This window comes from Micromonospora sp. NPDC005686 (assembly GCF_042871665.1).
Taxonomy (GTDB): domain Bacteria; phylum Actinomycetota; class Actinomycetes; order Mycobacteriales; family Micromonosporaceae; genus Micromonospora.
The window spans coordinates 518,906-576,442 of the sequence record NZ_JBIAIY010000002.1; the positions used below are offsets into that span (position 1 = coordinate 518,906).

At 68.4% G+C, this 57,537-nt stretch carries 54 protein-coding genes, 4 tRNA genes and 1 pseudogene (2 of these 59 only partly in view); 53 read left to right on the top strand and 6 right to left on the bottom strand.

Annotated features, from left to right (window positions below):
- From ACFYON_RS06305 to ACFYON_RS06325, 5 genes are all read left to right on the top strand, one after another.
- On the top strand, positions 1 to 784 hold the 3' end of the coding sequence (locus tag ACFYON_RS06305; protein ID WP_387187592.1) for an NADH-quinone oxidoreductase subunit L. 1,142 nt of this gene lie to the left of the window's left edge; only the last 784 of its 1,926 coding nucleotides appear in the window; the start codon falls outside the window, past its left edge; it ends in the stop codon at positions 782 to 784.
- Complete coding sequence (locus tag ACFYON_RS06310) at positions 781 to 2,286, top strand: NADH-quinone oxidoreductase subunit M (protein WP_354874315.1); 1,506 nt, start codon at positions 781 to 783, stop codon at positions 2,284 to 2,286. Before ACFYON_RS06305 ends, ACFYON_RS06310 begins: the two co-directional genes overlap by 4 nt.
- Positions 2,283 to 3,749, top strand: coding sequence for a proton-conducting transporter membrane subunit (locus ACFYON_RS06315; RefSeq protein ID WP_354874317.1), 1,467 nt, complete (start codon positions 2,283 to 2,285; stop codon positions 3,747 to 3,749). The genes ACFYON_RS06310 and ACFYON_RS06315 overlap by 4 nt, the downstream gene beginning before the upstream one ends.
- 148 nt (positions 3,750 to 3,897) lie before the next feature.
- Positions 3,898 to 4,776, top strand: coding sequence for a zinc metalloprotease HtpX (htpX, locus tag ACFYON_RS06320; RefSeq protein ID WP_354874320.1), 879 nt, complete (start codon positions 3,898 to 3,900; stop codon positions 4,774 to 4,776).
- Positions 4,777 to 4,913: 137 nt separating this feature from the next.
- Entirely contained in the window at positions 4,914 to 6,173 is a 1,260-nt protein-coding gene (locus ACFYON_RS06325) for an MFS transporter (RefSeq protein ID WP_354874322.1), read from the top strand.
- A gap of 4 nt (positions 6,174 to 6,177) precedes the next feature.
- Here the strand turns inward: ACFYON_RS06325 and ACFYON_RS06330 are convergent, their stop codons facing one another.
- Positions 6,178 to 6,531, bottom strand: coding sequence for a hypothetical protein (locus ACFYON_RS06330; RefSeq protein WP_354874324.1), 354 nt, complete (start codon positions 6,529 to 6,531; stop codon positions 6,178 to 6,180).
- A 237-nt stretch (positions 6,532 to 6,768) separates the two neighbouring features.
- Here ACFYON_RS06330 and ACFYON_RS06335 point away from each other — a divergent pair.
- A pseudogene (locus ACFYON_RS06335) lies at positions 6,769 to 6,852 on the top strand (NUDIX domain-containing protein); the annotation flags it as partial.
- Between the two features lie 5 nt (positions 6,853 to 6,857).
- Here ACFYON_RS06335 and ACFYON_RS06340 read toward each other — a convergent pair.
- Positions 6,858 to 7,388 carry a hypothetical protein gene (locus ACFYON_RS06340; RefSeq protein ID WP_354874338.1) on the bottom strand — a complete coding sequence of 177 codons (531 nt, stop codon included), beginning with the start codon at positions 7,386 to 7,388 and terminating at the stop codon, positions 6,858 to 6,860.
- Between the two features lie 86 nt (positions 7,389 to 7,474).
- On the opposite strand from ACFYON_RS06340, the gene ACFYON_RS06345 reads away from it, so the two are divergent.
- Positions 7,475 to 7,609: a tetratricopeptide repeat protein gene (locus ACFYON_RS06345; RefSeq protein ID WP_354874336.1), complete on the top strand. Its 135-nt coding sequence runs from the start codon at positions 7,475 to 7,477 to the stop codon at positions 7,607 to 7,609.
- Between the two features lie 174 nt (positions 7,610 to 7,783).
- Here ACFYON_RS06345 and ACFYON_RS06350 read toward each other — a convergent pair whose 3' ends face one another.
- The gene (locus ACFYON_RS06350; protein WP_354874326.1) at positions 7,784 to 8,278 is read right to left on the bottom strand and encodes a YajQ family cyclic di-GMP-binding protein; all 495 of its coding nucleotides are present in this window, start codon (positions 8,276 to 8,278) and stop codon (positions 7,784 to 7,786) included.
- 147 nt (positions 8,279 to 8,425) lie between these two features.
- On the opposite strand from ACFYON_RS06350, the gene ACFYON_RS06355 reads away from it, so the two are divergent.
- A tRNA-Tyr gene (locus ACFYON_RS06355) sits at positions 8,426 to 8,509 on the top strand.
- A gap of 801 nt (positions 8,510 to 9,310) precedes the next feature.
- On the opposite strand, the gene ACFYON_RS06360 is transcribed toward ACFYON_RS06355, so the two are convergent.
- Positions 9,311 to 9,814, bottom strand: coding sequence for a hypothetical protein (locus tag ACFYON_RS06360; protein WP_387187589.1), 504 nt, complete (start codon positions 9,812 to 9,814; stop codon positions 9,311 to 9,313).
- A gap of 600 nt (positions 9,815 to 10,414) precedes the next feature.
- On the opposite strand from ACFYON_RS06360, the gene ACFYON_RS06365 reads away from it, so the two are divergent.
- The 3 genes from ACFYON_RS06365 to ACFYON_RS06375 are packed head-to-tail and all read left to right on the top strand — an operon-like array spanning position 10,415 to position 16,304.
- A complete protein-coding gene (locus tag ACFYON_RS06365; RefSeq protein ID WP_387187587.1) occupies positions 10,415 to 13,132 on the top strand; it encodes a DNA methyltransferase in 2,718 nt (905 codons plus the stop codon).
- A complete protein-coding gene (locus ACFYON_RS06370; RefSeq protein WP_387187585.1) occupies positions 13,129 to 15,114 on the top strand; it encodes a DEAD/DEAH box helicase in 1,986 nt (661 codons plus the stop codon). The genes ACFYON_RS06365 and ACFYON_RS06370 overlap by 4 nt, the downstream gene beginning before the upstream one ends.
- Entirely contained in the window at positions 15,111 to 16,304 is a 1,194-nt protein-coding gene (locus ACFYON_RS06375; protein WP_387187583.1) for a GIY-YIG nuclease family protein, read from the top strand. The genes ACFYON_RS06370 and ACFYON_RS06375 overlap by 4 nt, the downstream gene beginning before the upstream one ends.
- 348 nt (positions 16,305 to 16,652) lie before the next feature.
- On the opposite strand, the gene ACFYON_RS06380 is transcribed toward ACFYON_RS06375, so the two are convergent.
- On the bottom strand, positions 16,653 to 17,075 hold the full coding sequence (locus tag ACFYON_RS06380; protein ID WP_387187581.1) for a GntR family transcriptional regulator: 423 nt from the start codon (positions 17,073 to 17,075) through the stop codon (positions 16,653 to 16,655).
- 550 nt (positions 17,076 to 17,625) lie between these two features.
- On the opposite strand from ACFYON_RS06380, the gene ACFYON_RS06385 reads away from it, so the two are divergent.
- The 4 genes from ACFYON_RS06385 to ACFYON_RS06400 all read left to right on the top strand — a co-directional run bounded on the left by ACFYON_RS06385 (position 17,626) and on the right by ACFYON_RS06400 (position 20,033).
- The gene (locus ACFYON_RS06385) at positions 17,626 to 17,961 is read left to right on the top strand and encodes a hypothetical protein (RefSeq protein WP_387187579.1); all 336 of its coding nucleotides are present in this window, start codon (positions 17,626 to 17,628) and stop codon (positions 17,959 to 17,961) included.
- A gap of 91 nt (positions 17,962 to 18,052) precedes the next feature.
- Positions 18,053 to 18,298 (top strand): precorrin-4 C11-methyltransferase, encoded by a 246-nt coding sequence (locus tag ACFYON_RS06390; RefSeq protein WP_387187577.1) that lies wholly within the window; start codon positions 18,053 to 18,055, stop codon positions 18,296 to 18,298.
- Between the two features lie 149 nt (positions 18,299 to 18,447).
- On the top strand, positions 18,448 to 19,269 hold the full coding sequence (locus ACFYON_RS06395; RefSeq protein WP_387187575.1) for a GntR family transcriptional regulator: 822 nt from the start codon (positions 18,448 to 18,450) through the stop codon (positions 19,267 to 19,269).
- Positions 19,257 to 20,033, top strand: a complete 777-nt coding sequence (locus tag ACFYON_RS06400; RefSeq protein ID WP_387187573.1) for a glycosyltransferase family 2 protein — start codon at positions 19,257 to 19,259, stop codon at positions 20,031 to 20,033. Before ACFYON_RS06395 ends, ACFYON_RS06400 begins: the two co-directional genes overlap by 13 nt.
- On the opposite strand, the gene ACFYON_RS06405 is transcribed toward ACFYON_RS06400, so the two are convergent.
- Positions 20,023 to 20,466, bottom strand: coding sequence for a hypothetical protein (locus ACFYON_RS06405; protein ID WP_387187571.1), 444 nt, complete (start codon positions 20,464 to 20,466; stop codon positions 20,023 to 20,025). The genes ACFYON_RS06400 and ACFYON_RS06405 overlap by 11 nt on opposite strands.
- Before the next feature lie 659 nt (positions 20,467 to 21,125).
- On the opposite strand from ACFYON_RS06405, the gene ACFYON_RS06410 reads away from it, so the two are divergent.
- From ACFYON_RS06410 to rplB, 38 genes are all read left to right on the top strand, one after another.
- The gene (locus ACFYON_RS06410) at positions 21,126 to 21,521 is read left to right on the top strand and encodes a hypothetical protein (RefSeq protein ID WP_030329838.1); all 396 of its coding nucleotides are present in this window, start codon (positions 21,126 to 21,128) and stop codon (positions 21,519 to 21,521) included.
- Positions 21,522 to 21,717: 196 nt separating this feature from the next.
- Positions 21,718 to 23,292, top strand: coding sequence for an FtsK/SpoIIIE domain-containing protein (locus ACFYON_RS06415; RefSeq protein ID WP_387187569.1), 1,575 nt, complete (start codon positions 21,718 to 21,720; stop codon positions 23,290 to 23,292).
- Positions 23,289 to 23,555 (top strand): hypothetical protein, encoded by a 267-nt coding sequence (locus ACFYON_RS06420; protein WP_387187567.1) that lies wholly within the window; start codon positions 23,289 to 23,291, stop codon positions 23,553 to 23,555. Before ACFYON_RS06415 ends, ACFYON_RS06420 begins: the two co-directional genes overlap by 4 nt.
- Before the next feature lie 3 nt (positions 23,556 to 23,558).
- Positions 23,559 to 23,747, top strand: coding sequence for a hypothetical protein (locus ACFYON_RS06425; protein ID WP_357521734.1), 189 nt, complete (start codon positions 23,559 to 23,561; stop codon positions 23,745 to 23,747).
- The gene (locus ACFYON_RS06430) at positions 23,744 to 24,286 is read left to right on the top strand and encodes a DUF2637 domain-containing protein (RefSeq protein WP_387187565.1); all 543 of its coding nucleotides are present in this window, start codon (positions 23,744 to 23,746) and stop codon (positions 24,284 to 24,286) included. The genes ACFYON_RS06425 and ACFYON_RS06430 overlap by 4 nt, the downstream gene beginning before the upstream one ends.
- A complete protein-coding gene (locus tag ACFYON_RS06435; protein WP_387187563.1) occupies positions 24,283 to 26,037 on the top strand; it encodes a replication initiator in 1,755 nt (584 codons plus the stop codon). Before ACFYON_RS06430 ends, ACFYON_RS06435 begins: the two co-directional genes overlap by 4 nt.
- Positions 26,034 to 26,219 carry an AlpA family transcriptional regulator gene (locus ACFYON_RS06440; protein ID WP_030329852.1) on the top strand — a complete coding sequence of 62 codons (186 nt, stop codon included), beginning with the start codon at positions 26,034 to 26,036 and terminating at the stop codon, positions 26,217 to 26,219. Before ACFYON_RS06435 ends, ACFYON_RS06440 begins: the two co-directional genes overlap by 4 nt.
- Before the next feature lie 624 nt (positions 26,220 to 26,843).
- Positions 26,844 to 27,653: a tyrosine-type recombinase/integrase gene (locus ACFYON_RS06445; protein WP_387187561.1), complete on the top strand. Its 810-nt coding sequence runs from the start codon at positions 26,844 to 26,846 to the stop codon at positions 27,651 to 27,653.
- Between the two features lie 134 nt (positions 27,654 to 27,787).
- On the top strand, positions 27,788 to 29,317 hold the full coding sequence (locus ACFYON_RS06450) for a PIN-like domain-containing protein (protein ID WP_387187559.1): 1,530 nt from the start codon (positions 27,788 to 27,790) through the stop codon (positions 29,315 to 29,317).
- A 785-nt stretch (positions 29,318 to 30,102) separates the two neighbouring features.
- Complete coding sequence (locus tag ACFYON_RS06455) at positions 30,103 to 30,294, top strand: hypothetical protein (RefSeq protein WP_354870341.1); 192 nt, start codon at positions 30,103 to 30,105, stop codon at positions 30,292 to 30,294.
- A 102-nt stretch (positions 30,295 to 30,396) separates the two neighbouring features.
- Positions 30,397 to 32,925 carry a bifunctional diguanylate cyclase/phosphodiesterase gene (locus ACFYON_RS06460; protein ID WP_354870343.1) on the top strand — a complete coding sequence of 843 codons (2,529 nt, stop codon included), beginning with the start codon at positions 30,397 to 30,399 and terminating at the stop codon, positions 32,923 to 32,925.
- 97 nt (positions 32,926 to 33,022) lie between these two features.
- Positions 33,023 to 33,095 (top strand) — tRNA-Thr (locus ACFYON_RS06465).
- 24 nt (positions 33,096 to 33,119) lie between these two features.
- Positions 33,120 to 33,192: transfer RNA gene (locus tag ACFYON_RS06470), tRNA-Met, on the top strand.
- Between the two features lie 132 nt (positions 33,193 to 33,324).
- Complete coding sequence (gene rpmG, locus ACFYON_RS06475; protein WP_091242082.1) at positions 33,325 to 33,492, top strand: 50S ribosomal protein L33; 168 nt, start codon at positions 33,325 to 33,327, stop codon at positions 33,490 to 33,492.
- 120 nt (positions 33,493 to 33,612) lie between these two features.
- On the top strand, positions 33,613 to 34,059 hold the full coding sequence (locus tag ACFYON_RS06480) for a MaoC family dehydratase N-terminal domain-containing protein (protein ID WP_354870345.1): 447 nt from the start codon (positions 33,613 to 33,615) through the stop codon (positions 34,057 to 34,059).
- A gap of 4 nt (positions 34,060 to 34,063) precedes the next feature.
- Positions 34,064 to 34,456: a MaoC family dehydratase gene (locus tag ACFYON_RS06485; protein WP_354870348.1), complete on the top strand. Its 393-nt coding sequence runs from the start codon at positions 34,064 to 34,066 to the stop codon at positions 34,454 to 34,456.
- A 127-nt stretch (positions 34,457 to 34,583) separates the two neighbouring features.
- Positions 34,584 to 34,656: transfer RNA gene (locus ACFYON_RS06490), tRNA-Trp, on the top strand.
- 214 nt (positions 34,657 to 34,870) lie between these two features.
- Positions 34,871 to 35,278 (top strand): preprotein translocase subunit SecE, encoded by a 408-nt coding sequence (gene secE / locus ACFYON_RS06495; protein ID WP_354870350.1) that lies wholly within the window; start codon positions 34,871 to 34,873, stop codon positions 35,276 to 35,278.
- A 35-nt stretch (positions 35,279 to 35,313) separates the two neighbouring features.
- The gene (nusG, locus tag ACFYON_RS06500) at positions 35,314 to 36,036 is read left to right on the top strand and encodes a transcription termination/antitermination protein NusG (protein ID WP_354870352.1); all 723 of its coding nucleotides are present in this window, start codon (positions 35,314 to 35,316) and stop codon (positions 36,034 to 36,036) included.
- Positions 36,037 to 36,224: 188 nt separating this feature from the next.
- Entirely contained in the window at positions 36,225 to 36,656 is a 432-nt protein-coding gene (gene rplK / locus ACFYON_RS06505) for a 50S ribosomal protein L11 (protein WP_091065740.1), read from the top strand.
- Between the two features lie 88 nt (positions 36,657 to 36,744).
- Positions 36,745 to 37,461, top strand: a complete 717-nt coding sequence (gene rplA, locus ACFYON_RS06510; protein ID WP_354870354.1) for a 50S ribosomal protein L1 — start codon at positions 36,745 to 36,747, stop codon at positions 37,459 to 37,461.
- A gap of 82 nt (positions 37,462 to 37,543) precedes the next feature.
- Positions 37,544 to 38,365 carry an ATP-binding cassette domain-containing protein gene (locus ACFYON_RS06515; RefSeq protein WP_354870357.1) on the top strand — a complete coding sequence of 274 codons (822 nt, stop codon included), beginning with the start codon at positions 37,544 to 37,546 and terminating at the stop codon, positions 38,363 to 38,365.
- Complete coding sequence (locus ACFYON_RS06520) at positions 38,362 to 39,051, top strand: hypothetical protein (RefSeq protein WP_354870359.1); 690 nt, start codon at positions 38,362 to 38,364, stop codon at positions 39,049 to 39,051. The genes ACFYON_RS06515 and ACFYON_RS06520 overlap by 4 nt, the downstream gene beginning before the upstream one ends.
- 316 nt (positions 39,052 to 39,367) lie before the next feature.
- Positions 39,368 to 39,916, top strand: a complete 549-nt coding sequence (gene rplJ / locus ACFYON_RS06525; RefSeq protein WP_354870361.1) for a 50S ribosomal protein L10 — start codon at positions 39,368 to 39,370, stop codon at positions 39,914 to 39,916.
- A 53-nt stretch (positions 39,917 to 39,969) separates the two neighbouring features.
- Positions 39,970 to 40,359 (top strand): 50S ribosomal protein L7/L12, encoded by a 390-nt coding sequence (gene rplL, locus ACFYON_RS06530; RefSeq protein WP_354870363.1) that lies wholly within the window; start codon positions 39,970 to 39,972, stop codon positions 40,357 to 40,359.
- A gap of 575 nt (positions 40,360 to 40,934) precedes the next feature.
- Positions 40,935 to 44,366: a DNA-directed RNA polymerase subunit beta gene (locus tag ACFYON_RS06535; protein WP_354870365.1), complete on the top strand. Its 3,432-nt coding sequence runs from the start codon at positions 40,935 to 40,937 to the stop codon at positions 44,364 to 44,366.
- 80 nt (positions 44,367 to 44,446) lie between these two features.
- Entirely contained in the window at positions 44,447 to 48,334 is a 3,888-nt protein-coding gene (locus ACFYON_RS06540; RefSeq protein ID WP_354870368.1) for a DNA-directed RNA polymerase subunit beta', read from the top strand.
- 115 nt (positions 48,335 to 48,449) lie between these two features.
- Positions 48,450 to 48,818, top strand: coding sequence for a hypothetical protein (locus tag ACFYON_RS06545; protein WP_354870370.1), 369 nt, complete (start codon positions 48,450 to 48,452; stop codon positions 48,816 to 48,818).
- A gap of 346 nt (positions 48,819 to 49,164) precedes the next feature.
- Entirely contained in the window at positions 49,165 to 49,536 is a 372-nt protein-coding gene (locus tag ACFYON_RS06550; RefSeq protein WP_354870787.1) for a hypothetical protein, read from the top strand.
- 501 nt (positions 49,537 to 50,037) lie between these two features.
- Complete coding sequence (gene rpsL, locus ACFYON_RS06555) at positions 50,038 to 50,412, top strand: 30S ribosomal protein S12 (RefSeq protein ID WP_007465318.1); 375 nt, start codon at positions 50,038 to 50,040, stop codon at positions 50,410 to 50,412.
- 1 nt (position 50,413) lies between these two features.
- A complete protein-coding gene (gene rpsG, locus ACFYON_RS06560) occupies positions 50,414 to 50,884 on the top strand; it encodes a 30S ribosomal protein S7 (protein WP_073828950.1) in 471 nt (156 codons plus the stop codon).
- Between the two features lie 76 nt (positions 50,885 to 50,960).
- Positions 50,961 to 53,057: an elongation factor G gene (gene fusA / locus ACFYON_RS06565; RefSeq protein ID WP_354870372.1), complete on the top strand. Its 2,097-nt coding sequence runs from the start codon at positions 50,961 to 50,963 to the stop codon at positions 53,055 to 53,057.
- 222 nt (positions 53,058 to 53,279) lie between these two features.
- The gene (tuf, locus tag ACFYON_RS06570; protein WP_184688631.1) at positions 53,280 to 54,473 is read left to right on the top strand and encodes an elongation factor Tu; all 1,194 of its coding nucleotides are present in this window, start codon (positions 53,280 to 53,282) and stop codon (positions 54,471 to 54,473) included.
- A 355-nt stretch (positions 54,474 to 54,828) separates the two neighbouring features.
- Positions 54,829 to 55,137, top strand: a complete 309-nt coding sequence (gene rpsJ / locus ACFYON_RS06575) for a 30S ribosomal protein S10 (protein WP_007073037.1) — start codon at positions 54,829 to 54,831, stop codon at positions 55,135 to 55,137.
- 11 nt (positions 55,138 to 55,148) lie between these two features.
- Positions 55,149 to 55,814, top strand: coding sequence for a 50S ribosomal protein L3 (rplC, locus tag ACFYON_RS06580; RefSeq protein ID WP_354870375.1), 666 nt, complete (start codon positions 55,149 to 55,151; stop codon positions 55,812 to 55,814).
- Positions 55,811 to 56,476 carry a 50S ribosomal protein L4 gene (gene rplD / locus ACFYON_RS06585; protein ID WP_354870377.1) on the top strand — a complete coding sequence of 222 codons (666 nt, stop codon included), beginning with the start codon at positions 55,811 to 55,813 and terminating at the stop codon, positions 56,474 to 56,476. The genes rplC and rplD overlap by 4 nt, the downstream gene beginning before the upstream one ends.
- Positions 56,473 to 56,775: a 50S ribosomal protein L23 gene (rplW, locus tag ACFYON_RS06590; protein WP_013288632.1), complete on the top strand. Its 303-nt coding sequence runs from the start codon at positions 56,473 to 56,475 to the stop codon at positions 56,773 to 56,775. The genes rplD and rplW overlap by 4 nt, the downstream gene beginning before the upstream one ends.
- Positions 56,776 to 56,787: 12 nt before the next feature.
- Positions 56,788 to 57,537, top strand: the 5' portion of a protein-coding gene (rplB, locus tag ACFYON_RS06595; RefSeq protein WP_088998353.1) for a 50S ribosomal protein L2. 90 nt of this gene lie beyond the right edge of the window; only the first 750 of its 840 coding nucleotides appear in the window; its start codon is at positions 56,788 to 56,790; its stop codon lies off the right edge, out of view.

Consider the following 57,537-nt stretch of genomic DNA (forward strand, 5'->3'; position numbering starts at 1 on the left):
CGTGACGTTCTGGTGCATGGTGGTCGGCCTGGGCGCGCTGGCCGGCGTACCCCCGCTCTCGGGTTTCTGGAGCAAGGACGGCGTGCTCGCCGCCGCCGAGGCGGCCGCGCTCGACGGCGCCGGGCCGACGCCGGCCTGGGTGGGCTGGCTGGTCTGGCTGGCCGGGCTGGTCGGAGTGGCGGTGACCGCTTGGTACGCGACCCGCCTGCTGCTTCGCACCTTCCTCGGCCAGACGCGCACGCCGCTGCTGCGACCGCACGACCCGCCCGCGCTGCTGCGCTGGCCGGTGCTGCTGCTCACGGTGCCGGCCGCGCTGCTCGGCCTGGCCGCGTTCGCGCAGTGGTTCGCCGACCGCCTGCGAGTGCCGGGTGACGCCACCGGCGAGGCCGTCGAGCTGGTGCACCTCGCGCCGAACCTGGTCCTGCCGTTCCTGCTGCTGCTCGTCGGCGCGGGCGTCGCCTGGGCGGGCTGGCGCCGCGACCCGGCCGCCGACCCGGCCCGCTTCCTGGGCCCGCTGCGGCCGGTCTTCGCCCGGGCGTTCCGGCTCGACGACGTCCAGCACACCCTTGTCGTACGCCCGGCGGGCGCGCTCGCGCGGGCCGTCCGTACCGGTGACGAGCTGGGCGTGGACGGGCTGGTCGAGGGCAGCGGCCGGGCGGCGGTCGAGGTGGGCGGCGGCCTGGCCGCGCTGCACCGGGCGGCGCTGCCGCGCGCGGCGGCCGCGGTGCTGGCCGGTGCGCTGCTGATCGGCCTGGCGGCCGCCCTGATCGGAGTCACCTCATGACGTTCGGGCAGGTCCTGCTGGTCGCCGTGGTAGCGATCCCGGCGCTCGGCGCGCTGGCCACCGCCGCCGTGCCGGGTGACCGGGCCGGCCGGGTGGTCGGCACCGTCGCCGCCGCGCTGACGCTGCTGGCGACGCTGCCGCTGGTGGGCGGCGAGCACGGCTGGTTCGGGTACGGTCCCCGCCCGGCGGTGCAGCCGTGGCACCAGGTCGACCGGCAGTGGGTGCCCGGGCTCGACCTGCGCTTCCACCTCGGCGTGGACGGCATCTCCTGGCCGCTGGTGGTGCTGACCGCGCTGCTCACGCTTCTCTGCTGCGCGTACACGCTGTGGCGGGTGCCGCCCGGCGGCGGCAGCGGGCGGGCGCTCGTGGCGCTGCTGCTGGTGGTCGAGGTGGGCATCCTCGGCACGTTCCTCGCGCTCGACCTGGTGCTGTTCTTCCTGTTCTTCGAGGTCGTCCTGTTGCCGATGTACGCGGTGATCGCCGGCTGGGGCGGAGCGGACCGGCGGCGGGCGGCCCGCAAGTTCGCGCTCTACACGCTGTTCGGCTCGGTGCTGCTGCTCGTCGGCGTCTACGTGGTGGTGGCCGCCGCGGGCACCGCCGACCTGGTCGCGCTGACCGGCGGCGCCGGGCTGTCCCGGGGCACCCAGCTCGCCGCGTTCACGCTGCTGGCGCTCGCGTTCGCGGTGAAGAGCCCGCTCTGGCCGCTGCACTCGTGGCTGCCCGACGCGCACACCCAGGCGCCCACTGTCGGCAGCGTGATCCTCGCCGGGGTGCTGCTCAAGATGGGCACGTACGGGCTGATCCGGGTGGCCGTGGGGGTGGCCCCGGAGGGTGCCCGCTGGGCCGCGCCGGCGCTCGGCGTGCTCGCCGTCGCCGCGATCGGAATCGGCGGCCTGGTCTGCCTGGCGCAGGACGACCTGAAGCGGCTGATCGCGTATTCGAGCGTCGGGCACATGGGCTTCGTGCTGCTCGGGGTCGCCACGCTCACCGCCACCGGGCTCCAGGCCGCGCTGATCGGCAACATCGCCCACGGGGTCATCACCGGCCTGCTGTTCTTCCTGGCCGGAGCGGTGAAGGACCGCGCGCACACCGGGTCGCTGGCCGAACTGTCCGGGCTGCGGGAGACCGCGCCCCGGCTTGCCGGGCTGCTCGGCTTCGCGGCCGTCGCCTCGCTGGGGCTGCCCGGCCTGGCCGGCTTCTGGGGCGAGGCGTTCGCCGTGGTGGCCGCCGTGCAGCGGGGCGGCCCGCTCTGGCTCACGCTCGCCGTGCTGGCCGCGCTGGGCGGGGCGCTGACCGCCGCGTACTTCCTGCGGTTGCTGCGCCGGGTCACCCACGGCCGGCCCAGTCCGGCGGTGGCCGGGCTCGCACCCGGGCTGGCCGGGGCGGAGCTGACCGCCTGGGCGCCGCTGGCGCTGCTCGCGCTCGCGGTCGGCCTGGCCCCGGCGCTGGTCCTGTCCTACGCCTCCGGCCCGGTGGAGGCGCTGCTGGGGGTCGTGCCATGAGCCTGGTGCAGCCTGTCGACAACCTGGCGATGCTGCCCGCGTACCTGGCCGCCGGCACGGCCGTGCTGGTGCTCCTGTTCGACCTGCTGGTGGCCCGGCCCGCCGTCACGGTGGCGGTGGCGGCGCTCGGCGCGGCCGGCACCGCGGCCGGCGCGGCACTGGTCGGGGCGGCCGGTGAGCGGCGCACGTTCTGCGTGGGCGCGGACTGCTCCTGGGTGTGGAACGGGCGTGCGGCACTGGTCGGGGCGGTGATCGCCCTGCTCACGCTCGGCGTGCTGGCGCTGTCCGGCCCGCTGCTGCGCGCCGGCCGTACCCCGGTCGGCGAGTACTGCTTCCTGCTCGCCTGCGCGATGACCGGTGGCGTGGTGCTCGGCGCCGCGGGTGACCTGATCACGCTGATCGTGGCGCTGGAGACGCTGACGCTGCCGCTGTACGTGCTGGTCGGCCTGCGCCGGGGCAGCCTCGCCGGCGCCGAGGCGGCGGTGACGTTCTTCGTGGTGAGCGTGGTCGCCACCACTGTGACGCTGCTCGGCGCGGCGCTGCTCTACGCGGTCACCGGCACGCTGCACCTGGACCGGCTCGGCGCCACCCTGGCCGCCCGCGCCGACCTGACCGATCTGCCGCTGACCGGCGTCGCGGTGGCGCTCGTGGTGGCCGGGCTGGCGTTCAAGGTCGCCGCCGTGCCGTTCCACGCCTGGGCCCCCGCCACGTACGACGGCGCGCCGCTGCCGGTGGCCGCGTACCTGTCCACCGCCTCGAAGCTCGGTGGCGTGGTGGCGCTGCTGGCGGTGGTGCAGCGGGCGCTGCCGGGCGACGTGACCGGCCCGGTGCTGGCCGTGCTGGCGGTGCTGACCATGACCGTCGGCAACCTGGTGGCGCTGCGTCAACGGCGTACCGTGCGGTTGCTGGCCTGGTCGTCGGTGGCCCAGGCGGGGTACATCCTGGCGCCGCTGGGCGCGCTGGCGCTGGCCGCGGGCCGCACCGGCGACGCGCGGGCGGGCGCGTACGCGGCAGCCGTCGCGTACGCGATCTTCTTCGTGCTGCTGGAGCTGGCCGCGTTCGCCGCTGTGGTGGCGTTGCGTCCGGCGGACGGCGACGGCGGCACGCTGGCCGACCTGCGCGGCGCGGCGCGGCGGCACCCGTGGGTGGGCGGCGCGTTCGCGCTGGCGCTGATCGGGCTGGCCGGGCTGCCGCCGGGCCTGGCCGGGCTGTTCGCCAAGGTGACAGTGGTACGCGCGCTGCTGGCCGGGCACGCGGGCTGGCTGGCACTCGTGGTGGCGCTGAACGCGGTGGTCGGCCTGGCCTACTACCTGCGGGTCACCGCCTCGCTCTACGCGACGCCGACCGGCGCGGCGGCGGTCCGGCCCGCCCGGGCCGTGGCGCTGGCGCTCGGCGTGGTCACCGTGGCGGCGGTAGTGATCGGTTTCGCACCCCAGCTCGTGCTGGACGTCGCGGCGCGCTGACCGGTTCCTGCCCGGATGGGCGACCGCTTCAGCCTGCGCACAGCCACATCCAGCCAACTCTCAGCCATGAGCCGGATGGTTGACGGGTACCGGTGTGTTGAACCGGTCAGCGGGCTCCCGCAAGGGCCCGTGCACCGAAGGAGAGATCGTGCATTCCAACCGTCTCAAGACCGCAGCGCTGCTCGGCCTGTTGACCTCGCTGATCCTCGCGGTCGGCTACTGGTTCGGCGGTAGCGGCGGTCTCGTCATCGCCGTCGTCGTCTCGCTGCTGATGAACGGCGTCACCTACTTCTACTCCGACAAGCTCGCACTGCGCTCGATGAAGGCGCAACCGGTCACCGAGGCACAGTTCCCCGAGCTGTACCAGATGGTGCGGGAGCTCTCCACGCTGGCCGGCAAGCCGATGCCCCGGCTCTACGTGAGCCCGACCTCGCAGCCCAACGCGTTCGCCACCGGTCGTAACCCGCAGAACGCGGCGGTCTGCGTCACCCAGGGCATCGTGGAGGTCCTGGACTACCGGGAGTTGCGTGGCGTGATCGGCCACGAGCTGTCCCACGTCTACAACCGGGACATCCTGATCTCCAGCGTGGCCGCCGGCCTGGCCGGCATCATCACCATGCTGGCGAACCTCGCCTGGTTCATCCCGCTCGGCTCCTCGGACGACGAGGACGGCCCGAACCCGGCCGTGCTGCTGCTCACGCTGATCCTCGGCCCGATCGCCGCCACGGTGATCCAGCTCGCGATCAGCCGGAGCCGGGAGTTCCAGGCCGACAAGTCCGGCGCCGAGCTGAGCCGCGACCCGCTGGCCCTGGCCAGCGCCCTCCGCAAGATCCACCTGGGTACGCAGGCGCGTCCGCTGGCGCCGCAGGGCCAGCTCACCAGCACCGCCCACCTGATGATCGACAACCCGTTCAAGCGGGGCGGCGGCATCGCTGCGATGTTCGCCACCCACCCGCCGATGGAGCAGCGGGTGGCCCGCCTGGAGCAGATGGCCCGCAACTCCGGGCCGGTGCGGTTCCAGCGCTGACCCGCCGTACGCCCGCACCGCGCCCGCGTCCTCGACGCGGGCGCGGTGGTGTGTCCGGGCACAATTGTTTCCCCCCGATCAGGCCGCGCCGTTAGGGTCGAAACGTCTCCCACTCATTACCCTCCTGGAGGTCGACCGTGGCCGCACTGCGCCAGTACCAGGGCGTCTGGCGGATCCCCGGCGGCCCGATGCTGCTGGTCCTCGGCGTCGTCGGGCGGCTCGGGATCGGCATGACCCCGCTGGCGCTGCTGCTCGTCGTCGAGCAGGTCACCGGCCGGTACTCCCTGGCCGCCGTCGCCGGCGGCATCTACGCGCTCTCCGGCGCCGCGCTCAGCCCGGTCGCCGGCCGGATCGCCGACCGGGTCGGACCCGCCCCCGTCCTGCTGGCCACCGCGCTGGCCCACCCGTTCGCGCTGATCGGGCTGCTCGTCGCCACCCGCTCCGACAGCGGCAACCTCGCGCTGATCTACCTGGCCGCGGGCCTCGCCGGCGCCACGTACCCGCCGCTGACCGCCGCGATCCGGGGCGCCTGGAACGACCTCACCGCCCCCGCCACCGGCCGGGCGCACCTGCGCAACACCGCGCTCGCCGCCGAGACCACCCTCTTCGAGGTCGTGTTCGTGATCGGCCCGCTGCTGGTGGCGGGCTTCGTGCTGTTCGCCGACGCCTCCGCCGCGCTCGTCGGCGCCGCGGTGGTCACGCTGGTCGGCACCGGCGCGGTCGCGCTCGGCCGGGTCATGCGCGGCTGGCGCCCGCACGCGCGCGAGCACCACGCCCGGGGCCTCGGCCCGCTGCGCCTCGGCGGCTTCCCCGCGCTGCTGCTCTGCGTGGCCAGCCTCGGCATCGCCTTCGGCGCCTCCGGCGTCATCGTCCCGGCCTTCGCCGGGAACTCCGGCGCCGACGACCCGGAGAGCCTGGCCGGCGTGCTGCTCGCCGTCTGGGGCGTCGGCAGCGCCATCGGTGGTTTCTGGTTCGGCGTACGCAAGCCCGCCGCCAACATGACCCGCCAGTTCGCCTGGCTGCTCGGCACCGTCGCGGCCAGCTTCGCCGTCTTCGCGGTGATGCCCGGCCCGGCCGCGCTCGGCGTCGCGCTGGTGCTCGGCGGCGCGGCCATCGCCCCCGCCCTCACCCTGGAGAACACACTCGTCGGGCGGATCACCCCGGCCGGCATGCTGAACGAGGCGTACACCTGGGTGGTGACCATGTCGATCGCGGCGAGCGCCGCCGGCGGCTCGATCGCGGGCCTGATCATCGACCTCGCCGGCGGCGTCTCCTGGGCGTTCGTCTTCGCCGGGGTGGCGGTCGCCGTCGGGGCCGCGGTCGCCGCGCTGCCCGGCGGCCCGATCGCCCGGGCCGAGGCCACAGCGGTACGCGCCGAGCAGACGCTCGTCGCCTGACCGCTCACCCGCCGACGGTCACCACCCGCTCCACCCCGGGCAGCTTCTCCACGGCGGCCCGGATCGGCGCCGGGTCCTCACCCTGCGCCAGCAGCACCGACAGGACGACCCGGCCGTCGCCGTCCGGCCGGGCCGCGACCGTGTTGCCGCCGCAGCGCAGCCCGGTGTCGCCGCGCGCCTGCCCCATCCGGTAGTCGACCTCCCCGATCTGCCGCGCGCCGGCTCCCGGCCGGAAGACGACGTCCAGCCGTGCGGGCGGGTCGGCCTGACACGCGGCGGCCGGGGTGGCCGTGCTGCCGGCGGCCGGCACCGGCCCGGACAGCGTCGCCATGGTCGCCGCGCCGCCGGTCACCGTCACCGCGGCCACCCCCGCACGACCGCGGCCCGTCGCCGGCTCCGGGCACGCCCCGTGCGCGCACCTCGGCCGCCGGGCTCAGCCGCAGCCCGGTCATGTCCTGCTCCAGCTCCCGCAAGGCCTCACCAATGCGTGCCGACATCGACTTCCTCCTTCTCGTCGGTCAGTAGAACGGCGAGCGCGGCACGTCCCCGGGACAGGTGGTCCCTGCCCGGCGGTGGCCAGGAGATCGGCGAGCCGGTGGCAGAGACGGCAGTCCGGGAGACCCAGGAGGAGACCGGCGTCAGGGTCGAGGTCACCGGGATGGTCGGGGTTTACTCGGACCCTGATCACGTCATCTCGGCCACGTATCCGGGAGATCGGACCGCTGGTCCAATCCATCCCCTGACAGTGGCTGCCACCGCGGCCCGTGGCGGTTTGACTGGGACGATGTGGCGGCCCTTCGACCAGACCAGCAGCATTCCTTCAGTGGTGCTGATCCTGGTGGTGACCATGGTGATTCGTCGGCCCTTCTGATCCCAGGTGTGCCACAACGCCCACCCCTGCGGCCGTGCCTCAACGCCCAGCCGCTCGCAGATGTCGATGTACTCCTGCTCGCTCGTAACGGTCGTGGGACGGACCAGGAGTGCTCCGGCCAGGCCGACGAGCGGGGCGTCCGGATCGACACAGCCGTCATGTTCGAAGTGGTAGTCCTGGAGCTGGCGTCCCAGCGCGTTGACGGCACGCTGCAAGGGCGTTGCATCGTCAGGATCGGGATCAAAGCTTAGCCAGCCCTCGTCCAGCGCCCGATTGACGACGTCATTGGCAAGGAGCTCTATCTCGCGGAGGTACTCCGCCTCAGTGGGGTCGATATCCGGCACCAGCTCACACTGCCAGGCCTTGCCTACGGTCGTCCTCTGCATTACGTGAACAGGCGCAGTGTCGCGCCCGTCCTGATGCCGAGGAGCTGGGGGATGCGGGGGCGGCTCGGCCGTTGGTTGAGCGGGCGTTGGCCATCGGCGAGGCGGTGTACGGGCCGGACCACCCGGTCGTCGCGACCAGGCTGAACAAACTCGGCTTGATCATGCAGGATCTGGAGTAGCCCGGTCCAGATGCCTCGATCAATGACTCCGAGCATGGTCGACGAGGACCAGCACCAGGCCGTCACCAGGCCGTCGAAGGCCGATTGTCGGCGACCAACGACGACCACTGGTGACGACGTCTGCCCAGGTAACAAGGCGTGGCAAGCCCGATCTGCAGGTCGGACGAACTTTGCTTACCTGTAGTTGGTGAACTGGAGCGCCAGTCCGAAGTCCTCGCCCTTGAGCAGCGCGATGACGGCCTGGAGGTCGTCCTTCTTCTTGCCGGTGACGCGGAGCTGGTCGCCCTGGATCTGCGCCTGCACGCCCTTCGGGCCCTCGTCGCGGATCTTCTTGCTGATCGCCTTGGCCTTGTCCGAGTCGATGCCCTGCACCACCTTGGCGTCGATCTTGAAGATCTTGCCCGACTGCCGGGGCTCACCGGCGTCGAGCGACTTCAGCGAGATGTTCCGCTTGACCAGCTTCTCCTTGAAGACGTCCAGCGCGGCCCGGAGCCGCTCCTCGGTCTCCGCCTGGAGGCTGATCGCCTCCTCACCCGACCAGGAGATCTCGGCGCCGGTGCCGCGGAAGTCGAACCGCGTCGAGAGCTCCTTCTCCGACTGGCGGACGGCGTTGTCGACCTCCTGCCGGTCGACCTTGCTCACGATGTCGAACGACGGGTTCGCTGCCATGCTCATGCTCCTGCTGTCCGGCGGTCTGTCCTGGTCCGTCCCGCACTGACCAGCGTGGGACCTCCTGACGGTACCCGGTTGCGGTAGGGCCGGGGACAACCGCTATCCTTGCTTCCGCTGCCGCGTTGCGACGCGGTGGTGTGCCCTGGCGGGTTGCCCGAGCGGCCAATGGGAGCGGACTGTAAATCCGTCGCGAAAGCTACAGAGGTTCGAATCCTCTACCCGCCACCAGGTGCAGACACGGCCCCTGACCAGCAGAGATGCTGATCGGGGGCCGTTGTCGTTGATCTAGCCGAGTCTGGCTGAGTCCAGCCTGTGACGACTGGTTGTGGGCAGATGGTGGGCAGGTCGATCTTGCCCCCTGAGCGCTCTTCTGAGGCTGCGAACGCTGGGATTGGTGCTGGGGTCGCGTCTGGCGGAGTCCGTGCGTGTAGCGATCGACTGAGGGATCGTGGTGAGGTGTCGCCGGCTGCGGGAGAGAGACCGGGGGCAAGCCAGTCCCGGGGTTGGACTGGCGCGGCAGTCGGAAGCCCTGACCGTCGACGAGGCCGACCGGTTCGGCTTCCGTACCGCCTGGGCGTGATCGTGCCCCCGCCGGATCAGCAGAATCGGGGCGGCGGTCCGGCGGCAGTCGGTGGCTCTCCGCCCCGGCGCCGGAGGCGGCCGGGGCGGCTTGCCGCCGGCCGGGTTACCGCCCTGCGCCGCGCGGAGCGCGGCGCCTTGATCCAGAACAGAAGAAATCGGCAGCAGCGCGGGCAGACACGCGGGCAGATGGGTGGGAGTAAGGCATATCGCTTACAAGCTCTGGGCGCTCCGTCCGCCAGGGTCCGTCCACGTCTGCGACCCTCGGGCGGCTGTCCGCGCTCGGCACTGGCGGCTGCGCTCGTCCCGCCCGGTTGTTGTTAGCGCTCCTGCCGCGAACGGTTTAGGAATGGAGAAGCAGCCGAACGACGGCAGCGGCGCTGACCTGCAAAGACGCAACCTATCGACGGTAGGGGTGACCAGGGCGTGCCGATGCTGCACGCCTGACCTTTACGCCGGATGGGCGACAGCGCCAGGATAGGTCGGTGTGGCGTCCTCGTGCCCCTGAAGCAGCGGCCGTAGTCGCCGGTCGATCAGCCGAGCGTCCGCCGCGGGAAGCACCACCAAGGCGCGCCGAAGGTAGACCGACCATGCGTTCCGCTTCGGAAAGGCCTCCAACTGCTCGACCATGGGCTGAAGTTCGATGCCGCCGGGGTACGGGACGAGCCCCTCAATCTGGAGCGTGCATCCCGAGACGAACTTGCGGCCGGCAATCTCAACTGGCTGGTCCAGCTCATGTACAGCTGATTGTGTCGTCGCGCAACCGAAGATCCGCCCGCGGTCGCGGGTCGGGTTGTGCCAAGCGCTGCGTGTGGCATACAGGAACAGGCGCTCACCGGCATTCAACGCGGCAACCTCCGCGCGCGGTGTGGCTGGAAAAGCCATCCGTTGCTCTCGCAGCACCCATGCGATCGCGTCGCGTTCTCCCAGGATCAACAGGTACGACCGGCTCACGAGATGAACCTACCGCCACGCCAGCGCTTTTGTATCTCGCGCTCCTCCGCGGTGACCTTCGGGCCGACCAGGGCAGTACGACAATTTGGCTGTTTGGTGCTCAATACTCGTCCGCCCTGGCGGCAGTCGTGCACTGGCAAGCTGCCGACGGTGGCGCCCTTTGCCGGGCTCCATTGCCTGCCTCGTGACGGCTCGTCTCGTCCGTCATCCGTCGCCTTCTGGACAGCGGTCCGGGCGGCGTCGTGAACCGTCATGGCGATGGTCGGCCGGCCGGGTCCACCGGACGCCAACGCTCGATCCCATGACCCGTACACTGCCAGGTGTCTCCTCAGCACTGATCACTGCGGTCCGCCTACCGACCTCAACCCGCTGAATGCGCGTTGCGTCCATCGGCATCTATGACGATCCACGCCCCTCAACTCCTCAGCCTCACGGCTGGGCACGACACGGCGCTGCATCCTCCTTGGCTTGCCGACGCCCTGGGTCGCCGCTCCGCCAGACTGGCCTTGTGGATCAGCGCCGCCGAGCGGGCGGTCCTCGTCCGGCAGGTGGTCCTCAGTAGGCGGCTATGATGATGTTGTTCGCGAAAGAGGATTTGCTATGGCGAGGCTTAACCTGAAGGCGGTCGAGAAGCGCGTCGCTCCTCTCGGGGGCCGCGAATCGTATGACCGCGAGTTCATCTTTGATCTTTTACTCGCTTACGGGAAACCTCAGGGCAACGTCACCCGGCTTCGCAACGGATCCCTCAGCGTCGCGGACGACCAAACGACCGAGGTCGCGCAGAAGAATGTCGTCTACTTCAAGGAGACGACCGGCGATCCTCTTGCGGTCATCGACAAGCTGAAGACCTCGCCGACCGTGGTGAGGTACCATACCCGTTTCGTGATCGTCACCGATTACAACGAGATGCTCGCCGTCGACACTAAGACTGGCGAGAACCTGATGATTCCGATCCGGGATATCGATCAGCACTTCACGTTCTTCCTGCCTTGGGCGGGCATGGAGAAGGCTCAATACATCACAGAAGCCCACGCGGACGTGAAGGCGGCCGAGCGAATGGGCAAGCTTTTCGATGAGCTCCTCATTGCCAATCCGGGATTTATGGATGGGACGCGCGGACGTCACGCGTTAAACGTGTTCTTCGCCCGCCTGCTGTTCTGCTTCTTCGCCGAGGACACTGGGATCTTCACCGAAAGCCAATTCACCAACGCGGTCGCTTCCCACACCCAGGCCGATGGGTCGGATGTCGGCGACTTCTTGTCCGCGCTGTTCGATGCCTTAGACACTGAGGGCACGGCTGACAAGCCTAGGTACCTGGCTTCGTTCCCCTATGTCAACGGCCGGCTGTTCACGATTGGCTCAGAGTTCTCGGTACCCACCTTCAGCAAGGCTGCCCGTGACCTGCTTATCGCGTTGGGAACGCTAGACTGGAGCGAGATCAACCCGGACATCTTCGGGTCCATGTTTCAGGCGGTCGTCAATCCCGAGGAACGCAGCGATCTCGGGCAGCACTACACGTCAGTTCCCAATATTCTCAAGACTATCGAGCCGCTCTTCCTCGACGACCTCCGAGAGCAGCTCGACGCCGGCTTCGACTCTGTCCGCAGACTCAAGGCTCTACTGGAGCGGATCAGCGCGATCAAGGTGTTCGACCCTGCTTGCGGGTCGGGCAACTTCCTTGTCATTGCCTACAAGGAGCTGCGCCGTCTCGAGCATGCGATCTTGGAGCGCCTCGCCGAACTCGACCCTAGGCACCAGGTACTTTTCGCACAATCAAGAATCAACATCGAAAACTTCTACGGCATCGAGCTTGACGACTTCGCCGCCGAGGTGGCGGTCCTCTCGCTCTGGATCGCTAAACACCAGATGAATGCGGAATTCAAGGAGAAGTTCAACCTCTCGATCCCGCTGATTCCTCTCAAAGAGACGGGCCAGATTCGGCAAGGAAATGCGGCACGTGTCGACTGGCAGTCGGTGTGTCCTAATGGTGGTGACGAGGAAATCTTTCTCATCGGTAACCCTCCCTATTATGGATCGAAGCGACAGACGGCGGACCAGAAGGCGGACTATGCCTTCGTCTTCGGGAAGCGTGCGCACTCGAAGAACCTCAACTACATCGCGCTGTGGTTCGTCAAGGGTGCCGACTACATCGAAGGAACTCGGGCCAAGTTGGCTTTCGTCACCACGAAAACGGTTGCCCAAGGTGAGCACGTCGGACTGATGTTCCCGATGATCTTCGGCAAGGGCCTTGAGATTGGGTTCGCGTACCCAGGCTTTCAGTGGGACAACAACGCGAGGAAGAACGCCGACGTGACCGTCGCCGTCATCGGGTTGCGCAGCGTCAGTCGCGAGCCGAAGTACCTCTTCGACGGCGGCCTGAAAATTGCTGCGTCTAATATCAATGGATATCTCGCCGACGGCGGAAACGTTTTCATTATGGCCCGAAGGAGACCGCTTTCCAGCCTGCCCGTTATGTCTTTCGGAAGCATGCCTAACGACGGCGGAGCACTGCTGCTTACTCATGCCGACCGTGGGCGGCTCATTGACTCGAACCCCGAGACTGAGGCGTTCATCAAGCGTTTCCTGGGCGCCAACGAATTCATCGGCGGGGAGGACCGGTACGCCCTATGGATTGAACCACCGTCGGTGGGCGACGCCCTGCGCATCGCGCCCATAGCGGAACGGGTCGAGCGAGTCAGGAGTCATCGCCAACGAAGTGACCGATTGGCCACCCAGAAGCTTGCTGACACCCCTTACCGCTTCGGTGAAGTTCGCTATCAGCCAACTGAGTCGATTATTGTTCCGAGCAACTCCTCAGGGCTGAGAAAGTACATTCCCATCGGCTACCTCGGTCCGGAAACCGTGATCTCCAACACAGGATTCGCAATCTACGGGGCAGGCCCGTGGCTGTTCGCGCTCTTGGCGTCGCAGATGCATATGACGTGGGTTAATGCGGTGTCCGGGAGGAGGAGGATCAACTTCAACTACTCAAACACAATCGTCTACAACAACTTCCCCGTCCCGCCGCTGTCGGATGCGGCAAAAGAGTCGCTCACGGTTGCGGCGTTGCGGGTTCTCGATGTCCGCGAGTACCACTGCGAGAGGACGCTGTCGGAGCTGTACGACCCCGACAACATGCCTGCTGACCTCCGGGCCGCGCACGCCGGACTAGACAAACTGGTCGATTCGATCTACTCCAAGCGGGGGTACGAGACCGATGAGCAGCGGTTGTCGGACCTATTCGCTATGTATGAGGCGATGACCGCCGAGGAGGCCGCGAAAGCCCCGGCGAAAAAGGCGAGGAGTACCCGGAAGTGAACGCAGTCATGAAGCCGGCCAATATCGTCGACGTCACCTATGCCCGCACTGGCGGATCGGTGAACACCGACGCAATGGGCATGCGCGAGATGCAGCAGCGCGTCTTCATCAAGCGCGACGCGCAGCACTTGCTGGTCAAGGCCCCGCCGGCCTCGGGTAAGTCACGTGCACTGATGTTCGTGGCCCTCGACAAGCTGTACAATCAGGGCCGACGGAAAGCGATTGTGGCTGTGCCGGAGCGGTCGATCGGCGCATCGTTCGCTTCGACGAGTCTCACTAAGTTTGGGTTCTTTGCGGACTGGGAGGTCAAGCCGGAGCACAACCTCTGCGACCCTGGCTCCTCACAGGGCAAGGTCGGCGCGTTCATCGACTTCATGAACGGTCCGGACCCGGTACTGATCTGCACCCATGCGACGCTGCGCTTTGCGTTCGAGAAGCTGGCACCCGACGCGTTCAACGGCACCGTGCTAGCCATCGACGAGTTCCACCACGTCTCCGCCGACATCGAGGCCAGCCGCCTCGGCGCGCTGCTGCACGAGGTCATGAATGGCTCGGACGTTCACATCGTCGCGATGACGGGTTCGTATTTCCGCGGCGACTCGGTCCCCGTGCTGTCCGCCGAGGACGAAGCCAAATTCACGCCGGTCACGTTCAACTACTACGACCAGCTTAACGGCTACGAGCACCTGCACTCACTCGGCATCGGCCACCACTTCTACCAGGGCCGCTACACCGACGCGATCGGCGAGGTCTTCGACCTGGACAAGAAGACAATCATCCACATCCCGAACGTCAACTCTGGCGAGTCGACGAAGGACAAGATCGAAGAGGTCGGGTTCATCATCGACTCGATCGGCCACGTCGAGTCCACCGACCCCGAGACCGGCATCATCAGCATCCGTCGGTCCGACACCGGCGCTACCCTGCGCCTGGCGGACCTCGTGGACGACACGGATCAGAAGAAGCGCGCCGACACCCTGCACTACCTCTCCACGGTCGCTTCGAAGGAACGAGACGCTGTGGACGTAATCCTCGCGCTCGGGATGGCGAAGGAGGGCTTCGACTGGCCGTTCGCTGAGCACGCCCTTACCGTCGGCTACCGGGCCTCGTTGACAGAGGTCATCCAAATCATCGGCCGCGTTACTCGCGACTCGCCCGGTAAGGATCACGCCCAGTTCACGAACCTGATCGCTGAGCCTGACGCCTCCCGGGGCGAGGTGAAGGTGTCGGTGAACAACATGCTCAAGGCCATCACCGCGTCGCTGCTCATGGAGCAGGTGCTGGCCCAGAATTTCGAGTTCAAGACCAAGCGCACCGGCGACGACGAGCCGACCCCGCCGGGGGTCATCAAGATCAAAGGGTTTAAGGAGCCCAGCACCGAGCGGGTGAAGCAGATCGTCGAGACCGACCTCAATGACCTCAAGGCCACGATCCTGCAGGATGATACTTTCGCCAAAGCCGCCGCCAGTTCGGTGGACCCGCAGACGACGAACAAGGTGCTGATCCCAAAGATCATCCGGGAGCGCTACCCCGATCTAGACGAGTCGCAGGTCGAGGAGTTGCGCCAGCAGGTCGTCGTGGACTCGGTCATCAAAAACGGCGAGGTCCGCGACGTCGGCGACAAGCGGTTCATCAAGATGTCCGAGAAGTTCGTCAACATCGAGGACATCAACATCAACCTCATTGACTCGGTCAACCCGTTCCAGCGGGCCTTCGAGGTCATCTCCAAGTCCGTCACGCCGTCGGTGCTGCGGATCATCTCCGACGCGATCACAGCGACCCGTGTCGAGATCACCGAGGAGGAAGCCTTAACGGCGTGGCCGAAAATCCACCAGTGGGTCAAGGTCAACGGTCGCAAGCCGAACGTCCGCTCCGACGAGCCGACCGAGAAGCGGTACGCCGAAGTGCTGCTGTTTCTGCAGCGGAAGAAGCAGGAACGCGACGCAGCCGCGCGGGCGGCACAGATGGCGGACGAGTCATGAGCAGTAACGCAGACAACGGACAGGTTGATGCGGTGCTCCCAACCAGCATCGAGGCGATCTTCGACTCCGACGTCGACGGTCTGCTGGATGCGTCCGAGAAGCCGACCAAGACATCCCCGGCGGATCGTCTTGAGCGAGCGTTCCTGGAGGTCGTGGAGTTTCGCCGTACTCACGGGCGAGTCCCCAGTTCGACGACGCGGGACATCGCTGAACGCACGCTCGGTGCGCGCCTGGACGGGATTCTTGCGTCTGACTACAAGATCGCAGCCCTAAAGCCGCTTGACGAGTTTGGCCTCCTCGAAACACCCGAGGCGCCGGCGTCTCTCGATGACTTGCTGGACGGCGGCGATCTCGACCTACTCGGCGACGAGTCCGGGCTGCTGGACGTCTCCGACCTGCCGATACGCCGCCAGGTCTATGACTCCGGGGATGCTGCGCGTCGGGAAAAGGCTGAGGACTTCGAGCAGTTTGAGCCGCTCTTCAAGCAGAAGCACGCCGAGCTCCGAGAGGGAGCAAGCAAGCTCCTGCCGTACCCCGGCATGACCCACATCGCTCCGGGAGCATTCTTCGTCCTCAACGGCGTGATGCTGTTCATTGCTGAGGTCGGCGAGACGGAGTACAAAAAGACGGCCGTGCGCGAATACAAGCGCGAGCGGCTCCGGTGCATTTTCGAAAACGGCACGGAGTCGTCGATGTACCGGCAGTCCCTAGCAATCAGGCTTAGCGATGAGGACGGCCAGATCATCGTTCAGAACGAGGTGCCCGAAATCCTCGCTGATGACGAGATGAGTGGGTACATCTACGTTCTGCGATCCCGTAGTGAAGACCCTCAGATCGCTGCCATCAATAACCTGCACAAGATCGGCTTCACGCGCGGCTCGGTCGAGAAGCGGGTGAAGAACGCGGAGAAGTCGGCGACGTACCTTATGGCCCCCGTCGACGTGCTGGCGAGCTACCGCACGTACAACCTGAAGGCGTCCGCGCTGGAGAACCTCCTGCATCGGGTCTTCGTGGAAGCGCGGCTTGACCTCACGCAGGTCGACGCGAAGGGTCGCGACTACGATCCGTCAGAGTGGTTCGTCGTTCCGCGGGGCGTGATCGACCAGGCGATCAACCTGATCATCTCCGGAGAGATTGTCAGCTATGTTTACGACCCTCAGACCCAGAAGCTCGTCAAGCATGGCCGATAAGTCGGGATGCACAGGCAACGGTGGGACCGCAGCTAAGACGAGGCTCGGTTGCCGACGTCACCATCCAACCCTCTTCCGGCCGGACGACAACTAGGTCGGGCGCGGTGGGCGGCGCGCCAACCCCACGGGCAGGCCGTGCCCTGCCCGTTAACGCCGGCCCAACGGGCCGTGGAGGGGTGGTCTTGCACGCCCTGTTGCTGTCGCTTGGCGGTCCCGGGCTTCCGGCATCTCACGCCAGCCGGCGGGCGTCTTGGCGTGGCAGGCCCCGCCCAGCTGGAGGAGGGGTCAGACGCGCCCAGGCGGCTCGATTCGGGCCGCCTTGAGGACGTACCGAAGGTGCGAACTGCCCTATCGCTCTGTCGGAAGTAGTCGGTACGTTCTGACTACTGTTCGGACGGCTCCGTTTGTTCGAACGAGGCTCTGTTGTTCAACCATGGCGACGCCCACCTCGACAGCGAAGAGGGCTGCAAGCTCCGCGTCGGCGGCGACTTGGCGCTGTTGCGTCTCCGTCTCAGAACCTTCGTCTAGCCCGCGCTCGTGTTGCCGGGGGGTTGCGTAGGTGCCGCGGCCGTGTTCAGTAGCCACCAACCCTGCTTCGCGTAACGCGGCTATCGCCTGCCGAACCGTGCCGCGCGCTGCTTGGAATTCAGCGGTGAGCGCGCTCTCGGTCGGCAGGAGGGCTCCGGGTGGGATGACGCCGCTCTCGACGCGTTGTTTCAACTCTTCGGCGATGGCGCGGTAGCGGGGCTGTCCGTAGTGCGGGGTGGGCACCTGCTCACCGTACCTGGCACTTGTCTTACCAAGTGCCAACCAAATGACCTGTTTCGACGTCTAGACAACTCGTCCACTTGTAGATACGTTTCCTTGTGTGCGGCTGGGTGACGGCTTGTATCAGAGGTGGTCTAGCACCGGCCCTGGTCGCATGTCATGCGCGGGCGTCCTGTCGGACCGGTTGCGGTAGCCGCGCGTACAAGTTGGCTCGGCGATACCCGACCCGTTCGCGTCGTCGGACGGTGCGCCGTGCCTTCATCCGGGCCGGTGGCCGGCTGCATTCCCCCGTGGCTGGCCACCGGTCCCCGCCTACCTGTGGAGGTGCGATGTCCGGCTCTCATCGTCGGCACCATTGGCTTTCGTCCTGGTGGTCTCGGAGACGCCCAACCGCCCCGGCTGTCAGCATCGGTCAATCGAGTCCGCGCGCGGCTTCTACGACCTCCTCGCCGCGGTGGTCGACAGGCGCCACCCGTCAATTGCCTGTGCTCCGGTATGCGCCCCTAATGACACGGGCCCAACTCTTCCGAGGCAACGGCGGGCGGTGGCCGCGATGAGTCGCACGGACAAGCCGGCTGCCGTCACCAGCCATCCGGACTGGTGCGCCCCGGATCGCTGCGGTTACCTGGTGCCGCCGGTGATGACGCACATGGCCCGCCGTCATCGCGGCCCCATGCAGCGGGCTGGCGACAGTCGGGCGGGCGGCCTTGTCGTCACGTACCTCATCAGCAATGAGGCTATGGGCGGTCCCATGGTCGGTGTTCATGTGACGTGCCGGGCCGGGAACGCGTGGGCGGAGTTGTCCTTGCCGCAGGCAGCCCAACTGGTTGAGCAACTTCGCGGATCGCTGGCGCAGGCCACCGGGCAGCAGGGGGCCAGCGATGAGTGAGGGTGCTGCCAGCCCAGAGGGTCGGTCGCCGTCGTTGGTCGCGCCGGTCGTGTGCCCGGTCTGGTGTCGAGGCTGTGGACCGAACGACCCGATGCACCGCGGGCTTCTCTCCACCATCGGACGGGAGCGGACCGGCTGGGTCACCGTCCAACTGATCGTCGACCGGTTCGCCCGCCGGGACCTGGCCGTGAAGCTCGATGCGACCCGATACGGCGCGACGCAGACCGTGCTTCTGTCGCCCGGGCAGGTGGACCGGCTCATCGACGAGCTGGTGTACGCCCAGCTGGAGATGCTGACACCGGCAGAAGGCGGCGAGCGGGCCGGAGAGACGCGGTGAACGCCAATACCCGTCGGGGCTTAGCCGTTCCTCGTACTCCTGGCCTGCGCCCTGCGCGGCCACCGCGAGCGGCGGTAGCGGTGCCGCCGGTTCCGGAGCGGCCCGCGGGCGGGACCACCTGGCAGACGTTGGAACGTCTAGGGGGTACGGTGACCGGTGTGCATGGCCGGGACTGGCGCCCTCGCTACCTGCAACTCGCGGAGGAGTTGCGGGCGAAGATCGTGAGCGGCGAGCTGGCCCCCGGCACCCTCATGCCCAGCGAAACCGAATTGGCCGACACCTCGGGCCTGTCGCGCACAAGCGTCCGCAACGCCATCCGGCAGCTCCGCGAATGGGGCCTGGTCCGCGCGGAGCAGGGGCGCGGCACCTACGTGCGGGCGCCCCGCCAACGGGTACGCCGTCGCAACACCGAGCGGTACCAGTGGGAGAAGGATCGCGTCCTGCTCGACGAGGACGAGCGGCTGAAGACTGGTGCCACCGAGCACGACACCGGCCTGACCGTCGACGATCTGAAGTTCCACGCCGAGTATTCACGGGTGGAGGCTGATGCGGAGATGGCGGCGGCCTTGCAGGTCGAGCCAGGCACTCCGCTGCTGCGCCGGGTCTACTGGACGTCGTCGCGGCACGAGAACGCCCCGCTGACCGTGTCGTACTCCTACCTGCCTTACGACCTGGTGGCCGCGAACCCGGACCTGCTCGATGCAGGTAAAGAACCGTGGCCGGGCGGCACGCAGCACCAACTCCACACGCTCGGCATTGAGCTGGACCGGATCGACGACGAAATCCGGGCGCGCCCACCGTCGCCCGATGAGGCCGAGCTGCTGGACATCGACCCAGGCGTCTCCGTGCTCACCGTGCGGAAGACCTCGGTCGACACCACGGGCCGGGTCGTCGAGGTCGCCGACGTGGTGATGCCGGGTGACCGCACCGAGCTTGTCTACTCCCACAAACTCCAGCGGTGGAAAACTTGACGCAGCTCGTCTCGGTCATCACCCCGGTTCACGCGCCCAGCATCGAGCACCTCGCTGGCGCCTACGAGTCGTTGGCCAAGCAGGAGATGCCGGCCGGGTGGGACTGGGAATGGCTCGTCCAGGAGGACGGGCAGACCGGCGCCCTGGTCGACGCGCTGCCTGACGATCCCCGGATCAGTCTGGGCACCGGCCGTCCCGGTGGGCCTGGTGTTGCCCGTACCCTCGCACTCTCCCGCGTCTCCGGCGAACTCATCAAGGTCCTGGACGCCGACGATCAGCTGACCCCCGGCGCGCTCGCCCGGGACATCGCCGCGTTCGACGCGCACCCGCAGATCGGCTGGACCACCTCGCGGGTACTCGACCTGCTGCCCGACGGTTCGACCGTCGGATGGGACAAGGACCCGGCCGGCGGGGTCATCGACCGCGGTGGGGTCCTGTCGTTCTGGAAGGCCAACGCCTACCGGGCATCGGTGCACCCGGCGACCCTGTGCCTGCGGCGGGATCTCGTCTTCGCCCTGGGTGGCTGGATGGCTTTGCCGGCCTCCGAGGACACGGGCCTCCTGCTTGCCGCCAACGTGGTCATCGCGGGCTACTTCACCCGGGAGTACGGCTTGCTCTACCGCAAGTGGCCCGGCCAGGTGACCAGCCAGGCCGCGCACCGAGAACCGGCCGAGTACCAAGCGCGAATGCGGATCATCGAGGCCCGAGCCAACGCCCTGACCTCGATGATCCCGAACGGCTTCGGCGGCAGCGCTACGGCGTAGCCTCGTGCCCCGGCATCCCGTGGGTACGCCGCCGCTCCTTCATCTCCGCCTCGAAGATGTGTCGTCGACCGCCGGCTAGCTTCTCCCGCGCGTCTCGCTCGATCTCCTGGAACGCGGCGTAGTAGCCGTCGTCGAACTCCTCCACGATCTGGAATGTCCACCGGCCGGGTAGCACGTTGCGCCCCAACAGCTCGTGCTCGACCCGGTCAGCCGTCTCGCCGTGCCCGGCCTCACGGAGCAGTTTCACGACCCGGTCAAGAGTGAGATCCGCACCGCCGACGAGCTGGTGCACCGAGTACAGGTGACCCCGTACCCGGTGAACAGTCTCCAGAGCCTTGCTCAACTCTCCCAGCGCTTCGACCGTCATATCGTCCAAGCCGCTTGGACGAGAATGAACCCCATCGACTGCTGGGCTTTGTCGTTCGTTTGACATGCATCATAAGTACCCCGAACCAGGGCCGAGTACCGCGGGTTGGCCGTCCGACTCAGACGCAATTCCCCCGGCTGTCCATGCCGCCTTTGCAGTCGAGGGAAACCGGTCGCTGCTGAAGCGTGACTCTCGTCTGTATGACCACGACGATTGCTGGCGCCTTGCTCTTCTGGCTCGAGCTGCTCGGGTTGCGGCCGGCGGCGATTATTTTTACTATAGCTCCGATGGCTATTTGAATTAGAATGATTAGCAGGTTGTCGCTGCCTGCACGCACCCAGTCGATGCAATCCATTAGGTATTGCGTCATTGAAATCACTTCAACCTCTTTCGATTAGTCTTCCGTTTGCGCGATTGCGCCAGTGGCTCAGATCCTAACGCCTTCCTGCCCATTGCTGTCAAGAGCGTGGCTGCTTTTGCTAATTGTTTAAAGTGTAATTAGCGATGGAATTCCCGCCCTTCTTTTGCGTGCCAAGGTTTCGCTGGAGCGCATTTTTAATTGGATTGAATAGCGGGAGTTGCATGCGGTTGAAGGGGGACTAAAAGCCCAAATCGGTGAGCCCGCTCGCCTGGGCTCGAGTGGAGTTGGTTGTTGACTTGTCTGCCAAGTGCCGTCTACCTTCGAAGTGACTTGGCAGACAAGTTAACAAGTTGGAGGTTGAGCGATGGCTCTGCGCGGCGGTACGAGGTTCGCGGTGCGGTGTGAGGACGTGTTCCCGGCGGGGTGCGCGTTGGTGCCCGAGTCCTTGGGCGAGGTCGAGGACTACGACGAGAAGACCGGTCGGCGTAGCCCGGCAAAGGACAAGCTGACCGGCCAGCGGGTGTGGCAGGTCCGGGTGATGGACCTGGACCCGGAGCTTGGCAAGCGCTCCCGAGAGACGACGGTGAAGATTTCGGCGGACTACCAGCCGGTGCCGCCGACGGGTGGCCTGTTCGAGGCGGTGGAGTTCGACGGCATGACCGTCACGCCGTACGTGGGCAACAACGGTCGGATGGCGTATTCGCTGCGGGCGACCGGGATGCGGGCCCCGGCGGGCGTGGCTTCGAAGGCGGCGCAGTAGCCGCATCTGGTGGGGGCGGGGCTGTCAGGTCTTGGCGGACGGCAGCCCCGCCCTCTGTCTCTTTCCCCTGCTCTGTCGAGAGAGGTAGTGACATGTCCAAGCGTATGCCTGCCGTCCTGCGGCGGCCCACAGCGGCGGGTGCGCGATGATGCGCCGGCCGCGTGGCGAGGTCGTGATGACCACCGCCGGGGATCTGATGGTAATCCGGCCGCGTCGGCTGGAGCTGCCGTTCTGGCTGATTGCGCTCGGCCTGGTGCTGCGGTGGTTGTGGCGGGGCGTGTGGTGGTGTCTTCGTCACCCGGTCGCCGTCGGCCTGGTCGTGGCCGGGGTGAGCCTTTACCGCGAGTTCGGTCGGTCCGGCGTGATCGTGCCCGTGGTCTTGGCCGCTGCCGTGTCGGCGTTGTGGCGGTGGCGGCACGAGTCGTCCTGGTGGACCTGGTGCGCAGGCCCGATCCTTGGCCGGTTCCGTCAGCTCTTCGTCTACCGGCGGGCCTGGCGCGAGGCAATGACCCTGTGCGGGCTGGCCAAGGTGTACGACCATCGCACGGTCTTGCCGGAGTTGCTGCGGGTCCGCTCGGATCAGGCGCTCGACGTTCTGACCATCCGCATGGTCCGCGGCCAGACACCGGAGGAGTTCCAGAAGGCAACGGCGAACCTCGCGTACGCCTTCGGTCGGCGGCACGCCCGGGTCTACTCCGAGCGTCCCGATGACCCGCCGATCCGGTCGGGCTACTGGGCGCTGGTCCTGGGTGCGGTGGATCGGCTGCGGTTCCGGGACCGACCGTCGGTGGTGTACCTGGTGGTGGTCCGCACGGATGCGCTGCGCACCCTGGTCGACCCGTTCGACGTCCCATCGGTCCCGGACTTCACCGCGCTGCCACTGGCTCGACGGGAAGACCTGCGGCATTGGTGCCTGCACCTGCTCGCCACGCACGTCCTCATCGGTGGCGCCACTCGATCCGGCAAGGGCTCGGTGCTGTGGTCGCTGGTCCGCGTCCTGGCCGGTGGGATCTCCTCCGGGCTGGTCCGGCTCTGGGTGATCGATCCCAAGGGCGGCATGGAGTTCGCGATGGGTCGGCCGTTGTTCGCCCGGTTCGCCTGCAAGTCCTTCGAGGCCATGGCCGACCTGCTCGACGAGGCCGTGACGGTGATGCGGGAACGGCAGACCCGGCTTGCCGGCGCGGTGCGGGTCCACACTCCGACCCTGGATGACCCCCTGGTCGTGGTCGTCATCGACGAGATGGCGGCACTGACCGCGTACCTCCAGGACGTCGACTTGCGTAAGCGCATCGCCGGGTCGCTCGGGTTGCTGCTGTCGCAGGGTGCCGGCGTCGGTGTCGTGGTGGTGGCCGCGTTGCAGGACCCCCGCAAGGAGGTGCTGCCGTTCCGGGACCTGTTCCCGACCCGGATCGCCCTGGGTCTGACCGAGGCCGCTCAGGTTGACCTGGTGTTGGGCGACGGTGCTCGCAACCGGGGTGCCCTAGCCGACCAGATGCCGCGCTGGGCCAAGGGCGTCGGCTACGTGATCCTCGACGGTACCCCGGAGCCGGCGCGGGTCCGCTTCTCCTATATCTCCGACGACCACATTCGGGAGCTGGCCGCCGAGTACCCGGCGCCGGCCGACGCGGCGGACATCCTCGCCCAGGTCGGCCGGGAAACCGCCACCGAACCGACCCGGCCGCCCCTGCCCCGGCAGCGTCGCGGACCACTGCTGCCGGACTCGCTGCTGAACATCCTCGACCGGGACACCGACGGGGGTGAGCCGCGGTGACCGCCCCGGCCGACGGCCGAACCTTCTACCGGCTCCGCGCACCCGGCACCGACGGTGCCACCAGCACGGCCGTGTCCGTGCGCGTCGACCCCGCCCGGCCCGATGCGTACCCGGTCTATCTCGCCGTCGGTGGCGGCCGGCGCCGCATGTACCTGACTCCTGACGAGGCATGGGCGCTGTGGCGCTGCCTCTCCGAAGCGGTGGCCTCCCTCGGCGAGCCACCCGACCACATCCGTACCCGCGTCGCCCCGGCCCGGAGGTAACCGATGTCCCTCAAGAGCTTCTTCCTCGGCACCCACCGTCTCAAGCCGCTGCACATCGAACTCAACGGCTCCCCGGACCGGCTCGCCGGTGCCCTGCACGGCCTGGCGCACATGGTCAACCGCCGCCGCGACCTCAACGGCCAACAGATCAGCATCATCCTGACCGTCCGCGACAACGGCAGCGGTCGATGATCCGGGAACGCGCCGAGTCCGGTGTGCGGGTGCTGATCCTGCTCGCCATCGGCACCATGGCCGGCGCCGCTGCCTTTACCCACGTCCACGACCTGACCGTCGCCCACGGGCAGCCCAACTGGATCGGCTGGGCCAACGCCGTAGCCGTCGAGCTGATGGCCATCTACCTCGGCCTGGAGATCCGCGCCCGCCGCCGCAACGGTCGACCCGTCGGCCTGGTCGGCGTCCTCCTGATCGCCTTCGCGTTGCTCTCCCTCGCCGCCCAGGTCGCCGAAGCCGAACCCTCCGTCTGGGGATGGATCGTCGCGGCCGTGCCATCGCTGGCCTTCCTCGCCCTGGTGAAGGTCGTCCTATCCAGCGAACCCGCCACCCCGCCGGCACCGGAGCCCGATCAGCCGCAGGGCGATTGGTACGACGAGCCGCAGCCTGTCGAACCCGCGCCGCCGACTCCGGTGATGCCGCCGGCATCAGCCGCGGTGCTGCCTCCGGTCGGCGTCGTCCACCCCAACCGGCCCCAGGTCGTCGGGATCATCCGATGACGGCTCCGACTCTGCCCGGTCTCGAACCCGCCCCGACCCCGGTTGCTCCTCGGCCGGGGTCGCGGGCGGCCCGCATGGCACTGCCCCGCTCGATCGACGTCCTCAAGGACATCGCCATCGAGTACGGCGTCTGCGTCCGCCCGCTCGCCATGCGCCGAACCGACCTCGACACCGGCCTGACCGAAGTCATCGACCTGCCCTGCGGCGCGACCCGCGAGGACAAATGCCCGCCGTGCGCCAAGAAGAACCGCCGGCTGCGCCAAGCCCAGATCCGCGAGGGCTGGCACCGCGACGACGAGCCACTACCCGGCCCGGAACCCGCAACCGAGGCGCAGAAGTCCCTGATCCTGTTCCGCGCACACCTGGAGTTCTCCCGCGACGAGGCGGTAAGGGCGGCCCAGTGGGACCAGGTGACCGACCTCGACGAGGCAATCCGCGAGGTAGAGGAAGCCATCGCCGCTGAGGGCTTGCGCGGGCGCGTCGGGCCACCTCACGCAAGCGACGACGAGGACCAGGACGACGAGCCCGGCCCACGGCGCAAGCGCTCCACCAAGCGGCGCCAGGACGCTCCCGAACTGCCTCGGCGCAAGGTAGAGCGGCGCACCGTTGGCAAGACCTACACCGCCCCGGACGGCGCCACCTACCAACCGTCGATGTGGCTCACGCTCACCCTCGACTCGTACGGCCCGGTTCGCCCAGACGGCACCCCCGTCAACCCGGCCAGGTACGACTACCGCCGCGCAGCCTGGGACGCGGTCCACTTCCCCCGGCTGCTGGACCGGTTCTGGCAGAACCTTCGGCGGTGCGAGGGCTGGAACGTCCAGTACGCCGGCTGCGTCGAGCCGCAACGCCGCCTCGCCCCGCACGCGCACTTCGCCATCCGGGGCACCATTCCTCGGGACGTGCTCCGCACCGTGGCGGCGGCGACCTATCACCAGGTGTGGTGGCCCTCGGTCGACGTCCAGCGCTACACCCTCGACCGGCTCCCGGTCTGGGACGAGCAGGCGGCGGCATGGGTCGACCCGGACACCCGCGAGCCGCTGACCACCTGGACGGAAGCCCTCGACGCCATCGACGACGACCCGGACGCAGAACCGGTCCACGTCGTTCGCTTCGGCGCCCAGGTCGACGCCCGCGGCGTCATGCCCGGCACCGAGGACGCCGAGCGGACCATCCGGTACGTCACGAAGTACATCACCAAGCACACCGGCGACTGCCACAAGGCAACCACCGACCGGCAACGCAAGCACCTCGACCGGCTCTGGCAGCAACTCCAGGTCACCCCGTGCACCGACCGGTGCGCCAACTGGCTGCTCTACGGCGTCCAGCCCAAGAAGGCGCACGCCAAGCTCAAGCCCGGCCGCTGCAAGGGGAAGGTCCACCAGCGCGACACCCTCGGCATCGGTGGCCGGCGCATCCTCATCTCCCGCGACTGGTCCGGCAAGACCCTCGCCGACCACAAGCACGACGCGCGGGCCTGGGTCCGGGCACTGCTCGGCGTCACCACCGACGGCACGCAGCTCGTCGACGACCAGGGCGACAGCACCGAACAGGTCCGCCATGCCTGGGAGTTGGCCCGACCGGATGACCCGGATGTCGGCCCGATGACCCACCGACTCATGCGCTCGATCAGCGAACGGGCCCGCTGGCGATCCGAACTGCTCGCCGCCAAGGACCGAGCCGCGCAGGGGTCCTCAGATCTTTCGGCAACCCAGCACAGCGCACAGCACGACGGGGAGGAAACGCAGTGAACGAGGAGTTGTTGACCGTGCCGGAAGTGCTCGCCGAGCTGCGCGTACCGCGCTCAACCTGGTTCTACTGGCGGCAGACCGGCAAGGGACCACGGGTGATCAAGCTCCCGAATGGGCAGCTACGGGTCCGCCGGTCGGCGCTCGGTCGGTGGCTCGGCGACCTGGAGCAGGACGCCGCGTGAAGAGCTACGAGGTCCAGATCTGGGAGATCGTTAAGCGCGCCGACCGGAAGGCTCGGCCGTGGCGGGTCCGCTGGGCGGTGAGCGGCCAACGCTTCGAGGACCTGTTCCGTACCAAAGCCCTGGCGCACTCTTTCCGCGCCGAGCTGGTCCAGGCGGCCAACGCGGGGGAGCCCTTCGACCCAGCCACCGGCCGCCCGGTCTCCGAGGCCAGAACCAAGAACCCCACCACCTGGTACGCGCACAGCCGCGCGTACGTCGAGATGAAGTGGCCCCGCGCGGCGGCCAAGACCCGGCGCTCGATCGTCGAAGCGCTGACCTCCATCACGGTCACCCTGACCCGCCCGACCAAGCGGGGCCGACCGACTGACGCGCTGCTCCGTGAGTCGCTGTACCTCTACGGCCTCAACCCGCGCCGCTGGTCCGAGGAGATCCCAGCCGAGCACGCGGCGGCGCTCGCCTGGCTGGAAACGGCGTCCCTTCCGGTCGTCGAGCTGGACTCGCCCGCGATGGTCCGCCGCGTCCTCGACAGCCTGTGCGTACGCCTCGACGGCAAGCCCGCGGCTGCCTCCACCGTTCAGCGGAAGCGGGCCACCTTCTACAACGTGCTCGGGTACGCCGTCGAGCTTGGAGCTGATCGCCTCCAACCCGGTCGACCGGGTGCAGTGGACGGCCCCCGAGGTCGCACAGTCCATCGACCGGCGGGTGGTGGCGAACCCGGCCCAGGTCGCCACGCTGCTGGAAGCGGTGAAATCTCTCGGCAAACGCGCCGACAAGGTCACCGCATTCTTCGGCTGCCTCTACTACGCGGGCATGCGTCCCTCGGAAGCCGCGGACCTACGGCGAGAGGACTGCGAGCTTGCCGGCCGGTGCGCGGACTGCGGGGCCGACTTCGACGACCTGGCGGCGGTCAAGCCTTCCCCGTCCTGCAACCACGAGAAGATCGAACCTCGCTGGGGCCGCCTGGTGCTCGCCGGCACTTCGCCGCGCGCCGGCTCGCACTGGACCGATGATGGCGGCTCCCACGAGCGGCGCGGACTCAAGCACCGGGGGAGGGCCGAGACTCGTACGGTCCCGATCCCGCCCCGGCTCGTCGAGCTGCTGTGCGAGCACGTCGAGAATCACGGGGTCGGCCCGGACGGTCGGTTCTTCCGGGGTCTGCACGGTGGGCCGCTCTCCGAGTCGGTCTACGACCGGTGGTGGAAGCTCGCCCGGGAGAAGTCGCTGACCGAATCGCAGGTCGCCTCGCCGCTGGTACGTCGGCCCTACGACCTGCGGCACGCGGCAGCGTCGCTCTGGCTGAATGCCGGCGTCCCGCCAACCGAGGTCGCCCGGCGCCTGGGCCACGGCGTCGCCGTCCTGCTCCGCGTCTACGCCAACTGCATCGACGGGGGAGACGACACCATCAACGACAAGATCGGCGACGCCCTCGGATGACCGGGCTTCTCGCATGGCATTGTCCCGAGTGCTATTGCCCTAAAGCCCCGCTTTATCCATCTGGCAGCGCAGACCGGCATGTCGTAGCCTGGTACGTCCTTCGTGTCGTGTTCGGCGGTTGTGGGTGGATTCTGGTGTCTGGTCTGAGTGACGGCTTCGAGCACTACCTTGTTCCGGATGCCGAAGCGATCAAGTTGGCCATCACCAAGGGTCTTGTCGTTCTTGACAGTAATGTTCTGCTTGAGCTCTATCGGTTTGCTGCCCCAGCGAGGACTGAGCTTTTCGAGGTGCTGGAGCGCATTGGCGAGCGGCTTTGGATCCCACATCAAGTTCGCCTTGAGTTCCACAGGAATCGTCTCAAAGTTATGTCGAGCCAGGAAGAGAGCTACCAGGAAGTCCTGAAGACCATAGATGAGGTGCGCCAGTCTCAATCTACCGTGGTTTCCAGGATTAGAGAGCTGGCCAAGCGCGTTCTTCTCCCAAAGGAAGAGCGCGACGAGTTGCTGCAACTGGTCTCCCGCGGTTTGGATGACGCTGAACGGGTAATGACAGAACTGCGGTCGGCTCATGGTTCGCCAGGCGGTTTCGCTGAGGATCCGATTCTTCAGCGGCTGCAGCGTCTCTTCGCTGGGCGGGTCGGAGAGCCGCTGGATCCTGGAGAGCTGGCAGCGGCTCGGGAGGAAGCCTTGCGGCGGGTTGAAGTGCAGGAGCCCCCCGGCTACAAGGACGGCGGCAAGGACGATCCCACTGGCGACTATCTCGTTTGGTATCAGACGTTGAAAGAGGCAGCGATGCGTAAGCTGCCCCTGCTCTTTGTGACACGCGACGCGAAGGAAGACTGGTTTCTTCGCTTGAAGGGGCAGACGATCTGTGGCCATCCAAGCCTGATCGCTGAAGCTCAGGACGTCGCGGGTGTGCCTGCGATCATCATGCAGACCCAATCGCTGCTGCATCATGCGCGTTCGTTCCTTGAGACGGATGTCAGCGAGGAAACCATCCGCACTGCGGAGAATGCTGCGGTGGAAGCGTCACGGGATGCCACCCGAGCAATCTTTGTCCAGGCGTCATTGCTGGAGACCATGGCCGAAATCGCGTCTCGCCAGATCGAGGATCTGCGTTCGGAGAGCGAGCGCTTGCAGCGGGCCACAGATCTTTTTGTGTATGAGTTGGAGAATCCCTATAAGGAAGGTAAGGGCAGGGATACGCATGAGCGTCGCCTCGAAGATCTGCGTGCGCAGGCTGAGGAGGTGGCCGTGGAGTTGGCGGATCTGCAGGCGGCGATTGAGGTACTGCGTTCGGGGAACCATTCGACGCTAAAGGACTCGGTTCGTTTGAGATGGCGCGGGCGGCCTTCTAGGACCCGAATGCTGTCACTCGCGAAATCCGCTAATCGTCAAGTTGAGATGCTTCAAGACTGGTCGCTGGGGTTGAGTAGCGCAGTCACGCGTGGAGTTGTCGAAGCGAGCGGCGGTGGCGCCGTATCCGTCGGATCATGGGTTATTCATAGCGAGCACGGCAGGGCGAGGGTGGCGGATATCAAGCAACCAGGTGAGGAAGGTGAGGAAGGACAGGTTGAGCTGCTCTTCCCTGACGGCACCACTGCATGGGTCAAGTCCAGCGAGCTACGTGCCGATGGATACTCCGGCCATGACAACTCGGAGTGAGGAACCGGGAGTTCGGCCTGTGCCGACTGACTCAAAGCTCTGGCCTGGTTGTCAGGGGTGGCGAGCGAGGAATGGATGCGGCGGTGGGCATATGGTGGGCGGCTGGCCCATTGTGGGGGAATGAGCCGAAAGAAGCGGCAGGTCACTGGCCGTGTTGGTCGCTGATCCCAGACGCCCTGTAAATCCGTCGCGAAAGCTTCAGAGGTTCGAATCCTCTACCCGCCACCAGGCGCAAAAGGCCCCTGACCAGCGAGAACGCCGGCCAGGGGCCTTTTCGCGTGAGTGGGGGTCCTGCTCCAGCCCGCTCGATGTCGCCGGCCGTGTCACCGAGAACATCGGTGCCGGAAGCCGCCGGGCGGGTCACGTCAGCGGCGGGGGCCGGTAGACCGGCTCGGCTGCGACCAGCTTGGACGGCGCCTGTCGGCATGCGAGGAGATCGGTGTCATGGCCGAGCCGGAGGGCCGCTGACTGATGATTGACATGGTTCGCCCGACATGAAACCTTGCCTCAGGTATCGATGATGGTAGAGGCTGTCCGGGGAGCGGGAGGCCGAGGCGCGTGAGCCGTCACTGTGGCTGCGCGTGAGCGGTGGAGGGCCCTGATGAGGGAATCAGACGATACGGTGCGCTTTACGCTGGAAGTCGCTGTGCGCGCCTTTCGGGGTGGCGGCCAGGCTGATCGTGACCTCATCCTGGGCCGGAGGGTCGAGGCACGCCTGACGAACGGATGATTCCTCTGTTCGAGGCGTCACGGAGACACGCGCACCGCTTTTGCGGGTGCGCGCCGTGTGGCACGATCGTGGAACCTCCACCCTCTCTGAAATTCTCTCGACAGGAGCAATCATGTCTGGTCGAAGGCTGGGCCGGCTGCTTGGCTCACTTCTTGTGCTCGCCGCTCTCATGGGCGGCGGTGTCGGTGGCGTCGATTTCGACGGCATCAACGGGGGCCTCCAGACCCTGGACATCATCTGGCAGTGACCGGCTTCTCCGGTCTGCCGTCAGGCACGACTTCCACGCATCAGTCGGGCGACTGTCGGGGTCGATGACGGGGGCGGCACGCCGCCAATCCGAAGGAGCGGCATGATCCGTCGCGATCAGTCACGACGCAGGTCCTCCGAGGACGCCTGGATCATCACGGCGCCGATGGCGCTCGTCGCGGTGGCGTGCGCCACGATGACCGGCCTGCTCGCCGACGATCCCTTCGGTCGCTGGCCGCAGGCCGGGCTCTTTCTCATCCTCATGATCGGCGCCGGGCTGCCGCTGCTGAGCCTGGTGGTCCGCCGCCAGACGCTCGGCGTCACCCTCACCGAGCTTCCGCTGGTCCTTGCCCTCTACTTCCTGCCGCCGCTCACGGTGGTGGTCATCTACACGCTGACGGCTCTCATCACGCACATCCGGCACCGGTTGTCGTCGCCGAAGGTCTGGTTCAACGTCGCGCGGGCCGCCGCCGGCACCTCGCTCGGGGTGCTGGTCCTCCAGGCGTTGCCGCCCATTCAGGGGGTCGGGCCACGCACCTGGGTGAGCATCGCCGCGGCGATCAGCATGGTGCTGTTGGTGAGCATCGTCAGCGTGGTCGCGGTCCACACCCTCCTGCACGGCTGGCAGACCGGGCGGGGCGCGCTGCGCAGCGCCAAGGCGGGTCTGCTGACGGCGGCGATCAACGTGTCCGTCGGCTTGATCGTGCTGATCCTGGTCCGCAGCAACTGGTGGTCGCTGCTGCTGCTGTCCGCGCTCGGCGCGGGGCTGGTCCTGGTCTACCGGTCGTACGCCCAGTTCTTCCGGCAGCACCGCACCCTGAGTGACCTCTACGAGCTGACCCGCGCGGTGGTGGAGAGCGGGCAGAGCGGAACGCTCGCCGACGCACTGCTCGGCCGGGTGCGGTCCCTCATGCAGGCCGAGTACGCCACACTCTGGCTCCCGGCCCAGGGCCGGCACCCGGAGACGCTGCTGACCGCACGGGTCGACGACCCCGGCCTGCTGGACGAGGCGCGTACGCCGCAGGCGTTGCGGGAGAAGGTGCGGTCGGCCCGGCGTACGGTGGCTGTCGGGCACGGCGTGACGACGGACGACGAGTTCCGCGCGGACCTCGCGGAGCGGCGGATCAAGGACGCGGTGGCCGTGCCGCTGCGGTCCGGGCCGGTGGTGATCGGCACGCTGGAGGTGGCCAACCGCCTCGGCGACGGCAACCACTTCACACCGGCCGACATCGCGGTCTTCGAGACGGTGGCCGCACACGCCGCGGTGGCCCTGGAGAACACCCGCCTGGTCGACCGGCTGCGGCACGACGCCGAGCACGACCTGCTCACCAAGTTGCCCAACCGCCGGCGGATGACGGCGGCGGTGGCGGAGGCGGTCCGGATCGCGGCGCCCGGCGAGGTGGTGGCGCTGCTGCTCTTCGACGTCGACCGGCTCCGCCAGGTGAACGAGTCGCTGGGCCACGCCGCGGGAGACAAGGTGCTGGTCGAGGTGGCCGAGCGGCTGCGCGCCTGCGCGCCTTCCTCGGCGCTCGTCGGCCGGGCCGGCGGGGACGAGTTCCTGGTGACGCTCCGGCTGGAGAGCACCGAGGCGGCCCTGGAACTGGCGGCCCAGCTCCGGGAGCAGACCCGCGACGAGATGGTCTTCGACGCGCTCACCCTGGACGTGGACACCGTCGTCGGCGTGGCCGTCCACCCCGACCACGGCAGTGACGCGGTGGCGCTGCTGCAACGCGTCGACCTGGCCGCCACGGCGGCCAAGTCGGTGCCGGGCAGCGTGCAGCTCTACAGCCCCGCGCTGGAGTCCCGGTCGCTGCGCCGGCTCGGCCTCGCCGGCGACCTGCAACGGGCGCTGGACGGGGGCGAGCTGGAGGTCTACTTCCAGCCCAAGGTCACGCTGCGGGACCGCCGCCTGGTGGGTGTGGAGTGCCTGGCCCGCTGGGAGCACCCGGCGCACGGCTCGGTGGCGCCGGACGACTTCGTGGCGGTGGCCGAGCACACCGGCCAGCTCGGCCGGCTCACCGAGTTCGTGCTCCGGGAGAGCCTGCGGCGCAGCCGCGACTGGAGCCACGGCGACCAGCCGCTGTCCGTCGCGGTCAACCTCGCCGGGCGTACGCTCACCGACCAGCACTTCCCGGCGCTGGTACGCGACCTGCTGACCGAGTACGGCGTACCGCCGCAGCGGCTGACGCTTGAGGTCACCGAGGCGGGCGTCCTGGACGGCACCGAACGTCCCATCCCCATCCTGCGCAGCCTGCGTGACCTCGGTGTCCGCCTCTCCGTGGACGACTTCGGCACCGGTAACTCGTCGCTGGCGCAACTGCGCCGGCTGCCGGTGCACGAGGTGAAGGTGGACCGGTCGTTCGTGCAGGGCATGGCGACCGATCCGGGCGACCTGGCGATCGTCAACGCGGTGGTGACGCTCTCCCAGCAGTTCGGCCTGGCCGTGGTGGCCGAGGGTGTGGAGAGCGAGCTGACGCTGGAGCTGCTCCAGGACATCGGCTGCGAGATCGGCCAGGGCTTCCTGTTCAGCCGCCCTCTGCCGTACGAGCGGCTGGAGGCCTGGTTCGGCGCCCAGGTCGACCCGGAGATGGTGGTCGCGGGGGAGCTGCCGCGCCTGCGAGTGGTGCCCTGACCAGGGCGGACACTCACCTGGGGGATCCGATTTCACCTGCGCGACGCGGTCGTGTACTGTTTCCCCTGCGCGACACCCCCCGGGGGTGATCGGGCAGGCCCCCTTAGCTCAGTCGGCAGAGCGTCTCCATGGTAAGGAGAAGGTCTACGGTTCGATTCCGTAAGGGGGCTCAGAGGGTCCGGCTGGACCCACACGGCGGTGTAGCTCAGATGGTAGAGCAAGCGGCTCATAATCGCTGTGTCGCCGGTTCAAGTCCGGCCACCGCTACTCTCGTCCTCCGGGCTTCAGCCCGGTGGCCGGTGGGATGGGCGCCACAGGCGCCCACTTTGCATGTCCGCGTCGTCAGTGCGTAGGCTGACACGCCGTAGTTGTTATCCGTGAGCAGGAAGGCACTCCGCCGTGGCGAAGGCGACCGATGTCCGGCCGAAGATCACTTTGGCGTGTGTGGAGTGCAAGGAGCGCAACTACATCACGCGCAAGAACCGTCGTAACGACCCGGACCGCATCGAGCTGAAGAAGTTCTGTCCCCGGGACGGCAAGCACACCGCCCACCGCGAGACCCGCTGACCGCGGCCGGCGCAGCCGGCACCGCAGCAGCTTCTCGAACGCCGATCCACCTGACGGGTGGCCTCCGGGCTGCCCGACCGGGCGGATCGGCGTTCGTGTTTTCCGTGTAGGTTCGGCGGCATGTCCCTGGACCCGTCCTTCGTCGGCCGGACGTACCCGCCGACCGCCCCCTACCAGGTGGGCCGAGAAAAGATCCGCGAGTTCGCCGCCGCCGTCGGCGCGACCGAGCCGGCCCATCACGACCCGGAGGCGGCCCGCGCGCTCGGCCACCCCGACGTGGTGGCGCCGCCGACGTTCCCGGTGGTCGTCACCATGGCGGCCAGCCGGCAGATCGTCGAGGACCCGGCGCTCGGCGTCGACTACAGCCGCGTGGTGCACGGCGACCAGCGCTTCGCGTACACCCGGCCGGTGGTGGCCGGGGACGAGCTGGTGTGCGTGAGCACCATCGAGGAGGTCACCAGCCGGGGCGGGCACGGCTTCCTGACCACCCGCACGGATGTGAGCACTGTGGAGGGCGAACCGGTGGTCGCTGTCTGGTCCAAGATCGTCGTACGCGGGGAGGCCTGAGGACATGGAGCTGCCCACCCAGACGTACCGGGTGACCCGCGCGGATCTGGTCCGCTACGCGGGCGCCTCGGGCGACTTCAACCCGATCCACTGGAACGACCGCACCGCCACCGGCGTCGGGCTGCCGGGCGTCATCGCCCACGGCATGTTCACCATGGCCCTGGTCGGCCGGGCGGTGGCCGGCTGGGCCGGCGCGCCGGACGCGGTGGTCGACTTCGGCGTCCGGTTCACCCGCCCGGTGGTCGTCCCGGACACCGACGAGGGCACCGAGATCGAAGTGTCCGCGGCGGTCAAGGAGGTCACCGAAGAGGGCCTGACCAGGCTCGACATCACCGCCACCTGCCAGGGTGACAAGGTGTTGTCGCAGGCCCGGGCACTGGTCCGCGCGATGCGCTGACGGTCCGCCCGACGCGTGAGGGGCAGACCGGTTGGGAAAGTCGCACGACTACCCGTACACTGGTCCGCCGTGGGGCAAGTGACCCCCGCTCGGCACAGCGTGCCCGGGTGGAGGTGAGTTGCCGCACAGGGGTGTAGCTCAATTGGCAGAGCAGCGGTCTCCAAAACCGCAGGCTGCAGGTTCAAGTCCTGTCACCCCTGCGCCTCAGGCCTGACCGTTCCGTGGGTCGCGCCGCCCTCACCGGCGGCGCTCGGCCCGTGGTGGTGGCATCGGTGGGGTGGCTCCGAGGCGTTCGGGACCTCCCGGCCGTTCCGCCGGCCGCGGCCCGTCGCGGGACGGTTGGTCCGGCCGGCGTGACCAACACGCTGCGCACGCCGCCCGGCGTGCGACCCCATATCCCGCACGGAGGGCGAAGTGGCCAAGAGCAAGCGCCGCGGCGAGGACGACGGCGACGAGCGTCTGAACGAGGACGCGACCGTCGACGGCGTGGCCGACGACGACGTGGCCGACGACGACGCCACCGACGCGGACGAGCCGGTATCCCGGGGTGGCACCGCGACCCGTAAGCGGGCGCAGGCCGAGCCGGCCGAGGGCCGGAAGACCCGCAAGGACACCGAGCGGATCGGGCTGTTCGCCCGCATCGCGCGGTTCTTCCGCGAGGTCGTGGCAGAGCTGCGTAAGGTCATCTGGCCGACCCGCAAGGAGCTGCTGACCTACACGGCCGTGGTGGTCACGTTCGTCGCGGTGATGCTGGCGATCGTGGCCGGCCTGGACTACGGCTTCGCCAAGGCGGTGCTGTGGGTCTTCGGCGAGCCAAGCTGACCTGCGGACAGCGATACTGACGGAAGTGAGCGAGCGTGCCTGAGTACGACGAGACCGCCGGAACCCCGGACGAGCAGTCCACGGTGGCGACGGCGGCCAACAACGAGTCGGTCGAGGCCGCCAGCGAGCCGGAGTTCCCGACCACCGAGCCGGCCCCGGACGAGGACTTCGACCCGGTCGCCGAGCTGCGCCAGAAGCTGCGCTACGCGCCCGGCGACTGGTACGTGGTGCACTCGTACGCCGGCTACGAGAACAAGGTCAAGACCAACCTCGAGACCCGGATCACCTCCCTCGACATGGAGGACTTCATCTACCAGGTCGAGGTGCCGACCCGGGAAGAGATCGAGGTCAAGAACGGCAAGCGGTCGCAGGTCCAGGCGAAGGTCTTCCCGGGCTACATCCTGGTCCGGATGGAGCTGACCGCCGAGTCCTACTCCTGCGTCCGGAACACCCCGGGGGTCACCGGCTTCGTCGGCGCGACCGACCGGGCCGACCGGCCGGCGCCGCTGAGCCTCGACGAGGTGCTCAAGTGGCTGGCGCCGGCGATCGAGACCGAGCAGAAGAAGGCCAAGCCCGAGGTCAAGGTCCTCGACTTCGAGGTCGGCGACTCGGTCACCGTCACCGACGGCGCGTTCGCGTCGCTGCCGGCGACGATCAGCGAGATCAACGCCGATCAGCAGAAGCTCAAGGTGCTGGTGTCGATCTTCGGCCGGGAGACGCCGGTCGAGCTGAACTTCAACCAGGTCGCCAAGATCTGACGTACGTCGGCACCGGCGGCCCGCCCTCCCGAGGGTGGCCGCCGGTGCGCCGTTTCGCCGCCGGCCGACCTCGGCGCGGAGGGCGGGCCGCGGCTGCGCTACCCTAGAACGTCGGCTTGTCCGCACCGTGCTGACCGTGCGCGCCCGCGGACCGGCGAGAATCCCAGTTCCAAGCCCCAGGAAGAGACATGCCTCCGAAGAAGAAGCTCGTCAAGACGTTCACGCTTCAGCTCCCGGCGGGCCAGGCCACCCCGGCGCCGCCGGTCGGCCCCGCGCTCGGCCAGCACGGCGTGAACATCATGGAGTTCTGCAAGTCCTACAACGCGCAGACCGAGTCCCAGCGGGGCGACGTCGTCCCCGCCGAGATCAGCGTCTACGAGGACCGCACGTTCACCTTCGTGCTGAAGACCCCGCCCGCCGCCCGGCTGCTGATCAAGGCTGCCGGTGTGCAGAAGGGCTCGGGCGTCCCGCACAAGGAGAAGGTCGGCTCGGTCACCCGCGCCCAGCTGCGCGAGATCGCCGAGAAGAAGATGGCGGACCTCAACGCCAACGACATCGACCAGGCCGAGAAGATCATCGCCGGCACCGCCCGGTCGATGGGCCTGACCGTCGCCGACTGATCTCGCTCCACCGCTCCACCCGATCTTTCTGTTCGTGGGAGGGCCGCGAATGCCGCGTGCCCGCCAGAGACCACAGGAGTCACCAGAAATGCAGCGCAGCAAGAGCTACCGCAAGGCCGCCGATGTCATCGACCGGTCGAAGCTCTACACCCCGGTCGAGGCCGTCAAGCTGGCCAAGGACACCACCAACACCAAGTTCGACGCCACGGTCGAGGTCGCGATGCGCCTCGGCGTCGACCCCCGCAAGGCGGACCAGATGGTCCGCGGCACGGTCAACCTGCCGCACGGCACCGGTAAGACCGCCCGCGTGATCGTCTTCGCCGCCGGCGCGAAGGCCGAGGAGGCCGTCGCCGCGGGTGCGGACGAGGTGGGCACCGACGAGCTGGTCGCCCGTATCCAGGGTGGTTGGCTGGACTTCGACGCGGCGATCGCCACGCCCGACCAGATGGCCAAGATCGGCCGGATCGCGCGGATCCTGGGCCCGCGCGGTCTGATGCCGAACCCGAAGACCGGCACCGTGACCATGGACGTCACCAAGGCCGTCTCGGACATCAAGGGCGGCAAGATCACCTTCCGGGTGGACAAGCACTCCAACCTGCACCTGATCATCGGCAAGGCCTCCTTCTCCGAGAACCAGCTGGTGGACAACTACGCCGCGGTGCTGGACGAGGTGCTGCGGGCCAAGCCGTCCGCGGCCAAGGGCACGTACCTCAGGAAGGTCACCCTCACGACCACCATGGGCCCGGGCGTCCCGGTCGACCCGAAGGTCGTGAAGAACTTCCAGGAGGCCTCGGCCGAGGGCTGAGCACGCGAACTCCCGAACGGGGCCCCGCCACCACGCTGTGGCGGGGCCCCGTTCGTCCGTCCGGTGTGGCACTGTCGGCCGCATGAGGTTCGATGGCGTCTGGCTCCGCTACCACCGGCGGGGTCCGTGGGTGCTGTGGCAGGTCGACGTCGCGATCGGCCCGGGTGAGGCGGCGGTGGTGCTGGGCCGCAACGGCGCCGGCAAGTCCACGTTCCTCCAGCTCGCCGCCGGGGTGCTGCGCCCGGGCCGGGGCCGGGTCACCGACCGGCCGGCGGTGGTCGGCTGGGTGCCGGAGCGCTTCCCCGCCGACCAGCCGTTCACCGTCGGGGCCTACCTGTCCGGGATGGGCCGCGTCGCCGGCCTGCCCGGCCCCGCCGCCGACCGGGCGGTGCGCCACTGGGTCGAGCGGCTGGGCCTGACCCGCTTCCACGACGTGCGCCTGCCGCGGCTCTCCAAGGGCACCGCGCAGAAGGTCGGCCTGGCGCAGGCGCTGCTGCGCCCGCCCGGCCTGCTGGTGCTCGACGAGCCGTGGGAGGGGCTGGACGCCACCGCCCGCGAGTCGGTCCCCGAGATCATCGGCGAGGTGCTGGCCGGCGGCGGCACGGTGCTGGTCAGCGATCACCGCGGCGAGACGGTCCGGCTGCCCGGCGCCCGGCACCTGTCGGTCGCCGACGGCACGGTGGCCGAGGAGGCTTCGTCGGGCGGCGCGGCCGTCGCCGTGGTCGAGCTGGCGGTGCCGGCCGCCGGGCTGGCCGCCGCCGTCGCCCGCCTGCGCGCCGACGGCCACCAGATCCTTCGGGTACGCGAACACGCCGTCCCGCCTCCGGCCACGCCCCCGGTGCCCGCCTCCGCCGGCCCGCCGGGCACCGGCCGTCCGGCCCCGGCGCCGGAGGTGGACCGGTGATCGCGCTGGCCCGGCTGCGGCTGACCGGCTTCGTGCGTACCGGACGGGCGCTGGCGCCGGTGCTGGCCGGCCTGCTCGTCCTCGCCGTCCTCTACGGCGGCGGCCGGTCCAAGCCGGCGGAGGCGTACGGCGTCTCCGCAGTCGTGCTGTTCCCGGTGCTGGCGTGGCAGACCAAGATCCTGCTGGACGTGGAACCCGACGTGCAGCGCCGGTTGGCCCGGGTGGTGGCCGGGCCGACCCGGGAACGGGCCGCCGGGCTGCTCGCGTCGCTGGTGGCGGGGCTCGTGGTGGTGTTCGTCGCGCTGGTGCTGCCGTGGCCGCTCGGTGGCGTGACCGCGGCAGTCGAGCCGGGGGAGCGGCCGGTGCTCGTCGGGGTGGCACTCGGGCTCTGGGCGCACCTGCTCGCGCTGCCGGCGGCGGTGGCGCTCGGCGCGCTCGCCAGCCGGGCCGTGACCCGCAGCGCCGGCTACGGGGTGGCCGTGCTGGTCACCGGCGCGGTCGGGGTAGTGGTGCTGGGGCTCTCCGGCTCGGTCGCGCCGTGGCTGGTCCCGCCGGTCATGGCGACCGCGCGGGCGGTCACCGGGCCGGTAGCGGCCGGCGAGGGCCTGCTGCTCACCGGTTGGGCGGTGATCTGGGCGGCGGTGGCGCTGACCGGCTACGCCTGGGCGCGGCGCACCCGCGCCTGAGCCGGGGTGACCGGGAGCACGCCGGGCGATTTGGTGCTGCGGCGCACGTCGCGTAATCTGATGCGGTAGTTCCACCCAAAGACCGCTGGTCACCGTGCTCCGGCACGGTCGAAGGTCCCGCGACGACGGGCGACCCGCGCAGGGCGGTAAGCGAAAATCGGTGTCACGCACGGTCCGCCGACTGTGCCAGTGCTGCCAGCCCTCGCCCCGCGCGCCCTGCGCCGGGGCTTTTTCGTTGTCGTGATGCCTCCGCCGCCGTCGTCGAGCCCCGGCTCGCCGTCGGCGTACCAGCTCCGAGCAACGAGAGAGGAGGGACATGGCGGACAAGCCGATCCGGGCCGACAAGGCCACGGCCGTCGCCGAGCTGACCGAGAGCTTCCGTAACGCGGGAGCGACCGTGCTGACCGAGTACCGCGGGCTCACGGTCTCGCAGCTCACCCAGTTGCGGCGCTCGCTCGGCAAGGAGACCAGCTACACGGTCGCGAAGAACACGCTGGCGAAGCGTGCCGCGGCCGATGCGGGCATCTCCGGCCTCGACGAGCTGTTCTCCGGTCCTACCGCGCTGACTTTCGTTTCGGGCGACGTCGTCGAGGCGGCGAAGGGGCTTCGCGACTTCGCGAAGGCCAACCCGAAGCTCGTCATCAAGGGCGGTGTCTTCGAGGGCAGGGCCATTTCCGCGGCCGAGGTCACGAAGCTCGCCGACCTGGAGTCCCGCGAGGTGCTGCTGGCCAAGCTGGCCGGCGCCATGAAGGGCAACCTGAGCAAGGCCGCGGCCCTGTTCCAGGCTCCGCTCTCCAAGGCCGCCCGCGCGGCGGCCGCCCTGGCGGACAAGAAGCGCGAGCAGGAGGGCGCCGAGGCGGCCTGAGGCCCTCCCGGCGCACCACGTCTTAGTTTTCATTGCGAGAAAGGACGCCAGACATGGCGAAGCTCAGCACCGACGAGCTGCTCGACGCGTTCAAGGAGATGACGCTGATCGAGCTCTCCGAGTTCGTGAAGCAGTTCGAGGAGACCTTCGAGGTCACCGCCGCCGCTCCGGTGGCCATGGCCGCGGCCGGCCCGGCCGCCGGCGGTGCCGCCGCCCCGGCCGAGGAGGAGAAGGACGAGTTCGACGTCATCCTCGACGCCGACGGTGGCAAGAAGATCCAGGTCATCAAGGTCGTGCGTGAGCTGACCGGCCTGGGCCTCAAGGAGGCCAAGGACCTGGTCGAGGCCGCGCCGAAGGCCATCCTGGAGAAGGTCAACAAGGAGGCCGCCGAGAAGGCCAAGGCCAAGCTCGAGGGCGAGGGCGCCAAGGTCACCATGAAGTGACCTTGCTCCACCTGACGCGCGTCCGGCTCACGTGAGCCGGGGCACACCGCGTCGCGGCGGGCGGTGATCCGGGAGACCGGGTCGCCGCCCGTCGTGTTGGTGCCACCGGTCGGCGGGCGGCGTGAGCAGGACGTACAGCTTCCTCCCATGGGCCGGTCAGCGACGTCTGTCGGTAGCCCGTCGGTGGGAAAGACACCCCGAGCGGCAACCGGCCCTTGACGCGGCACCGGCCAGGCAGGCACGCTGAACATCAGCAAGACCTTCCGCGCTTGCAACGGCCGCCTCTCGGGTAAGGGCAACGGCAGCACCACCGCCGCGGCACCCGAGCGGACCGGCAGGAGCGTCGCGTTCCGAGCGGCCCGGTCGACCCGGTTTTCCGAGGTCCCAGGGCTTGTTCCGCGACGACCTGCGGGTTGGGCTGGACAGCGGTTAGCCTCTCGGCTACACTGCTAGTTTGCGCTGCCTTCCGACTTGACCCCTGCTCGGAAATGTCCGATTGCGGATATTTCTGGTGGGGTCATTGGAGTGCACGCGTACCAGCCGTTCTGCAGCACCGGTCCTCGGAAGGACGCATCTTGGCAGCTTCCCGCCCTGCGAAGACCAGTCGTACGTCGAGCGCTTTCGCGCCCCGCCGAGTTTCTTTCGGTCGGATCACCGAACACCTCGAGGTCCCCAACCTCCTCGCCATTCAGAACGAGTCCTTCGACTGGCTCGTCGGCAACGAGGCTTGGCAGGGCCGGTCGGCGGACGACCCGCACGCACGCTCGGGTCTCGCGGAGATCCTCGAAGAGATCAGTCCCATTGAGGACTTCTCCGGCACCATGTCGCTCTCCTTCTCGGCTCCGCGCTTCGACGAGGTCAAGGCCTCGATCGAGGAGTGCAAGGAGAAGGACCTGACCTACTGCGCGCCGCTGTTCGTGACCGCGGAGTTCACCAACAACACCACTGGCGAGATCAAGAGCCAGACGGTGTTCATGGGTGACTTCCCGATGATGACGCCGAAGGGCACCTTCATCATCAACGGCACCGAGCGCGTCGTGGTCAGTCAGCTCGTCCGCTCGCCGGGCGTGTACTTCGACAAGCAGCCGGACAAGACCTCCGACCGCGACCTCTCCAGCGTCAAGGTCATCCCGAGTCGGGGTGCCTGGCTGGAGTTCGACATCGACAAGCGCGACACGGTCGGCGTTCGCATCGACCGCAAGCGCCGGCAGGCCGTCACCGTCCTGCTCAAGGCCATCGGATGGTCCGCGGAGCGCATCCGCGAGAAGTTCGGCTGGTCCGAGCTGATGATGACCACGCTCGAGAAGGACCACATCGCCGGGCAGGACGAGGCCCTGCTCGACATCTACCGGAAGCTCCGCCCTGGCGAGCCGCCGACCCGTGAGAACGCCCAGACCCTGCTCGACAACCTCTTCTTCAACCCGAAGCGGTACGACGTCGCCAAGGTCGGGCGCTACAAGTTCAACAAGAAGCTCGAAGTGGACGTGCCGATCACCACCGGCACGCTCACCGAGGACGACATCGTCGCCACCGTGGAGTACCTCTGCCGGCTGCACGCCGGTGAGGAGGGCTACGAGGCCGACGACATCGACCACTTCGGCAACCGTCGCCTGCGTACCGTGGGCGAGCTGATCCAGAACCAGGTCCGGGTGGGTCTCTCCCGGATGGAGCGGGTCGTCCGCGAGCGGATGACCACCCAGGACGTCGAGGCGATCACGCCGCAGACCCTGATCAACATCCGCCCGGTGGTGGCGGCGATCAAGGAGTTCTTCGGTACGTCGCAGCTGTCCCAGTTCATGGACCAGACCAACCCGCTGGCGGGCCTGACCCACCGGCGCCGGCTGAGCGCGCTCGGCCCGGGTGGTCTGTCCCGCGAGCGGGCCGGCTTCGAGGTCCGGGACGTGCACCCGTCCCACTACGGCCGGATGTGCCCGATCGAGACGCCGGAAGGCCCGAACATCGGCCTGATCGGCGCGCTGTCCACGTTCGCCCGGGTCAACCCGTTCGGCTTCATCGAGACGCCGTACCGGAAGGTCATCGACGGCCGGGTCACCGACCAGATCGACTACCTGACCGCGGACGAGGAGGACCGGTTCGTCAAGGCGCAGGCAAACGCCCCGCTGAAGTCGGACGGCACCTTCGCCGAGGACCGCGTCCTGGTCCGCCGTAAGGGCGGCGAGACCGAGGACGTCGCGCCGGGCGCCGTGGACTACATGGACGTGTCGCCGCGGCAGATGACCTCGGTCGCCACCGCGATGATCCCGTTCCTGGAGCACGACGACGCGAACCGCGCGCTCATGGGCGCGAACATGCAGCGTCAGGCGGTGCCGCTGGTCAAGGCCGAGGCTCCGCTGGTCGGTACGGGCATGGAGTACCGCGCCGCGGTGGACGCCGGCGACGTGGTCGTCGCCGAGGTCGGCGGTGTGGTCGAGGACCTGTGCGCGGACTACATCACGGTTCACCAGGACGACGGCCACCGCCGTACGTACCTGCTGCACAAGTTCCGCCGCTCCAACGCCGGCTCCTGCGTCAACCAGAAGCCGGTCGTCTTCGAGGGCGACCGCGTCGAGGCCGGCCAGGTCGTCGCCGACGGTCCGTGCACCGACGAGGGCGAGATGGCGCTCGGACGCAACCTGCTGGTGGCGTTCATGTGCTGGGAGGGCCACAACTACGAGGACGCGATCATCCTGTCGCAGCGCCTCGTGCAGCAGGACGTGCTCACCTCGATCCACATCGAGGAGCACGAGGTCGACGCCCGGGACACCAAGCTCGGCCCGGAGGAGATCACCCGCGACATCCCGAACGTCAGCGAGGAGATGCTCGCCGACCTCGACGAGCGCGGCATCATCCGGATCGGCGCCGAGGTCGTCCCCGGCGACATCCTGGTCGGCAAGGTCACGCCGAAGGGCGAGACCGAGCTGACCCCCGAGGAGCGGCTGCTCCGCGCGATCTTCGGTGAGAAGGCGCGCGAGGTCCGTGACACCTCGCTGAAGGTGCCGCACGGCGAGACCGGCACGGTCATCGGTGTGCGTACCTTCTCCCGCGAGGACGGCGACGAGCTGCCCCCGGGCGTGAACGAGCTGGTCCGGGTCTACGTGGCCCAGAAGCGCAAGATCCAGGACGGTGACAAGCTCGCGGGCCGCCACGGCAACAAGGGCGTCATCTCCAAGATCCTCCCGATCGAGGACATGCCGTTCCTGGAGGACGGCACCCCGGTCGACATCGTGCTGAACCCGCTCGGTGTGCCGTCCCGGATGAACATCGGTCAGGTCCTGGAGACCCACCTCGGGTGGGTGGCCAAGACCGGCTGGAGCGTGGACGGCGACGACGCCGAGTGGAAGCGTCAGCTCCGCTCGATCGACGCGCACGAGTCCGAGCCGGACACCAACGTGGCCACGCCGGTCTTCGACGGTGCCCGCGAGGAGGAGATCTCCGGTCTGCTGGCGTCGACCCTGCCCAACCGGGACGGCAACCAGCTCATCGGTGGCAGCGGCAAGGCGCAGCTGTTCGACGGTCGTTCCGGCGAGCCGCTGCCCGACCCGATCGCGGTCGGCTACGTCTACATCCTGAAGCTCAACCACCTGGTCGACGACAAGATCCACGCCCGGTCGACCGGCCCGTACTCGATGATCACGCAGCAGCCGCTGGGTGGTAAGGCGCAGTTCGGTGGCCAGCGTTTCGGTGAGATGGAGTGCTGGGCCATGCAGGCGTACGGCGCCGCCTACGCCCTGCAGGAGCTGCTGACCATCAAGTCCGACGACGTCCTCGGCCGGGTCAAGGTCTACGAGGCGATCGTCAAGGGCGAGAACATCCCCGAGCCGGGCATCCCGGAGTCGTTCAAGGTGCTGCTCAAGGAGCTGCAGTCGCTGTGCCTCAACGTCGAGGTGCTCTCCAGTGACGGTGTGGCCCTGGAGATGCGCGAGACCGACGACGAGGTGTTCCGGGCGGCGGAGGAGCTGGGCATCGACCTGTCCCGGCGCGAGCCGAGCTCGGTCGAAGAGGTCTGAGGTGGTGATCCGGGGCAGGGTCACCCTGCCCCGGATCCCACCCGTTAGCTAGCAGTACAGACGACGACATAGGGGACATAGTGCTCGACGTCAACTTCTTCGACGAGCTGCGCATCGGCCTCGCCACCGCTGACGACATCCGTCAGTGGTCCCACGGCGAGGTCAAGAAGCCCGAGACCATCAACTACCGCACCCTCAAGCCGGAGAAGGACGGGCTCTTCTGCGAGAAGATCTTCGGTCCGCAGCGGGACTGGGAGTGCTACTGCGGTAAGTACAAGCGGGTCCGCTTCAAGGGCATCATCTGCGAGCGCTGCGGCGTCGAGGTGACCCGCTCCAAGGTTCGCCGGGAGCGGATGGGTCACATCGAGCTTGCCGCTCCGGTGACCCACATCTGGTACTTCAAGGGCGTGCCGAGCCGGCTGGGCTACCTGCTGGACCTCGCCCCGAAGGACCTCGAAAAGATCATCTACTTCGCCTCGTACGTCGTGACGAGCGTGGACGCCGAAGCGCGGCACCGCGACCTCTCGACCATCGAGAACGAGATCCTGGCCGAGAAGCGGCAGGCGGAGAACAGCCGCGACTCGGAGATCGAGAAGCGGGCCGCCAAGCTGGAGGCCGACCTGGCCGAGCTGGAGGCCGAGGGCGCGAAGGCGGACGTCCGGCGCAAGGTCAAGGAGGGCGGAGAGCGCGAGATGCGCCAGATCCGCGACCGGGCCCAGCGCGAGATCGACCGCCTCGACGAGGTTCTCGACACCTTCCGCAAGCTGGAGCCGAAGCAGCTGGTCACCGACGAGCTGCTCTACCGCGAGCTGCGCGACCGCTTCGGTGAGTACTTCACCGGCAGCATGGGCGCCGAGGCGATCAAGGCCCTGGTCCAGAACATGGACCTTGGGGCCGAGGCGGAGAACCTGCGCGAGACCATCCGCTCCGGCAAGGGCCAGCGGAAGATCCGCGCGCTCAAGCGGCTCAAGGTCGTCGCGGCGTTCCAGAACACCCGGAACTCGCCGCTCGGCATGGTGCTGGACTGCGTCCCGGTCATCCCGCCGGACCTGCGCCCGATGGTGCAGCTCGACGGTGGCCGCTTCGCGACCTCCGACCTGAACGACCTGTACCGGCGTGTGATCAACCGGAACAACCGCCTCAAGCGGCTGATCGACCTCGGCGCGCCCGAGATCATCGTCAACAACGAGAAGCGGATGCTCCAGGAGGCCGTCGACGCGCTGTTCGACAACGGCCGTCGCGGTCGTCCGGTCACCGGCCCGGGTAACCGGCCGCTGAAGTCGCTGTCCGACATGCTCAAGGGCAAGCAGGGCCGGTTCCGCCAGAACCTGCTGGGCAAGCGCGTCGACTACTCCGGCCGTTCGGTCATCGTGGTCGGCCCGAAGCTCAAGCTGCACCAGTGCGGCCTGCCCAAGCAGATGGCGCTGGAGCTGTTCAAGCCGTTCGTGATGAAGCGGCTGGTGGACCTCAACCACGCGCAGAACATCAAGTCCGCCAAGCGGATGGTCGAGCGGCAGCGGCCGGTCGTGTGGGACGTGCTGGAAGAGGTCATCGGCGAGCACCCGGTGCTGCTGAACCGCGCGCCGACCCTGCACCGTCTGGGCATCCAGGCATTCGAGCCGCAGCTGGTCGAGGGCAAGGCCATCCAGATCCACCCGCTGGTCTGCACCGCGTTCAACGCCGACTTCGACGGTGACCAGATGGCGGTCCACGTGCCGCTGTCCGCCGAGGCCCAGGCCGAGGCGCGAATCCTGATGCTGTCGTCGAACAACATCCTCAAGCCGGCCGACGGCAAGCCGGTCACCATGCCCACCCAGGACATGGTCATCGGTCTCTACCACCTCACCCACCTCACTGCGGGGGGCAAGGGCGAGGGCCGGGCGTTCAGCTCGGACGCCGAGGCGCGGATGGCGTACGACAACGGCGAGCTGCACCTGCAGACGCCGGTCCGGATCCGGCTGCGCGACGTGGTCGGCGTGGACAACGGCGCCGGCGCCGAGCCGTGGACCGCCCCCGAGGGGTGGACCGAGGGCGAGCCGGTGACCGTGGAGACCACGCTGGGCCGGGTCCTGTTCAACGAGACGCTGCCCCCGGGCTACCGCTTCGTGAACTACGAGATCCGCAAGGGCCAGCTCTCCGCGATCGTCAACGACCTCGCCGAGCGGTTCCCGAAGGTGGCCCTGGCGGCCACCCTGGACGGGCTCAAGGAGGCCGGTTTCCACTGGGCCACCTGGTCCGGCGTCACCATCGGCATGGAGGACGTCATCGCTCCGCCGCGCAAGCGGGAGATCCTGGAGCGGTACGAGAAGGAAGCCGACCGGATCGACAAGCAGTACCAGCGTGGTCTGATGACCGCCGAGGAGCGCCGCGGCGAGCTCATCGAGATCTGGACCAAGGCGACCAACGAGGTCGCCAAGGAGATGGACACCGCGCTGCCGCAGGAGAACCCGCTGTGGAAGATGATCCACTCGGGTGCCCGCGGTAACCTGCTCCAGCTCCGGCAGATCGCGGCGATCCGTGGTCTGGTGGCCAACCCGAAGGGCGAGATCATCCCGCGACCCATCAAGGCGTCGTACCGGGAGGGTCTGTCCGTGCTGGAGTACTTCATCTCCACGCACGGCGCCCGTAAGGGTCTCGCGGACACCGCCCTGCGTACCGCCGACTCGGGTTACCTGACCCGGCGTCTGGTGGACGTCTCGCAGGACGTCATCATCCGCGAGGAGGACTGCGGCACCGACCGCGCCATCCCGATGCAGATCGGCGAGCGCGTCGACGGCAAGCTCGTCGTGCACGAGCACGCCGAGACCAGCGTGCACGCCCGGACGCTGGCCGACGACATCAAGGGGCCGGACGGCACCGTGGTGGCGCACCGCGGCCAGGACCTCAACTCGATCCTGGTGGACGCGATCGTCGCCGCCGGGACCGAGACGGTGCGGGTGCGCAGCGTGCTCACCTGCGAGTCGAAGCTGGGCGTCTGCGGTGCGTGCTACGGCCGCTCGCTGCCGACCGGCAAGACCGTGGACGTCGGCGAGGCGGTCGGCATCATCGCCGCCCAGTCGATCGGTGAGCCGGGTACGCAGCTGACGATGCGTACCTTCCACACCGGTGGTGTCGCGGGTGAGGACATCACCCAGGGTCTGCCCCGTGTCCAGGAGATCTTCGAGGCCCGAGTGCCGAAGGGTAAGGCGCCCATCGCCGACACCCCCGGCCGCATCCGGATCGAGGACGGCGAGCGGTCCCGCAAGATCGTGGTCATCCCGGACGACGGCAGCGACGAGATCGTCTACGACAAGATCTCGAAGCGGGTCCGGCTCCGGGCGCACGACGGCGACCACGTCGAGGTCGGCGAGAAGCTCACCGAGGGCACCATCGACCCGCACGAGCTGCTGCGCATCCTCGGCCCGCGCGCGGTCCAGGTCCACCTGACCCAGGAGGTCCAGGAGGTCTACCGCTCGCAGGGTGTGCTCATCCACGACAAGCACATCGAGATCATCATCCGCCAGATGCTCAAGCGGGTGACGGTCATCGACTCCGGCTCGACCGAGTTCCTGCCGGGTGTGCTGGTCGACCGTGCGCTGTTCGAGTCGGAGAACCGCCGGCTCGTCGGCGAGGGTGGCGAGCCCGCCGCCGGTCGTCCGGTGCTGATGGGTATCACCAAGGCCTCGCTGGCCACGGATTCCTGGCTGTCGGCGGCCTCCTTCCAGGAGACCACCCGGGTGCTGACGGACGCGGCGATCCACGCCCGCAGCGACTCGCTGATCGGCCTCAAGGAGAACGTGATCATCGGTAAGCTCATCCCGGCCGGTACGGGCATCAGCAAGTACCGCAACGTCCGGGTCGAGCCGACCGAGGAGGCGAAGGCCAAGGTCTACTCGATGACCGGCTACCCGGAGACCGACTACGGCTTCGGGCCGGCCAGCGGCCAGGCGGTTCCGCTGGACGACTTCGACTTCGGGTCGTACCGCTAAGCAGTAGGCAACGACGAGGCCCCCGGCATCCGCCGGGGGCCTCGTCGCGTCCGGAGTGCCGGGACCGGCTGCCTTCCGTCGGGACGGACGGCGGGGGCGGGGCATGATGGAGGGCATGACGACAGTGCCCGGGCCGGCGCCTGCCGTGCCGCAGGCGTACCGCCATCCGCACGACCCGGAGCCGGTCCGCTCCACCAAGGCCCGCGCCGTCTTCGCGCTCGGGCTGATCGGCGCGCTCACCGGGTTCTTCATCGGCGGCGCGGTGCCGGCCACCATCGCGCTCATGCTGGCCCGGCAGGCCCGCCGGGAGGCGTACGCCTCGGGTGGTTATCTCACCGGCGCGGACTGGCTGCGGCGCGGCGAGCAGTTGGCGCGGACCGGGCTGGTGCTCACCGCCGCCGCGGTGGTCGCCGCGGTGGTGATCGGTGTGGTCCGGCACGCGGACGCCTCGTTCGGCCACGACTTCGCGCCGACCTTCGACTGACCCGGTGGGGGAGCGGTCCGCGCCCGGCCACCCGGCTGTGATCGGCGACGGTAGCCTGGCCGGTGTCCGCCGCGCGGCGGGCGCGTGTGGACAGGAGGATCCCGTGACGGAACCGGCTGCGCCGGGAGGCGACCCGAACCGCCCCGGGCCGTACCCGCCGGGTCCCGCGTCCGCGCCCGCGCACCAACCGGCGTTCGGGGCGTACCCGGGCAGTCCGCCGGCGCCCGGCGGCGGGTGGCCGGCGCCGGGGAGCGCGCCCGGCCACGGCGGATGGGGTCCGCACGGCGGGCCGGCGCTCCCGCCACCGCCGGCCGAGGCGCCCCGGCCGCCGAAGCGGGTCGACGTGGTGCCGGGTACGCCGTTCGGCGTGGTCCACCTGGACGTTCCGCCGGTCACCTCGGGGCTGGCCATCGGGTCGCTTGTCGCCGGGATCGCCGCGATCGGGGTGTCGCTGCTGGTGTTGTGCTTCGGCCTTGCCGGCCGCGACGTCGGCGGCGCCTGGGCGGCGGGCGCGTTCACGGTGCTCGGCGGTCTGATCGGTGTCGGTGCGGTGGTGGCCGGCCTGCTCGCCCGGCGGCAGGTGCGGCGGCAGCCGCCGCCACCGGCGGTCCGGTTCACCGGCGCCGGGCTGGCCGTGGCCGGGATCTCCTGCGGCGCGGCGGGCCTGCTGTTCGGCCTGCTCGGCCTCGCGCTGGCCCTGGTGGTGCAGATCACCTGAGACTGTGTGCGGGACGCCTGCGGCCGATGACCTGCGTTGAGCGGTATGTCCGGGTCCCCGGGCGCCGGGCGGTCTCGGGGCCGCCGGGTCGCGCGGCGGACGAGCCGGTACACTCGTCACTGTAGGTGCCCATCACCGGCGCGACGGCGACCCGGAGGCCGAGCGGTGGACCGCACAGCGGTCCTTCCCCGACCCATCCGTTTTGACCGGCGCGGCTGTGGTAGGTACTCTTTCCCCTTGTGCCCGGGCGTGCCCGGGCAATGCGTGCGTGCGCTGGAACCGGTCAGCCGGTGATCGCGCGGTCGCACCACCAACACCGAAGATCCGGTACGACGCCTCAGTGGCCGACACCGGGACCGTGACTCGGGCGACACGCCCGACCGCGGGTGCTGGGGAGCCGTCAGGCAGCCCTGGTTGGAATGTAGGAGAGCCGCCCATCCGGGACGGCTAGAGCAGACGGCGCGGTCGCCTCGCAGCGGCCGAAGGGAGCGGAGAAACCCGGTGCCCACCATTCAGCAGTTGGTCCGAAAGGGCCGTCAGGCCAAGACGACCAAGACCAAGACCCCGGCGCTCAAGGGGTCTCCCCAGCGGCGCGGCGTGTGCACCCGCGTGTACACCACCACCCCGAAGAAGCCGAACTCGGCGCTGCGCAAGGTCGCTCGTGTCAAGCTCAGCAGCCAGATCGAGGTGACCGCCTACATCCCGGGCGTCGGCCACAACCTCCAGGAGCACTCGATCGTGCTCGTGCGCGGCGGTCGTGTGAAGGACCTCCCCGGCGTGCGGTACAAGATCGTGCGCGGTTCGCTGGACACCCAGGGTGTCCGCAACCGCAAGCAGGCTCGCAGCCGCTACGGCGCGAAGAAGGAGAAGAGCTGACATGCCGCGTAAGGGACCCGCTCCGCGGAAGCCGCTGGTCGCTGACCCGGTGTACAACTCGCCCCTGGTCACCCAGCTGGTGAACAAGATCCTGATGCGCGGTAAGCGTCAGCTCGCCGAGCGCATCGTGTACGCCGCCCTGGAGGGCTGCCGCGAGAAGTCCGGCACCGACCCGGTCGTCACGCTCAAGCGCGCGATGGACAACGTCAAGCCGACCCTCGAGGTGCGCAGCCGCCGTGTCGGTGGCGCCACCTACCAGGTTCCGGTCGAGGTCCGGCCGTCCCGCGCGACCACCCTCGGTCTGCGCTGGCTGGTGACCTACTCCCGGGCCCGGCGCGAGAAGACCATGGTCGAGCGGCTGATGAACGAGCTGCTGGACGCGAGCAACGGTCTGGGCGCCGCCGTCAAGCGGCGTGAGGACACGCACAAGATGGCCGAGTCCAACAAGGCCTTCGCGCACTACCGCTGGTAACACCTGAGGTTCCGGCGCCCGCCCGGCGCCGGAACCGCCACCAGTTGTGTCGAGACGACGATAAGTAGGGATTGAAGTGGCCGCCGCAGACGCGCTCGCCAACGTACGCAACATTGGCATCATGGCCCACATCGATGCCGGTAAGACCACTACCACCGAGCGAATCCTGTTCTACACCGGCATCACGTACAAGATCGGTGAGGTCCACGAGGGCGCCGCCGTCATGGACTGGATGGAGCAGGAGCAGGAGCGCGGTATCACCATCACTTCCGCCGCCACCAAGTGCGAGTGGAAGGGTCACACGATCCAGATCATCGACACGCCCGGCCACGTCGACTTCACGGTCGAGGTCGAGCGGTCGCTGCGCGTTCTGGACGGTGCGGTCGCGGTCTACGACGGCGTGGCCGGTGTGGAGCCCCAGACCGAGAACGTCTGGCGGCAGGCGGACAAGTACAACGTCCCCCGGATGTGCTTCGTCAACAAGCTCGACCGGACCGGCGCCGACTTCTTCCGCTGCGTGCAGATGATGATCGACCGGCTCAACGCCACCCCGCTGGTCCTCCAGATCCCGATCGGCGCCGAGTCCGACTTCATCGGCGTGGTCGACCTGGTCGAGATGCGGGCGCTGACCTGGCGCGGCGAGACCCAGAAGGGTGAGGACTACGCGGTCGAGGACATCCCGGCCGACCTCGCCGACTCCGCCGCCGAGTGGCGCGAGAAGCTGATGGAGACCCTCGCCGACGTCGACGACTCGGTGATGGAGAAGTACCTCGAGGGCGAGGAGATCTCCGTCGAGGAGATCAAGGCCGCCATCCGCCGGTCCACCATCGCCGGCAAGGCCAACCCGGTCCTCACCGGCACCGCCTTCAAGAACAAGGGCATCCAGCCGATGCTGGACGCGGTCGTCGCGTACCTGCCCTCGCCGCTGGACATCCCGGCGATCGAGGGTACGGCCACCGACGGCGAGACCCCGCTGCAGCGGCAGCCCTCGGTCTCCGAGCCGTTCTCCGGCCTGGCCTTCAAGATCCAGACCGACAAGCACCTCGGCAAGCTGACGTACGTCCGGATCTACTCCGGCACGCTCGAGTCCGGTTCTCAGGTGATCAACTCCACCAAGGACCGCAAGGAGCGGATCGGCAAGATCTACCAGATGCACGCCAACAAGCGTGAGGAGCGCGGCACCGCGCACGCCGGCGACATCATCGCGGTGCAGGGTCTGAAGCAGACCACCACCGGTGACACCCTGAGCGACCCGGCGAACCCGGTCATCCTGGAGTCGATGACCTTCCCGGAGCCGGTCATCGAGGTGGCCATCGAGCCGAAGACCAAGGCCGACCAGGAGAAGCTCAGCACCGCCATCCAGCGGCTGGCCGAGGAGGACCCGACCTTCCGCGTCAAGCTGGACGACCAGACCGGTCAGACGGTCATCTCCGGCATGGGCGAGCTGCACCTGGACATCCTGGTCGACCGGATGCGCCGCGAGTTCAACGTCGAGGCGAACATCGGCAAGCCGCAGGTGGCGTACCGCGAGACCATCCGCCGCAAGGTGGAGAAGATCGAGTACACCCACAAGAAGCAGACCGGTGGTTCCGGCCAGTACGCCCGCGTGATCATCAGCGTGGAGCCGCTGCCGCTCGGCAACGACGCCCCGACCTACGAGTTCGCCAACGCGGTGACCGGTGGCCGCATCCCCCGGGAGTTCATCCCCTCGGTGGACGCGGGCGCGCAGGACGCCATGCAGTACGGCATCCTCGCCGGCTTCCCCCTGGTGGGCGTCAAGCTCACCCTGGTGGACGGCCAGTACCACGAGGTCGACTCGTCGGAGATGGCGTTCAAGATCGCCGGCTCGATGGCGATGAAGGAGGCGGCCCGCAAGGCCGACCCCGCTCTCCTCGAGCCGATGATGGCCGTTGAGGTCACCACTCCTGAGGAGAACATGGGTGACGTCATCGGCGACCTCAACTCCCGGCGTGGCATCATCCAGGCGATGGAGGAGCGCAGCGGCGCTCGCGTCGTCCGGGCCCTGGTGCCGCTGTCGGAGATGTTCGGCTACGTCGGCGACCTGCGGTCGAAGACCCAGGGCCGGGCTAGCTACAGCATGCAGTTCGACTCCTACGCCGAGGTTCCGAACTCGGTGGCCAAGGAGATCATCGCCAAGGCGACGGGTGAGTGACGCTCACCCTCGGCTGATCCGATGACGCGAGGGCGGTCGCGGGAGGGTTCTCCCGCCCGCGGCCACCTCGATCGGGTTGCGTGAGACCGGGCCTGTAGGCTTCATCGCCGCAGAACCCACAAAAGCTCTCCGGCCTTCCGGCCGGAAAGGCTGTCGACAGAGTCCTAAGCGCCGAACCGCGCGCCGGGGCGAACGAACCAAGAAAGTCCACAGGAGGACCCAGTGGCGAAGGCGAAGTTCGAGCGGACTAAGCCGCACGTCAACATCGGCACCATTGGTCACATCGACCACGGTAAGACGACGCTGACGGCGGCCATCACCAAGGTCCTGCACGACCAGTATCCGGACCTGAACCCGTACACGCCGTTCGACGAGATCGACAAGGCGCCGGAGGAGAAGGCCCGCGGCATCACGATCTCCATCGCGCACGTCGAATACCAGACCGAGGCGCGTCACTACGCGCACGTCGACTGCCCCGGTCACGCCGACTACATCAAGAACATGATCACCGGTGCCGCGCAGATGGATGGCGCGATCCTGGTGGTGGCGGCGACCGACGGCCCGATGCCGCAGACCCGCGAGCACGTGCTGCTGGCCCGTCAGGTCGGTGTGCCGTACATCGTCGTGGCGCTCAACAAGAGCGACATGGTCGACGACGAGGAGCTCCTGGAGCTCGTCGAGCTCGAGGTGCGCGAGCTGCTCTCCTCGCAGGAGTACCCGGGTGACGACCTGCCGGTCGTCCAGGTCTCCGCGCTGAAGGCGCTCGAGGGCGACCCGGTGTGGACCGAGAAGCTGCTCGAGCTGATGAGCGCGGTCGACACCGCGATCCCGCAGCCCGAGCGCGAGACCGAGAAGCCGTTCCTCATGCCCGTCGAGGACGTGTTCACGATCACCGGTCGTGGTACCGTCGTCACCGGTCGTGTCGAGCGTGGCGTGCTGCTCCCGAACGAGGACGTCGAGGTCGTCGGCATCCGCGAGAAGGGCTTCAAGACCAAGGTCACCGCGATCGAGATGTTCCGGAAGACCCTGGACGACGCCCGCGCAGGCGAGAACGTCGGCCTGCTGCTGCGTGGCACCAAGCGCGAGGACGTCGAGCGCGGCATGGTGGTCATCAAGCCGGGCACCACGACCCCGCACACGGAGTTCGAGGCGACGGTCTACATCCTCTCCAAGGAGGAGGGCGGCCGGCACACCCCGTTCTTCCAGAACTACCGCCCGCAGTTCTACTTCCGGACCACGGACGTCACCGGCGTCGTCACGCTGCCCGAGGGCACCGAGATGGTCATGCCGGGCGACAACACCTCGATGTCGGTGAAGCTGATCCAGCCCATCGCCATGGAGGAGAACCTGAAGTTCGCGATTCGCGAGGGTGGTCGTACGGTCGGCGCGGGTCGCGTCACCAAGATCATGAAGTGAGCTGGGTAACCCCGATTAGCGTCGCCGCCGGTCGTGCGGCATACTAGTCAGGTTGCGTAACGACAGTCGGTCACCTGCGTCCGGTTGACGCTGGACCTCCGGGAGTCAGGCTGTCTCGCGTGGGGTGGTTGATCGCCATCGGCGGTCAACCACCCTCGCGCGGCGTCCAGGTCGCGGTTCCCGCGATCGGCGCCATGACCCACCGCGTGGTCAGAGAATCGCTCCGGAGGCCCGGGGCGGAGCCTGGCCCACGGGCGCGACACGCCCGACCGCGGGGGTCGGCGGAAGTGGGCCTGTGCCAGCCGGTACAGGCGCCCGCAACACAGCGGCATCGAGAGAAGGAACAGAAGCCACCATGGCGGGACAGAAGATCCGCATCCGGCTCAAGGCCTATGACCACGAGGTCGTCGACTCCTCGGCTCGGAAGATCGTCGAGACGGTGACGCGTACCGGGGCGCAGGTCGCTGGCCCGGTGCCGCTGCCCACGGAGATCAACCGTTTCTGCGTCATCCGCTCGCCGCACAAGTACAAGGACTCGCGCGAGCACTTCGAGATGCGTACGCACAAGCGTCTGATCGACATCATCGACCCGACCCCGAAGACGGTCGACTCGCTCATGCGCCTCGACCTGCCGGCTGGCGTCGACATCGAGATCAAGCTGTAGGGACCGGACAAATGGACAGGCAAGTCAAGGGGATCCTGGGCGCCAAGCTCGGCATGACCCAGGTCTGGGACAACAACAAGGTTGTGCCCGTGACCGTGGTTCAGGCCGGCCCGTGCGTCGTGAGCCAGGTTCGTAGCGCCGACAAGGACGGCTACTCCGCGGTCCAGCTGGCGTACGGGGTCATCGACCCGCGCAAGGTCAAGAAGCCGGTCGCCGGGCACTACGCCAAGGCGGACGTCGCACCGCGCCGGCACATCGTCGAGCTGCGCACCTCCGACGCCGCGGACTACGCGCCGGGCCAGGAGGTCACGGTCGAGGAGTTCCCGGCCGGCGCCGTGATCGACGTGACCGGCAAGACCAAGGGCAAGGGCTACGCCGGCCCGATGAAGCGGCACGGCTTCCACGGTCTGCGCGCCAGCCACGGTGTCGAGCGCAAGCACCGCTCGCCCGGCTCGATCGGCGCCTGCGCGACCCCGGGTCGCGTCTTCAAGGGCACCCGGATGGCGGGCCGGATGGGTGGCGTGCGCTACACCGTCCAGAACCTGACCGTCCAGGCGGTCGACACCGAGAACAACCTCCTGCTCGTCCGCGGCGCCATCCCCGGCCCGAAGGGCGCGCTGGTCCTGGTCCGCACCGCGGCCAAGGCGAGGGTGAAGAAGGGCGGTGTGGCCAAGTGACCACCGTTGACGTCATCAACGTCGAAGGCGCCAAGAGCGGCTCCGTCGAGCTGCCGGCCGACATCTTCGACGCGCAGGCCAACATCGCCCTGATGCACCAGGTCGTGGTGGCCCAGCTTGCGGCGGCCCGCCAGGGTACGCACAAGACGAAGACCCGCGGCGAGGTCTCCGGTGGAGGCAGGAAGCCGTACAAGCAGAAGGGCACCGGTCGTGCCCGCCAGGGCTCGACCCGCGCTCCGCAGTTCGCCGGCGGTGGCGTGGTCCACGGCCCGGTGCCGCGCGACTACAGCCAGCGCACCCCGAAGAAGATGAAGGCCGCCGCCCTGCGTGGCGCCCTCTCCGACCGGGCCCGCGCCGGCCAGGTGCACGTCGTCGAGGCGTTCGTCTCGGGTGAGAAGCCGTCCACCAAGGCGGCCCTGACCACGCTGACCAAGCTGACCGAGGCCCGTCGGGTCCTGGTCGTGCTGAGCAGCACCGACGAGCTGAACTGGGTGTCGCTGCGGAACCTGCGCAACGCGCGGGACAGCCGGGTGCACCTGATCGAGGCCGGCCAGCTCAACACCTACGACGTGCTGGTGGCCGACGACGTGGTCTTCACCAAGGAGGCCCTGGACGAGTTCCTGGGCGTGCCGGCCGAGACCACCGAGGAGGATGGCAAGTGAGCACGATCGCCGATCCGCGTGACGTCATCGTCGCGCCGGTCGTCTCGGAGAAGAGCTACAGCGAGCTGAACCGGAACTGGTACACCTTCCTGGTGCACCCGGACGCCAACAAGACCGAGATCAAGATCGCTATCCAGCAGATCTTCAACGTCCGCGTCCTGACGGTCAACACGCTCAACCGCGAGGGCAAGCGCAAGCGGACCCGTACCGGGTTCGGCAAGCGCAAGGACACCAAGCGCGCGATGGTGAAGCTGGCTGACGGTGACCGTATCGAGGCCTTCGGCGGCCCGGTCAGCTGAGGGGTGTAGACAATGGCTATCCGTAAGTACAAGCCGACGACGCCGGGCCGGCGTGGCTCGAGCGTTGCCGACTTCGCCGAGATCACCCGGTCCACGCCGGAGAAGTCGCTGCTGGCTCCGCTGCCGAAGAAGGGCGGACGCAACGCTCACGGCCGGATCACCACGCGGCACCACGGTGGCGGCCACAAGCGCCAGTACCGTCTGATCGACTTCAAGCGGGTCGACAAGGACGGCGTGCCGGCGAAGGTCGCTCACATCGAGTACGACCCGAACCGCACCGCGCGCATCGCGCTGCTGCACTACGCCGACGGCGAGAAGCGCTACATCATCGCGCCGAAGGACCTGAAGCAGGGCGACCGCGTCGAGTCCGGTCCGGGCGCCGACATCAAGCCGGGTAACAACCTGCCGCTGCGCAACATCCCGGTCGGTACCACCATCCACAACGTGGAGCTGCGTCCGGGGGGCGGCGCCAAGCTGGCCCGCTCGGCCGGCGTCGGCATCCAGCTGCTCGGCCGTGAGGGCGTGTACGCGACCCTGCGTATGCCGTCCGGTGAGATCCGGCGTGTGGACGTGCGCTGCCGCGCCAGCATCGGCGAGATCGGCAACGCCGACCAGTCGAACATCAACTGGGGTAAGGCCGGCCGTATGCGGTGGAAGGGCAAGCGCCCGACCGTCCGTGGTGTCGCCATGAACCCGGTCGACCACCCGCACGGTGGTGGTGAGGGTAAGACCTCCGGTGGTCGCCACCCGGTCAACCCGCAG

Bases quoted from the DNA above. Each gene is read 5' to 3' on its own strand.
- ACFYON_RS06545 (WP_354870370.1), top strand. From the start codon at position 48,450: ATGACGACAGTGCCCGGGCCGGCGCCTGCCGTGCCGCAGGCGTACCGC.
- rplA (WP_354870354.1), top strand. From the start codon at position 36,745: ATGCAGCGCAGCAAGAGCTACCGCAAGGCCGCCGATGTCATCGACCGG.
- ACFYON_RS06375 (WP_387187583.1), top strand. From the start codon at position 15,111: ATGAGCAGTAACGCAGACAACGGACAGGTTGATGCGGTGCTCCCAACC.
- ACFYON_RS06390 (WP_387187577.1), top strand. From the start codon at position 18,053: ATGCACCGCGGGCTTCTCTCCACCATCGGACGGGAGCGGACCGGCTGG.
- rplC (WP_354870375.1), top strand. From the start codon at position 55,149: ATGGACAGGCAAGTCAAGGGGATCCTGGGCGCCAAGCTCGGCATGACC.
- rplJ (WP_354870361.1), top strand. From the start codon at position 39,368: ATGGCGGACAAGCCGATCCGGGCCGACAAGGCCACGGCCGTCGCCGAG.
- rplL (WP_354870363.1), top strand. From the start codon at position 39,970: ATGGCGAAGCTCAGCACCGACGAGCTGCTCGACGCGTTCAAGGAGATG.
- ACFYON_RS06365 (WP_387187587.1), top strand. From the start codon at position 10,415: ATGGCGAGGCTTAACCTGAAGGCGGTCGAGAAGCGCGTCGCTCCTCTC.
- rpsG (WP_073828950.1), top strand. From the start codon at position 50,414: ATGCCGCGTAAGGGACCCGCTCCGCGGAAGCCGCTGGTCGCTGACCCG.
- ACFYON_RS06405 (WP_387187571.1), bottom strand. From the start codon at position 20,466: ATGTCAAACGAACGACAAAGCCCAGCAGTCGATGGGGTTCATTCTCGT.
- ACFYON_RS06410 (WP_030329838.1), top strand. From the start codon at position 21,126: ATGGCTCTGCGCGGCGGTACGAGGTTCGCGGTGCGGTGTGAGGACGTG.
- ACFYON_RS06310 (WP_354874315.1), top strand. From the start codon at position 781: ATGACGTTCGGGCAGGTCCTGCTGGTCGCCGTGGTAGCGATCCCGGCG.
- ACFYON_RS06415 (WP_387187569.1), top strand. From the start codon at position 21,718: ATGGTAATCCGGCCGCGTCGGCTGGAGCTGCCGTTCTGGCTGATTGCG.
- ACFYON_RS06425 (WP_357521734.1), top strand. From the start codon at position 23,559: ATGTCCCTCAAGAGCTTCTTCCTCGGCACCCACCGTCTCAAGCCGCTG.
- rplK (WP_091065740.1), top strand. From the start codon at position 36,225: ATGCCTCCGAAGAAGAAGCTCGTCAAGACGTTCACGCTTCAGCTCCCG.
- ACFYON_RS06515 (WP_354870357.1), top strand. From the start codon at position 37,544: ATGAGGTTCGATGGCGTCTGGCTCCGCTACCACCGGCGGGGTCCGTGG.
- ACFYON_RS06350 (WP_354874326.1), bottom strand. From the start codon at position 8,278: ATGGCAGCGAACCCGTCGTTCGACATCGTGAGCAAGGTCGACCGGCAG.
- ACFYON_RS06435 (WP_387187563.1), top strand. From the start codon at position 24,283: ATGACGGCTCCGACTCTGCCCGGTCTCGAACCCGCCCCGACCCCGGTT.
- rpsJ (WP_007073037.1), top strand. From the start codon at position 54,829: ATGGCGGGACAGAAGATCCGCATCCGGCTCAAGGCCTATGACCACGAG.
- ACFYON_RS06485 (WP_354870348.1), top strand. From the start codon at position 34,064: ATGGAGCTGCCCACCCAGACGTACCGGGTGACCCGCGCGGATCTGGTC.
- ACFYON_RS06480 (WP_354870345.1), top strand. From the start codon at position 33,613: ATGTCCCTGGACCCGTCCTTCGTCGGCCGGACGTACCCGCCGACCGCC.
- ACFYON_RS06315 (WP_354874317.1), top strand. From the start codon at position 2,283: ATGAGCCTGGTGCAGCCTGTCGACAACCTGGCGATGCTGCCCGCGTAC.
- ACFYON_RS06430 (WP_387187565.1), top strand. From the start codon at position 23,744: ATGATCCGGGAACGCGCCGAGTCCGGTGTGCGGGTGCTGATCCTGCTC.
- ACFYON_RS06460 (WP_354870343.1), top strand. From the start codon at position 30,397: ATGATCCGTCGCGATCAGTCACGACGCAGGTCCTCCGAGGACGCCTGG.
- ACFYON_RS06385 (WP_387187579.1), top strand. From the start codon at position 17,626: ATGAGTCGCACGGACAAGCCGGCTGCCGTCACCAGCCATCCGGACTGG.